This is a genomic window from Paenibacillus sp. YYML68 (assembly GCF_027923405.1).
In the GTDB taxonomy this organism is placed as follows: domain Bacteria; phylum Bacillota; class Bacilli; order Paenibacillales; family NBRC-103111; genus Paenibacillus_G.
The window spans coordinates 300,172-357,842 of sequence record NZ_BQYI01000001.1; the positions used below are offsets into that span (position 1 = coordinate 300,172).

General features: G+C 51.9%; 45 protein-coding genes, 1 tRNA gene and 6 pseudogenes (1 of these 52 running past the window's edge). 39 read left to right on the forward strand and 13 right to left on the reverse strand.

What is annotated here, in order from left to right; all coding sequences use genetic code 11:
* The 4 genes from PAE68_RS01400 to PAE68_RS01415 all read left to right on the forward strand — a co-directional run.
* Positions 1-416, forward strand: partial view of a DEAD/DEAH box helicase gene (locus tag PAE68_RS01400; protein ID WP_281883352.1) — the final stretch only. Its footprint begins 1,477 nt before the window's first position; only the last 416 of its 1,893 coding nucleotides appear in the window; its start codon lies beyond the left edge, outside the window; it ends in the stop codon at positions 414-416.
* Positions 417-423: 7 nt separating this feature from the next.
* Positions 424-756 (forward strand): hypothetical protein, encoded by a 333-nt coding sequence (locus PAE68_RS01405; RefSeq protein WP_281883354.1) that lies wholly within the window; start codon positions 424-426, stop codon positions 754-756.
* A gap of 293 nt (positions 757-1,049) precedes the next feature.
* Positions 1,050-1,376: a transposase gene (locus PAE68_RS01410; RefSeq protein ID WP_281883356.1), complete on the forward strand. Its 327-nt coding sequence runs from the start codon at positions 1,050-1,052 to the stop codon at positions 1,374-1,376.
* A 53-nt stretch (positions 1,377-1,429) separates the two neighbouring features.
* A complete protein-coding gene (locus PAE68_RS01415) occupies positions 1,430-2,308 on the forward strand; it encodes an IS3 family transposase (protein WP_281883358.1) in 879 nt (292 codons plus the stop codon).
* 459 nt (positions 2,309-2,767) lie between these two features.
* On the opposite strand, the gene PAE68_RS01420 is transcribed toward PAE68_RS01415, so the two are convergent.
* The 4 genes and pseudogenes from PAE68_RS01420 to PAE68_RS01435 all read right to left on the reverse strand — a co-directional run.
* Positions 2,768-4,387, reverse strand: coding sequence for a hypothetical protein (locus PAE68_RS01420; protein WP_281883360.1), 1,620 nt, complete (start codon positions 4,385-4,387; stop codon positions 2,768-2,770).
* Positions 4,388-5,036: 649 nt separating this feature from the next.
* Entirely contained in the window at positions 5,037-5,573 is a 537-nt protein-coding gene (locus PAE68_RS01425) for a winged helix-turn-helix transcriptional regulator (protein WP_281890847.1), read from the reverse strand.
* Between the two features lie 19 nt (positions 5,574-5,592).
* A complete protein-coding gene (locus tag PAE68_RS01430; protein ID WP_281883362.1) occupies positions 5,593-5,958 on the reverse strand; it encodes a VOC family protein in 366 nt (121 codons plus the stop codon).
* A 288-nt stretch (positions 5,959-6,246) separates the two neighbouring features.
* Positions 6,247-6,554: pseudogene (locus PAE68_RS01435) on the reverse strand (transposase); the annotation flags it as partial.
* 121 nt (positions 6,555-6,675) lie between these two features.
* On the opposite strand from PAE68_RS01435, the pseudogene PAE68_RS01440 reads away from it, so the two are divergent.
* A pseudogene (locus PAE68_RS01440) lies at positions 6,676-7,469 on the forward strand (transposase).
* 80 nt (positions 7,470-7,549) lie between these two features.
* Here PAE68_RS01440 and PAE68_RS01445 read toward each other — a convergent pair.
* Positions 7,550-8,398 carry a helix-turn-helix transcriptional regulator gene (locus PAE68_RS01445; RefSeq protein WP_281883364.1) on the reverse strand — a complete coding sequence of 283 codons (849 nt, stop codon included), beginning with the start codon at positions 8,396-8,398 and terminating at the stop codon, positions 7,550-7,552.
* 135 nt (positions 8,399-8,533) lie between these two features.
* Here PAE68_RS01445 and PAE68_RS01450 point away from each other — a divergent pair, with 135 nt between their 5' ends.
* Positions 8,534-8,701 (forward strand): NAD(P)H-dependent oxidoreductase, encoded by a 168-nt coding sequence (locus PAE68_RS01450; protein ID WP_281883366.1) that lies wholly within the window; start codon positions 8,534-8,536, stop codon positions 8,699-8,701.
* Positions 8,688-8,984 carry a type II toxin-antitoxin system PemK/MazF family toxin gene (locus PAE68_RS01455; RefSeq protein ID WP_281890848.1) on the forward strand — a complete coding sequence of 99 codons (297 nt, stop codon included), beginning with the start codon at positions 8,688-8,690 and terminating at the stop codon, positions 8,982-8,984. The genes PAE68_RS01450 and PAE68_RS01455 overlap by 14 nt, the downstream gene beginning before the upstream one ends.
* Positions 8,985-9,100: 116 nt before the next feature.
* Here the strand turns inward: PAE68_RS01455 and PAE68_RS01460 are convergent.
* Positions 9,101-9,177 (reverse strand) — tRNA-Met (locus PAE68_RS01460).
* Positions 9,178-9,501: 324 nt separating this feature from the next.
* On the opposite strand from PAE68_RS01460, the gene rlmN reads away from it, so the two are divergent.
* Complete coding sequence (gene rlmN / locus PAE68_RS01465; RefSeq protein WP_281883368.1) at positions 9,502-10,578, forward strand: dual-specificity RNA methyltransferase RlmN; 1,077 nt, start codon at positions 9,502-9,504, stop codon at positions 10,576-10,578.
* Entirely contained in the window at positions 10,575-11,843 is a 1,269-nt protein-coding gene (locus PAE68_RS01470; protein WP_281883370.1) for a DEAD/DEAH box helicase, read from the forward strand. Before rlmN ends, PAE68_RS01470 begins: the two co-directional genes overlap by 4 nt.
* A gap of 172 nt (positions 11,844-12,015) precedes the next feature.
* On the opposite strand, the gene PAE68_RS01475 is transcribed toward PAE68_RS01470, so the two are convergent.
* Positions 12,016-12,657 carry a TetR/AcrR family transcriptional regulator gene (locus PAE68_RS01475; RefSeq protein ID WP_281883372.1) on the reverse strand — a complete coding sequence of 214 codons (642 nt, stop codon included), beginning with the start codon at positions 12,655-12,657 and terminating at the stop codon, positions 12,016-12,018.
* Positions 12,658-12,835: 178 nt separating this feature from the next.
* Between PAE68_RS01475 and PAE68_RS01480 the strand changes: the two genes are divergently transcribed.
* The 7 genes and pseudogenes from PAE68_RS01480 to PAE68_RS01505 form a co-directional block, all read left to right on the forward strand.
* A complete protein-coding gene (locus tag PAE68_RS01480; RefSeq protein ID WP_281890849.1) occupies positions 12,836-13,720 on the forward strand; it encodes an SDR family oxidoreductase in 885 nt (294 codons plus the stop codon).
* 56 nt (positions 13,721-13,776) lie between these two features.
* Positions 13,777-13,944: pseudogene (locus PAE68_RS01485) on the forward strand (helix-turn-helix domain-containing protein); the annotation flags it as partial.
* Positions 13,945-13,960: 16 nt separating this feature from the next.
* Positions 13,961-14,137 carry a hypothetical protein gene (locus PAE68_RS01490; RefSeq protein ID WP_281883374.1) on the forward strand — a complete coding sequence of 59 codons (177 nt, stop codon included), beginning with the start codon at positions 13,961-13,963 and terminating at the stop codon, positions 14,135-14,137.
* Positions 14,110-14,346, forward strand: coding sequence for a LemA family protein (locus PAE68_RS22735; protein ID WP_397377976.1), 237 nt, complete (start codon positions 14,110-14,112; stop codon positions 14,344-14,346). Before PAE68_RS01490 ends, PAE68_RS22735 begins: the two co-directional genes overlap by 28 nt.
* Positions 14,347-14,350: 4 nt before the next feature.
* Positions 14,351-15,226 (forward strand): AraC family transcriptional regulator, encoded by an 876-nt coding sequence (locus tag PAE68_RS01495; protein ID WP_281883376.1) that lies wholly within the window; start codon positions 14,351-14,353, stop codon positions 15,224-15,226.
* A gap of 29 nt (positions 15,227-15,255) precedes the next feature.
* Positions 15,256-16,137, forward strand: a complete 882-nt coding sequence (locus tag PAE68_RS01500) for an alpha/beta hydrolase family protein (protein WP_281883378.1) — start codon at positions 15,256-15,258, stop codon at positions 16,135-16,137.
* 39 nt (positions 16,138-16,176) lie between these two features.
* Positions 16,177-16,299 (forward strand): annotated as a pseudogene (locus PAE68_RS01505) (MBL fold metallo-hydrolase); the annotation flags it as partial.
* Between the two features lie 20 nt (positions 16,300-16,319).
* Here PAE68_RS01505 and PAE68_RS01510 read toward each other — a convergent pair.
* The 3 genes and pseudogenes from PAE68_RS01510 to PAE68_RS01515 all read right to left on the reverse strand — a co-directional run bounded on the left by PAE68_RS01510 (position 16,320) and on the right by PAE68_RS01515 (position 18,380).
* Positions 16,320-17,209: pseudogene (locus tag PAE68_RS01510) on the reverse strand (Ger(x)C family spore germination C-terminal domain-containing protein).
* Positions 17,154-17,974, reverse strand: a pseudogene (locus PAE68_RS22740) (spore germination protein). The pseudogenes PAE68_RS01510 and PAE68_RS22740 overlap by 56 nt, the downstream one beginning before the upstream one ends.
* Positions 17,975-17,987: 13 nt before the next feature.
* Positions 17,988-18,380 (reverse strand): spore germination protein, encoded by a 393-nt coding sequence (locus tag PAE68_RS01515; RefSeq protein WP_281883382.1) that lies wholly within the window; start codon positions 18,378-18,380, stop codon positions 17,988-17,990.
* A gap of 230 nt (positions 18,381-18,610) precedes the next feature.
* Here PAE68_RS01515 and PAE68_RS01520 point away from each other — a divergent pair, with 230 nt between their 5' ends.
* Positions 18,611-19,429: an alpha/beta fold hydrolase gene (locus PAE68_RS01520; protein WP_281883385.1), complete on the forward strand. Its 819-nt coding sequence runs from the start codon at positions 18,611-18,613 to the stop codon at positions 19,427-19,429.
* A 64-nt stretch (positions 19,430-19,493) separates the two neighbouring features.
* Entirely contained in the window at positions 19,494-20,858 is a 1,365-nt protein-coding gene (locus PAE68_RS01525; protein ID WP_281883387.1) for an ATP-binding protein, read from the forward strand.
* 73 nt (positions 20,859-20,931) lie between these two features.
* Here PAE68_RS01525 and PAE68_RS01530 read toward each other — a convergent pair whose 3' ends face one another.
* Positions 20,932-22,317 carry an MFS transporter gene (locus PAE68_RS01530; protein WP_281883389.1) on the reverse strand — a complete coding sequence of 462 codons (1,386 nt, stop codon included), beginning with the start codon at positions 22,315-22,317 and terminating at the stop codon, positions 20,932-20,934.
* A gap of 110 nt (positions 22,318-22,427) precedes the next feature.
* Between PAE68_RS01530 and PAE68_RS01535 the strand changes: the two genes are divergently transcribed.
* The 7 genes from PAE68_RS01535 to PAE68_RS01565 all read left to right on the forward strand — a co-directional run bounded on the left by PAE68_RS01535 (position 22,428) and on the right by PAE68_RS01565 (position 34,733).
* Positions 22,428-23,333, forward strand: coding sequence for a LysR family transcriptional regulator (locus PAE68_RS01535; protein ID WP_281883391.1), 906 nt, complete (start codon positions 22,428-22,430; stop codon positions 23,331-23,333).
* Positions 23,327-25,297 (forward strand): hypothetical protein, encoded by a 1,971-nt coding sequence (locus tag PAE68_RS01540; protein WP_281883393.1) that lies wholly within the window; start codon positions 23,327-23,329, stop codon positions 25,295-25,297. Before PAE68_RS01535 ends, PAE68_RS01540 begins: the two co-directional genes overlap by 7 nt.
* 88 nt (positions 25,298-25,385) lie before the next feature.
* Positions 25,386-25,976 carry a TetR/AcrR family transcriptional regulator gene (locus tag PAE68_RS01545; RefSeq protein ID WP_281883395.1) on the forward strand — a complete coding sequence of 197 codons (591 nt, stop codon included), beginning with the start codon at positions 25,386-25,388 and terminating at the stop codon, positions 25,974-25,976.
* Between the two features lie 21 nt (positions 25,977-25,997).
* Positions 25,998-26,420 (forward strand): DUF3995 domain-containing protein, encoded by a 423-nt coding sequence (locus PAE68_RS01550; protein ID WP_281883397.1) that lies wholly within the window; start codon positions 25,998-26,000, stop codon positions 26,418-26,420.
* A gap of 23 nt (positions 26,421-26,443) precedes the next feature.
* Positions 26,444-27,580: an FAD-dependent oxidoreductase gene (locus tag PAE68_RS01555; RefSeq protein ID WP_281883399.1), complete on the forward strand. Its 1,137-nt coding sequence runs from the start codon at positions 26,444-26,446 to the stop codon at positions 27,578-27,580.
* Positions 27,581-27,635: 55 nt separating this feature from the next.
* Positions 27,636-28,784 carry a response regulator gene (locus PAE68_RS01560; protein WP_281883401.1) on the forward strand — a complete coding sequence of 383 codons (1,149 nt, stop codon included), beginning with the start codon at positions 27,636-27,638 and terminating at the stop codon, positions 28,782-28,784.
* Between the two features lie 126 nt (positions 28,785-28,910).
* Entirely contained in the window at positions 28,911-34,733 is a 5,823-nt protein-coding gene (locus PAE68_RS01565) for an RCC1 domain-containing protein (RefSeq protein ID WP_281883403.1), read from the forward strand.
* Positions 34,734-34,837: 104 nt separating this feature from the next.
* Here the strand turns inward: PAE68_RS01565 and PAE68_RS01570 are convergent, their stop codons facing one another.
* Complete coding sequence (locus tag PAE68_RS01570) at positions 34,838-35,578, reverse strand: adenylate/guanylate cyclase domain-containing protein (protein WP_281883405.1); 741 nt, start codon at positions 35,576-35,578, stop codon at positions 34,838-34,840.
* A 289-nt stretch (positions 35,579-35,867) separates the two neighbouring features.
* Between PAE68_RS01570 and PAE68_RS01575 the strand changes: the two genes are divergently transcribed.
* The 3 genes from PAE68_RS01575 to PAE68_RS01585 all read left to right on the forward strand — a co-directional run bounded on the left by PAE68_RS01575 (position 35,868) and on the right by PAE68_RS01585 (position 41,989).
* Entirely contained in the window at positions 35,868-39,092 is a 3,225-nt protein-coding gene (locus PAE68_RS01575) for a choice-of-anchor I family protein (protein WP_281883407.1), read from the forward strand.
* A 33-nt stretch (positions 39,093-39,125) separates the two neighbouring features.
* Complete coding sequence (locus PAE68_RS01580) at positions 39,126-40,757, forward strand: S-layer homology domain-containing protein (RefSeq protein WP_281883410.1); 1,632 nt, start codon at positions 39,126-39,128, stop codon at positions 40,755-40,757.
* Between the two features lie 206 nt (positions 40,758-40,963).
* Entirely contained in the window at positions 40,964-41,989 is a 1,026-nt protein-coding gene (locus tag PAE68_RS01585) for a TIGR00341 family protein (RefSeq protein ID WP_281883412.1), read from the forward strand.
* 159 nt (positions 41,990-42,148) lie between these two features.
* Here the strand turns inward: PAE68_RS01585 and PAE68_RS01590 are convergent, their stop codons facing one another.
* Positions 42,149-42,442, reverse strand: coding sequence for a Dabb family protein (locus tag PAE68_RS01590; RefSeq protein WP_281883414.1), 294 nt, complete (start codon positions 42,440-42,442; stop codon positions 42,149-42,151).
* Positions 42,443-42,538: 96 nt separating this feature from the next.
* On the opposite strand from PAE68_RS01590, the gene PAE68_RS01595 reads away from it, so the two are divergent.
* The 11 genes from PAE68_RS01595 to PAE68_RS01645 all read left to right on the forward strand — a co-directional run bounded on the left by PAE68_RS01595 (position 42,539) and on the right by PAE68_RS01645 (position 57,475).
* Positions 42,539-42,838 (forward strand): hypothetical protein, encoded by a 300-nt coding sequence (locus PAE68_RS01595; RefSeq protein WP_281883416.1) that lies wholly within the window; start codon positions 42,539-42,541, stop codon positions 42,836-42,838.
* Positions 42,839-43,142: 304 nt separating this feature from the next.
* The gene (locus PAE68_RS01600) at positions 43,143-44,012 is read left to right on the forward strand and encodes an AraC family transcriptional regulator (RefSeq protein ID WP_281883417.1); all 870 of its coding nucleotides are present in this window, start codon (positions 43,143-43,145) and stop codon (positions 44,010-44,012) included.
* 32 nt (positions 44,013-44,044) lie between these two features.
* Entirely contained in the window at positions 44,045-45,340 is a 1,296-nt protein-coding gene (locus PAE68_RS01605) for an ABC transporter substrate-binding protein (RefSeq protein WP_281883419.1), read from the forward strand.
* Between the two features lie 81 nt (positions 45,341-45,421).
* A complete protein-coding gene (locus PAE68_RS01610; RefSeq protein ID WP_281883421.1) occupies positions 45,422-46,327 on the forward strand; it encodes a carbohydrate ABC transporter permease in 906 nt (301 codons plus the stop codon).
* Positions 46,328-46,334: 7 nt separating this feature from the next.
* Positions 46,335-47,150: a carbohydrate ABC transporter permease gene (locus PAE68_RS01615; RefSeq protein WP_397379351.1), complete on the forward strand. Its 816-nt coding sequence runs from the start codon at positions 46,335-46,337 to the stop codon at positions 47,148-47,150.
* Positions 47,151-47,175: 25 nt separating this feature from the next.
* Positions 47,176-48,663, forward strand: coding sequence for a glycerol kinase GlpK (gene glpK, locus PAE68_RS01620; protein WP_281883425.1), 1,488 nt, complete (start codon positions 47,176-47,178; stop codon positions 48,661-48,663).
* A gap of 26 nt (positions 48,664-48,689) precedes the next feature.
* Positions 48,690-51,176, forward strand: a complete 2,487-nt coding sequence (locus PAE68_RS01625; protein ID WP_281883427.1) for a glycoside hydrolase family 31 protein — start codon at positions 48,690-48,692, stop codon at positions 51,174-51,176.
* A gap of 30 nt (positions 51,177-51,206) precedes the next feature.
* Positions 51,207-52,862: a glycerol-3-phosphate dehydrogenase/oxidase gene (locus PAE68_RS01630; protein WP_281883429.1), complete on the forward strand. Its 1,656-nt coding sequence runs from the start codon at positions 51,207-51,209 to the stop codon at positions 52,860-52,862.
* Between the two features lie 315 nt (positions 52,863-53,177).
* Entirely contained in the window at positions 53,178-55,292 is a 2,115-nt protein-coding gene (locus tag PAE68_RS01635; protein ID WP_281883431.1) for a methyl-accepting chemotaxis protein, read from the forward strand.
* A gap of 165 nt (positions 55,293-55,457) precedes the next feature.
* Positions 55,458-56,933 carry a protein adenylyltransferase SelO gene (locus PAE68_RS01640; protein WP_281883433.1) on the forward strand — a complete coding sequence of 492 codons (1,476 nt, stop codon included), beginning with the start codon at positions 55,458-55,460 and terminating at the stop codon, positions 56,931-56,933.
* Between the two features lie 20 nt (positions 56,934-56,953).
* Complete coding sequence (locus PAE68_RS01645; protein WP_281883435.1) at positions 56,954-57,475, forward strand: DinB family protein; 522 nt, start codon at positions 56,954-56,956, stop codon at positions 57,473-57,475.
* Positions 57,476-57,671: the final 196 nt, after the last annotated feature.

A 57,671-nucleotide genomic window follows, 5' to 3' on the forward strand; every position in this document is an offset into this window, starting at 1 on the left:
AATCAATGCCTGAGTTGGGTGAGGAAGAAGTAAGAAAGTTTTTACTCTCTCAACAAAAGCCTGCTCAGACAAGGCCTGAGCTTAAGAATCCCAAGAAATATAGGATGCTCATACGGGAAAGATTTCACAATCGAATCTATCAAGATCTTCCCGCTCATTTCATAGCTCACTTTGAAGTCGAAAAGGAAGGTAGAGAGTTTGCTGATGTATTGCCACCAAAGTATAGATGGATAGGGAGCAATCCTGCAAATGATAACGCTGCAATTATCTCGATTTACTTCAATACCAGAACCAAGGAACAATTCGGTGCTCGAGAAACTTGGAGGATTGATGATTATTATCGGGCTGAAGAATATTTGGATTCACTTGTAGAGCATACTTTAGATGTTATAAACTCAAATTTAGGAAAGGAGTGATGATTGAATGACCTTAATTAAAGAAATTCATGATGCAATTTACCTCAGCCCAGTGCTGCCACATGATCTTCTCCAAAATCTAAGTGATCCAGCCTATCTCGATGTACGCTTTGAAAGTCATTTAGATGGTTTAATGGCAACCCTTGTATTTATTGATGAGGGTGAACAGGTAGAGGCTATTTATTATTTCAATCAGAATCAAATTTTACAACGGGTGGAAATGATCGAAGGGGAGTGTATGAGTATTTTGTATGATCGGATGGAAGTCATTATCGATTTGCTTAAAAAGTCGGGTGATCTTTCGAAGTTAGAAGAAATAATGAGATTAATGGCCGCGTAATGGTTATGAATCAAAATGAATTTAAAAAAACAAGCCAGTCTTCTCTGTACAGAGGCGGGCTTGTTTAGTTTCTCACCACATCCTGCTTCATCCTGAGCAAGTCATTTTTTTGGCGAAAGTAGCGGCAAGAGTATTAAAGTCGGTGCCATCTAGTGGAATGCCCGCTTGTGTCCAGCTTGAAGATGACTCCGACATGCTTCTTTGTAAATGATGACTTCTATTTAGCCCCTAAATGAATTTGGACAGTACACCCCTTACTCCGATACAATAATATTGAGGCGGAGGGGAACGAAATGAAGAAGAAGCAGTATGATCTAGAATTTAAAAAGATGGTGGTTGCCAAGGGCAACGAAATTGGCAACATGACTGCTGTTGCAAGACAACATGAACTGGATCCGAAGATGGTGCTGCGGTGGGCTAGAGAGCTGAACCGAAAGGATCTGGATCAATTGGATGGAGCCAGCTTCAAGCAAGCGAAGTATGTGCCCACCGCAGAAGATTATGCGCAGCTGCAGAAAGAGAATGAGAAGCTGAAGAAGCTCTTTGCAGAGCAAGCTTTAGAGAGGGACATTCTCAAAGACCTGCTAAAAAAAACGAACCCACACTTGCGGATAAAATAGAGATCGCCCAGAAGTATATCCGAGAAGGCAACAACATTAGCTTTGTGCTACGTGTGCTGGAAGTAGAGCGGTCCACGTATTATGCACATGCGAACAGAAGTAAGCAGCAATCTCAAGAGACTGTCCACAGGGTCGGGCGCCCCGCACCTGGTTTATCATATACACAAGAAGGCAAGCCAATCAGTGATGAACAAATATGCGAATGGATCATGGAGTTCTTAGCCGGCGAAGGCGCAAACTACGGTTACCGCAAGCTGACCGTGCTTCTTCGAAGACGCCATCAGATGGAGATTAACAAGAAGAAGGTCTATCGCCTTTGCAAGCAAATGAACGTGCTTCGGCCGCAGCGCAAAATAACAGTAAAGCATCCGAAGCGACTTGCTAACAATCGCGAGATAACGGGCTCCAACCAGTTATGGGAAACGGATATCAAGTATGGGTGGGTCCAGGGCGAGCAACGATTTTTCTTTCTTATGAGCATCATAGACGTGTTTGATCGCGCCATCGTTTCATACCACATTGGATTGACCTGTGAAGCCAGGCATCTCGTCCAGATCACGCAGGAAGCGCTCATGAAACGCCAGCTCTTTGAAAAGGCTGAGAAGCCGGTCATACGCTCCGATAACGGTCCACAGTTCATTAGCAATCTCTTCGAAAATGCGTGTGATGAGTTTGGTGTGATCCACGAGCGTATCCCGCCTAAGACGCCGAATAAGAACGCTCACATCGAATCGTATCATTCGATAATAGAGGCGGAGTGCTACCAGCGCCATGAGTTCGAGTCTTATCCACAGGCCTATGAAGTTGTGAGTCAGTTTATACAAGACTACAATCGAATCCGCATCCATGGCAGCATCTACGACTTATCCCCATATGACTATATGGAAGCGGTGAAGCAAGGCATTGTGAAGCCTAAGCAGATTAAGGTTTAATAAATCGTTATGTCCGTTTGCAAGCTGAACCAGTGGAAAAGGCAAGCGAAGCGGTCCTTGATGCTGAGAAGGCGGATATGATAGGCTGGTCCGGCTAGCAGCCCCAAGCGACCGTAGGGAGCGCCCTAGGGGGATGCCGGCAGGGATGCCTCATCATATCCGTCGGAGGCTCAGCGTCAAGGATGCCTTTGGAGCGGCCGATGGAAAGTCGACTGAATTGATCCAATGTATATCTGAATTCGGCGAAAAACGAAGAAAGTTAAAGCAATTGTACGATTGATATCGAATAAGAGGTGCGGTGTCCATAATAAGGGTGTTTAACCGACTTGTTCAATGTAACTTCCGATGGATGCATGATGCACAAAACGGTCTCGACCAAGGCGGATGTTTACTTCGTGGCCACGAAAATTCTAGTCAAGAGTGGGAGTTGATATTGTTATTGTAGTTGCAAGAAGAGACCTAGGTTAGTTCCTTGAGGTAGTACTTTTCTAATAAGCTTACAAACCCAGTGGTCGCTCGCATACTTTCTAAATTTTCATCTGATTTGATAAGAGAAAGCAACTTTTTTCTATCATAGTAGCAATCCAGTTTCTTTGGTTTTAGCTTACTCTCATTGGTTTTTTCTAGCCATGAAGTTGCCTCTGTAGAAAAATTAGCAGAAGTTATATAACATGCCTTTATCTTTGATTTATCATAACCAAAAGCTGTTAAAGGCATTGTATATTTTACTTTAGCGTGGGGCAAAGTTTTTCCAAAGAACCATTTCACAGTATTTTTTGTTTGGTTATCCCCCAAGTTTACAATGGTAGTATTCTTAAAGCCTTTAAGTTCAAAGATAATAATTTCATCATGACGTTGAACTATTACATCATATTCATATGGTTTTAATATTTTTGAATGCTCTATCCTACTGTTTTGAGGAAAAAGGTTTGATATGACTACATACATTAATGATTCAAACATATCACCTTTTAAGTTCTGTAAGTTGTCGAGATGACCAGTCTCATCCATTAATTTTAATGATTTTTCAACATTTTCAATAATGGCAATTGTATTATTATCGTCGTGTTGTATGGGTTTATTAAGTGATTTCTGGAGTGTATCCAATCTTTGAATTAGTTCCGTTACTTCCCTTCCAAAAATACTTTGTAACGAAAAGTGGAGAAGGTTTAATCTGCCAATTTCTTTCTTGACCCCTTCATCAATATCAACATAAAAAATAATGGGTAGAATTTTTCGCACCCCAGATTGTGTACTGTTTCTTACAGATTGTATCCGATTATAAAAACCATCTAGGTCTACTTTTAAGTATTCGCGATGAACTAAGACATCTAAAACTACGAGTGTCTGCTTTTCTTTTTTACCGACATTGATTGCGAAGCCGGTTGTATTTGTATAGGTACATACATCCCACAAAAAATCATTGTGTTTAGCGCCAATAGAAGGGTTATCAATCCGCCGATATAAAGGGGATTCAGAATCAATAAAATTATGCTCCCTTAACCAACGCAATATATCTGGGATAAACATACTATCAAGGCGCATCTTTTCGTAATGTAATCTCATTAATCGAGTAATTTCTGGACTATCTTGTAGTTCCTTTATAGCTAGATATGTGATATCTCTTTCTTCATCTTTTATAGAATAAAGGAAATCATTAGTAATCAATTCTTTAATTTCTTCATCCAACTTCGTAAGTTTATATCGTTCAATGTTTTCAACCGGAGTTGCTGCAGCTTTCCTCGCCTCATAAAACGAAAGAATATTTCCTTCTCTTTTTAATAAAGCAAGCGGTCGGTACATTGAAGGCTTATATTCTTTTGATAGTTGAATCAATGTATCTAGGTCTAGATGTTTATTGGGTGCCATATAAACATATTGGTTATTTCTAAATTTGAAAGGATGACTATTTTTAATTAGCTTCTTATCAACTGCTCTCTTAATTAGTTGCCTAGCGTAAACTCTTGAAATGTTCAGTTTCTCGCTAAGGAAATCAACCAATTCTGTTGCGGCAAGGAAAATGTCACCTTGAGAAAAATGCTCCTTAATAGTATTTTCCCATGAAAGTTCTTGATCCAACAGAAAGCCCCCTTGATTTGTGTGGCTATTAGTAGTATAGCTTAAAGGGGGACAAGTTGTCACGCTGCCCTTATTAAAATATTATTCTTTATATTTTGAAAGCAAGGAAATTTTTAAAAGAATGCTGTAATTACAACGTTTTTGAACACAGACATATCATTTTATCTGTCACGGCCATTTATAATGCTACTTCCCAACTAGCCTAATCATCAAGTGACGGCGAGTTGTGGATTTGCACAGCCATTCGCCGCTTCAAACCTCTGTCCTAACTGTGAAGTAATTTTTACTTTTACTCCTGTTAAGAGTAAATTAAGAGCTCAAATAAATATTAACCGAAAATTAGTACGCCGTGGCGGCAAAAAAATTTCGCCTTATTGATGATATGCTGAACCGTATCATAAGTAACGGCAAGTTTTTTCGGAAAATCCCGCAGTAGGCTTGGAAAGACATTTTTCCGGGCATGAGTTTGGGATGGGCCACGCTTGGCGTCAAAGTCAGCACTAACGGGCTTCTGCGAGCTTTTTGAGGTCACGAAACGATGCGCTATCTGGAGGGGGACCTTTACTTACGAAAAGCAAAAGCCCCTCCGCCGTTTTGGCGGAAGGGGCCAGTTCAAAAAAGTTTTTGGATTCATCTTCCAGACAATCTCTCATACAAGTGAAAATAAATCGACCGCCATCCGGTCAACCGGTTTGACCGTTCGGGCAGCCAACCCATACAAAAACGAAGGCCGTGGCTGTTCGGAGATTTGCTTGCGAATCAAATCTTCGGCATTCAGTTCGTCAAGCCGTGTCGAAAGGATGCGAGGCGTTGCATGCTGCAACGCATTTCGAATGTTCTGAAATCGGTCATAGCCCATATGAAGTGCCAGTAGCACTGGGATGTTCCATGCTTTGGCGGACAAAACTCCGTGCCCGATATCCACTTCAGCGCTCCTGATCATTTGAGCTATTTCCCGATATAGCTTGCCTTTTTCGGTTAACAGATACTCCGGAAGTAATGGATGACGCCGCTCGTACGGCGACAAATGCTGAATTAAGCCGGCCTCGGCCATTTGCTTCAAATTGTCGCTTAGCCGGGCCGGTGCAATGCTCAATTGGTTCTGCAGCGGCGTGAATCTACCGCCGGAAGCTTCAAGCGCCAGTAAGATCGGAGCGGTCCACCGTCCCGAAACTTCCTGCGACATTTGAAGCACAATATGCTCCTTACTCCGTTGCACCTTGCATCTCCGAGAGCATGAGAGAATTGCCATCAGGATCGGCAAATGTCGCAAATTTCCCATAGTCGGGGATAGTTTCAATGTCTCCGATGAAAGAAACGCCCTTTTGTTTCAATGTTTCCACTGCCTTGTCCATATTCTCCACATCGAACACGGTAGAAGATGTGGAAGGAATAACGGATTCCGCTTCGGAAAATCCGATAGAGCAATCCTTTGTATTTGTATTGACCAAGGCCATTCCACCTTCTTTATCGTGAAAAACCAATTCAAAGCCTAGCTGCTCGGTATAAAACGCCAATGAACGCTCTATGCTTTTCACATTATACCAAACTGTAGTTCCAGGAATATACATTTAACTTCCTCCTTTTGGGTTTTCAATACCGATATTGTATCAGATATATTTTCGGTAGTAAAGTAAAGATTCTTTTCTGTTAACTAAAAAAGTGCCGTTATAGACAGCGCGGAGAACCTTACCATAAGTGAGGCGAAATTTTTCGCATGGGAAGGGCGTAGAGGCGTTTAACGGGGTTGGAGCGATGAAAGGGGGGAGAAGATAGATGAGGCCCGAGTAGCTTGGTTTAGAGCAAATCGGGCCTATTCGATGCCTTGTTTGAAACATTTATTTGCTAATTAGGGCTTGCTAGAGAACCCAAAGTCGCCGCTCCAGATTCATAACCAGAAACTGTAAGGCAATGACGGTGAGTCCGGTTTCGGCACCGCGTGCGCGGATGCGTCCCAGTCCTAGCTTGCGTTTTCCTTCTCCGAACTTCCCTTCGATGGCATTGCGCTCAGCGGCATCCTGTCGTTCCTGCTTACGGTTCGTCGTAGCGTTCTGATCCTTAGTCGGCCTGCCAAGTTTGGGACCGCTGAGGCGTATGCCGCGCTCTTTGCAATAATTCAGTTTTTCCGATTGCGGTAGATCTTGTCAACCAGGATGACAGCAGGGTAGCGTCTTGTACACCGGAAATCCTGCCCGGCTCATCAATCGGGAACGAAAAGCAGAGCCATTTTCAAAGACCCCGGTTAGAATGGAGTTTACCAAACAAACATCCAAACGGAGGCTATGAAAATGACTCAATATCAGATTACCGTAAACAGTGAGCTTTTGCACCATCTATTTTCAACGAACGCGAAGGACTCAGGCATGGCGAAGTTGTTAGAGTCTGTCCTCAATCAAGTTTTGGAGGCGCAGGTAACCGAACATGTCGGCGCCACACGATATGAGCGGACGGAGGAGCGCCAGGCTTATCGTAACGTGAGTCGCACTCGAGGTCTCACTCGCAAAATATCACAGATTACAGAGGAGCTGTGTGGTGCGGAATTCTCAAAATCTACCATCAGTAATCTGTGCAAACAGCTTGACCCGATCGTGCAAGCATGGAACTTGACTTGGTGACCTCAGATAGTCATGGAGGACTTGTCAACGCGATACGCAAGGAGTTCCAGGGGGCGGCCTGGCAACGCTGTCAAACTCACTTCATGCGTAACATTACGGACGCAACCCCCAAAGCCTTGCATAAGGAGCTTCGTGCCCGCGTACGCGCAATTCTGGATGCACCGGATCCCGAGGCTGCCCGAATCCTACTCACTCAGACGCTGAGCATGTACGAATCGAAAGCATCCAAGGCTATGAAAGTACTAGAGGAAGGATATGATGATGCAACGGCGGTACTCGCGTTACCGGAAGCGTATCGCAAGCGCCTGCGGACGACAAACAGCGTGGAGCGCATGAACGAGGAGATTCGCAGACGTGAGCGGGTCATTCGCATCTTCCTGAATCGCGCGTCGTTAGAGAGACTCATCGGAGCTCTCCTGATCGAGATGGACGAGAAGTGGTCAAGTGGCAAGAAAGTTTGGACTTGACCTAGGCTTTTTGGGGGCTCATCCATCCCTTATAAATTGAGAATATAAAAATCTCCCGTTCTTATTAAAGGACGAGAGTGTTATAGACGGATCGAATGAAATTCAGACACTAAATCTTCTAATCGCTCATCTGTTCCGGTGTTTTCGATTGGTGTGAATACCCTCATCACGAATTCACCGCTTTCAGAAACTGTGAAATTATTGTAACGAAATGTCAACAGGCCTGCTTGAGGATGGTGAATCACTTTTTCCCCTTCCGAATTTTCGGAAACATCATGTCTTCCCCACCACTCTCTGAACTCTTCACTCCTGTCATATAACATGTTAACTAATTCCTGGTACCACGAATCATTCATGTATAAGGCATATCGGCTTCTGAAATGAGCTAACAGCATGGTGGCAACGTTTTCCCAATTAACAATGCGAGCTTGCTTATCCTTCATCATGAACATCCGCCAAAGGATATTTCTCTCGATCTCTGTCGCTTGATTAAAGTCTCCACATACCTTATTCGTCATTTGGTTCCATGCGGAAACGTTCCAGCGCTTATCGATGACATAGGCAGGGTAGGTCCCCATCCTGTCAAGAATCCGTTGAATAGCTGGAGATATGGACGCATCCACTGTTACGTGTGGAAGTACAGCATGGTTTGCCAACACGTATAGATGACTGCGTTCGTCGCTGCTAAGTTGAAGGGTACGAACCAAGCTTTCCAATACTTGTTCCGATACTTGAATATCCCGTCCCTGCTCCAATGCAGTGTACCACGGTAAGGAAATGCCAGACAGACTTGCCACTTCCTCCCGCCTCAGGCCAGGCGTACGACGACGTGAGGTCTCAACCGGTAATCCCGCCTCATGCGGAGATAGACGTGAGCGGCGAGTCCGGAGAAAATCAGCTAGTTCTTTACGTCTTCTTTCAGAATTCATAACAAGGATTCACCTCCATATCCTGATATATTTTATATCAGTATCCTTACGCTTAGTATTCGGAGTAGTACTACAAACACAGACCTATTTGTGCGTTTAATAACTAATTATAATCGATTCAAGGGAGGAATAAAAATGAAACATTTAATTATTTTCGCGCATCCATACGCAAAGAGCTTTGGGAGAGGAATCACGGATACCATTGTAAACGAGCTAAAAAATAAGGAAGCTGAAGTAAGAGTTAGAGATTTATATGAAATTGGCTTTGATCCTGTCCTGAAGGGTACAGATCTGCCACTATAATCCACAAGCAGGTCAAGAACAAGCCGGGAGAAGGTCTGCGATCGTGCTGTCGCCACAGGCATTTAATGAAACGACGGGCTTTGTTTCGGTTTGTCCAATTATTCATACGGTCCGAGGCTGGGGGTACGAGGTGCTGCTCCCCAATGGCTTGGTATTTAACGGGGTCATCTTAACGGATCAGATCAAAAATCTGGATTGGCGGGCGGGACGCATTGATATCGTCGGAAAAGCCCCCGATGAAGTAGTCAATGAGTGTTTAGACAAAATTCACACATTTTTGTAGCGAGTCTCATTATTAGGGGTTGTTTTTTTAATTCAGGCCCAAATATTTGTCAAAAATGCCTCTAACCCACATCATGTGGTTTAGAGGCATATACATGTCGAGCTACTATGATAGGTTGGTTGCGGGGGCAGGATTTGAACCTGCGGCCTTCGGGTTATGAGCCCGACGAGCTACCGAGCTGCTCCACCCCGCGATAATACAACTTAAGCAAGTTGACCTTTTACCGTTGGTCAGGTCTTTTATATTACAGCAGTTCGAGCGCAAATGCAAGTCCTTTACAACCTCATTTTGTACCAACTGTATCGATACCGTTGATCTAGGATATATAATGTAGGAATAGAACGATTGGGTTCTTGGGTAAGGTGGTGCAGCATGGTACACTTCGCTACGGTGAATATGGAGCGTCTGATCAAACGGCTTGCCGAGAAAAGCGTCAGAGTCGTATCCAATAAGGCACCGTATCACAAGTGACATGTGGTATTATGAAGTATGAAAGAACAGAAAAGAGGCTAGAACATTGCATACATCGATATATGGCTTGACACTGGATCAATTGACAGCCTGGCTGCTGGAGCGTGGGCATAAGAAGTCTCGCGCCCTGCAGGTGTGGGACTGGCTCTATCGGAAGCGGGTCACGCAGTTCTCCGACATGACGGATGTGAACCCAGCGTGCATTCAAGTGCTGTCCGACCACTTCGTCCTTCAAACGTTAAATGAGCACCTGAAGCAGCAAGCGGCGGATGGTACGATTAAGTTTCTGTTCAAGCTGCAGGACGGCAACTTGATTGAAACGGTGCTCATGCGACATAAATTTGGCTTATCGGTTTGCGTCACGACGCAGGTAGGCTGTAACATTGGGTGTAGCTTCTGTGCGAGTGGGCTGCTGGCGAAGAGCCGCGACTTGGCTAGCGGTGAGATCGTGGAGCAGATCGTGAAGGTCCAGCAGCATCTGGACAACGAGCAGCAGGGCGAGCGAGTGAGCCATATTGTGGTGATGGGGATCGGCGAGCCCCTCGACAATTATGAGAATGTCGCGAATTTCATTAGGGTCGTGAAGGATCATAAGGGGCTAGCCATTGGTCCGAAGCATCTGACCGTATCGACGAGCGGGCTTGCGGATAAGATCATCGAGTTCGCCGACAGCGACCTGGCGGTTAACCTGGCGATATCGTTACATGCGCCGAATGATGAGCTGCGTACACGGATCATGAGGATTAATCGCGCCATCCCGATCGAGAAGCTGATGCAGGCGATCGATTACTACTTAGCCAAGACGAAGCGGAAGATTACGCTGGAATATATACTGCTGAAGGATGTTAATGACCGTGTGGAGCACGCTGTGGAGCTTGCAGAGCTGATCGGCGATCGCCGACAGCTGGCGAATGTGAACTTGATTCCATACAACCCGGTGGACGAGCACAGTCAATACCAGAGAAGCGAGCAGAGCTCGATACGGGCCTTCTATGACGCGTTGAAAAAGCAGCGTATCAGCTGCAGTGTTCGTCTTGAGCATGGGACGGATATTGATGCGGCTTGCGGACAATTAAGAAGTAAACAGATGAAAGATAGCGGCTTGAAGAAGGAGATCCTATGACATTTGAACAATTGCAATTAATTGACCCGATTATGAAAGCATTAGCGAAAGAAAATTATACGCAGCCTACGCCGATCCAGGAGCAGGCGATCCCACCGGTGCTGGCAGGACGTGACTTGTTCGGCTGCGCCCAGACAGGGACTGGCAAGACCGCGGCGTTCCTGCTGCCGATCATCCAGCTGCTGAGCACGCAGCAGAGTCGCCCGAATGGCAAGCGTGTCATTCGTTCGCTCATTCTGACGCCTACGCGTGAGCTGGCTATACAGATTGCGGACAACGCCGCAGCTTACGGCGCGTTCACCCATCTACGCTGTGGCGTCATCGTCGGCGGCGTCTCGCAGAGAGCGCAGGAGCAGCTGCTGGAGAAGGGCGTGGACATTCTGATCGCAACACCGGGCCGGCTGATCGATCTGATGAATCAAGGGTTCGTCGACCTGCGTCACGTGCAGATCTTGGTGCTCGATGAGGCTGACCGGATGCTCGATATGGGCTTCATTCATGATATGAAGCGAATCATTGCGAAGCTGCCGGTTAAGCGGCAGACGTTATTCTTCTCGGCGACGATGCCGCCGGAGATTACGTCCTTGGTGCAGTCGTTGCTGAACGATCCGGTGAAGGTGGAGATTACACCTGTATCCTCCACCGCGGAGCGAATTAAGCAGCAGCTCTACTACGTGGACAAGGCGAATAAGCTGCAGCTGTTGATTGATCTGCTGCAGGACAAGTCGATCACGAGCGCGATCGTGTTCACACGTACGAAGCACGGCGCAGATCGGCTCGTGCGCGGCTTGACGAAGGCGAATATTACGGCACAGGCGATTCACGGTGACAAGTCGCAGAATGCCCGCCAAGCGGCGCTCAATAACTTCAAGTCTGGTGTGACCCGCTTGCTGGTGGCGACGGACATTGCGGCACGTGGGATCGACGTGGAGGAGCTGTCGCACGTAATCAACTATAACTTGCCGAATATACCGGAGACGTATGTGCATCGGATCGGTCGTACGGGGCGTGCGGGGTTAAGCGGGATCGCGATCTCGTTCTGCGAGGAAGAGGAGATTCCGTATGTGAAGGATATCGAGAAGCTGACGAAGCAGAAGATTCCAGTCGTCGCCGATCATCCTTACCCGATGACGATGACGCAGCCGGAACGAGCGGCGATCGGGGCCAGCAGAGCCTCTAGTGCACCAGCCAAGGACGGCAATCGCGGTCCTCGCGGCGAAGGTGGCGGTCGCCGCCGCGGACGGCGTCCGAATCCCGGGAAGTAAGATGGGCGACGATATGCCGTACCAACAGGCTATATTCACCGTATATACGCTATAATCTAGGGCACCCGAAGAGGGTGCCCTTCCTTCTTGATGTAGCTGCAGGCCATCTCAGATAGGACGACTGCTTGAGGCTACATGGAATGCATGAGCTATACGACTGGACGAACGACTGTTAGGATATCGTTTGCAAAATTTCCCCTACCTGATGATTAAAATCGGAATCGTCTATCGTATCCAGATGCTCTGGTCTAATCATTTGATACTTCTTCATCTTATAAAATTCGATTATGGCTTGCTTCAAGGTCAGATCATACCACTGGATACTAAAGGTCGGTTCCATGATCCGCCGCAGCATAGCATCATCTTGAACCAAAGACAGCACGGCATTCATTCTATTGAAAACGTTCTGATCCATCCCGCTTTCAAAAAAAGACTGTAAATTTTTGTTTCGATTTTGTTGGGCAACGACAAGCTTTTCATAAAGCCTCGGATAAAATTCCCGGAGGTCCTGCAGAAACAGATCAGATAAATAAACAACGCACAGCAATGATTGTATATACGTTTTTTGGAAGCGCTCCACATAAGAGAGAGCCTCATCGTTCACAACGGAATCCGCCTGCTGTAAATACCGAATTTCATATTCTACAACTTTCTCGATGACATCATCTTTGGATGAAAAATGCTTATAAAGCGTCACTTTACTGATATCCATATATTTTGCTATCTCATCTATTTTCAATTGGCTGAACTTCGTTTTTCGAATGACGGGCTTAATTTTATTCATATAGTGATCTGCGCTCACTGGTTTTCTCACGACTTTAACCTCCTTGGATGCTTGTTCATCATAGTATATCAAACTCTCACACCCTACAGACAGTACGAACTAATATTATAAAGTTAACTATTTTAGTTAATTTAGTTTACTTAAATGAATTCTTAGTGTATAATTTCTCCTGTAGCTACCATTCCATGAGGGTGAAAGGATGAATAATATGAACGTATTCGTAACTGGAGCGACGGGGTTCATCGGTTCTGCTGTCGTTCGCGAGCTACTCACTGCGGGGCATCAGGTTATTGGACTCGCCCGCTCCGACAAGGCTGCCGCAGCGTTGTCTGCAGTCGGTGCCGGGGTCCATCTAGGCTCACTCGATGACCTTGATAGCCTGAGAGCAGGCGCTACGTCGGCGGAAGGCGTCATTCACTTAGCCTTCAAACACGACTTCACCAACTTTACGGCAGCCGCCGCAGCCGATAGTCTGGCAATTGGGGCTATGGGGGAGGCGCTACAGGGCACTGGTAAGCCTCTCGTGGTCACCTCAGGCACCTTGATGCTCACACCAGGAATTCTCGGAACGGAAGAGCAGCCCTCAGGACAATCTATACCGCGGCGCTCCGAGGAGGCGGCACTTGCGCTAGTTGAGCTAGGAGTGCGTTCATCGATTGTCCGTCTCGCACCGTCCGTGCATGGTAAGGGAGAGCTAGGTCTCGTGCCGGCCCTCATCAGCATCGCGCGTGAGAAAGGAGTTTCAGCTTATGTGGGGAATGGACTCAATCGGTGGCCGGCCGTGCACCAACTGGATGCAGCACGTCTCTTCAGACTGGTGCTGGAGAAGGGGGATACCGGTGCCATCTATCACGGGGTGGCAGACGAGGGCGTACCCTTCCGAGATATTGCTGGCGTCATCGGTCGCCATCTGAACGTGCCCGTGCTCAGCATAACCCCAGAAGAGGCAGACGCTCACTTCGGGTGGCTCGCCTTCGCTGCGTCCACTGATAATCCGACGTCCAGCACGCTGACGAAGGAACGCTTGGGATGGCAGCCGGTATATCCCGCTCTGATTCCAGATCTCGAACAGGGACACTACTTCAACAGCTGAATAACGTTGGAATGGTTATACTTGTCTGTAAGGACGAGATTAAGACCATCCCGCAAAGGCTTCAGGAAGCGCGGCGACTCCTCTTCACGCAAAGCATTGAAGCGGCTGAAGCCGCGTACTTAGTCGGATACGAAAGTCCCTCGCATTTCAGTCGGGAATATACCCGTAAATATGGGCTGCCCCCGATGAGGGATCTTCAGCGTCTGCGCGAGACGCTAGGCTGAAGCGGATTTATATGCAGTGAATCAACGATACCGACCGATGGTGCGACCAGAAGGCGTCCGGCCACTGCAGCTGCAGGCAAGTCAGAGCGTTCTCCATCTGCAGCACACGGTGAACGACTGGGAGGAGAAGCTGCGGCCGCGCGACGTACATACAACGCCAATGTCGTGGCTTACAACAACGCAATCGGTATAATCCCGGCTGTTCTATTTGCGGGTATGCTCGGCTTCAAGTCGGAGTCGATGTATGAGGTCTCGGAGTCCAAAAAGCAAGATGTCGATATGAAGCAATTGTTGAAGGCCAAAAGAAAGCATGCCGAACGAGACCGCACGCCCATTTTCGCAAAAAAAATCAATAAACAAGGGGCCAATTCTGGTATGGTTGGTATACATCTATGGAGGTGATCTGATGAATGAGATGCAATCGGTAGCCCGAGCCATTGCTTACATAGAGTCCCATCTGACGGATGAAATGACAGTAGAGCAGGTTGCGGCTGAGGCTGGCTACTCTCCGTTTCACTTCCACCGAATATTCACAGCGGTTACACGGAGTTCGGTTTCGGAGTACATAAGGGGGCGAAGGTTAACCTATGCCGCATACGACTTGTTTCATACAAGCCTTAGGATCATTGAGATCGCGGTCAAATATCACTTCTCATCGCAGGAAGCCTTTACGCGGTCGTTTCAACGGATGTTCTCGATCACTCCGGGACAATTCCGCAAGCAGAAGCATATGAAGGACACGCTGTTCCGGGCCATGGAGAAGAAACCACTGGATGAGCTGGGGCTGCGGCATATACGTGAAGGCATGACCTTGGAGCCCGAGATCTTATCAGTGAGCGAGCTAACTCTAGTGGGCCTGGAGATTCGGGGTCTCGCCTCAGAGCACATTCAGGAACTATGGAGCTCCTTCAGGCAGCGTGCGGCAGAGCTCGAGCATAGTCGAGTTCACCCCTCCATATTTTACGCGCTTATTGAGCTCACCGGATTGAAGGAGGAGGTCTCATACACCGCTTGCGTCGAGGTTGGCAGGGAGGGGAGGACGCCTGACGGGATGGCGACGAAGGTGTTGCCGTCAGCGACGTATGCGGTGTTCTCCCATAAGGGAACCGTAGAGAGAATACCAGATACGTTCCAGTATATTTATAGCGCGTGGCTGCCTAAATCGGGGAACATTCGCTTGAATCAACCGGAATTTGCGCGCTATGACCATAGATACCTAGGGCCGATGCATGAGGCATCGGAGCTTGATATCTATATCCCAATTGGTCTGAGTACAACTTAACTTAATGAGAAATGGAGCGATTTCTTACCATGAAGCCTAATCATCGGAAAGGGTACGCAGGATACCTCGAGGTGCAGCTATTCGACTCCTCACAAGGAATCGGCTACCCCATGACGGTCATGTATCCGACCGACCAGCCTGAGCAAGAAGAACGGCTAGGACCCTACCTGCTCGGATTAGCTAGAGATGCAGAGCTCTCGGAAGGGGAGCTTCCACTTGTTCTCATTTCGCACGGTACGGGGGGCTCTCCTCTTGTATACCGGACACTTGCGCGGCATTTAGCGCGAAACGGCTTTATCGTGGGGATGCCGGAGCATCCGCATAATAATCGCAACGACAATAGCCTGGAGGGGACGATTCAGAACCTTGCGAACAGGCCGAGGCATCTTCGTTTGGCTATCGACTGGTTTTTTGAGCAGGAGACGTTTCGAAGAAGAATTCAGACCCATGCTGTTTCAGTGATCGGGCACTCCTTGGGGGGCTACACCGCGCTGGCTGTAGCAGGAGGCTTGCCTACCTCGTTTCCTCAGGAGTCAGCGGACGGACAATCCCGAAGCATAGAGGTCGTCTCGGATGACCGCGTGAGCGCTCTGGTGCTATTGGCGCCGGCGACGGTGTGGTTTCGGGCGGACGATGCCTTGCGGGCGGTTCATGCTCCGATCCTTATGCTCGATGCGGAGAAGGACCCGTACACGCCTTCATTCCATGCACAACTTGTGATGAAGGGGGTTGCTGACCCAAGTAAGGTTCGTTACCGAACAGTCGACAATGCGGGACACTTCTCCTTCCTGAGCCCCTTCCCCCCATCGATGAAATCTCCATCATTTCTTCCATCCCAGGACCCTCCTGGCTTTGACCGGGATTCGTTTCATGAATGGCTTAACGATGAAGTGTTGAGCTTCCTACGCTGAGCGCCTGAATAGTATTCTTGGGTGGGGGATTGTGGTCATCATACGCCGGGGCATATGGCAGGTCATATCTCGCTCTATCCACCCGCAAGCCAAACGATGATCGCTGGTGACGCTGTCGTCATCGAGGGGGATGAGCTTCACATCGCGAATCCGCAATATACGAATGTGGTTATGAGCTACTTCTACTTAATTTCCCCCATATTTTTTATCTTTGTTCGGACATGAACGTTCACTTCCGCCTTGGAAAAAGCTTCGTCCCATTCATCCTGAACCTTTTTCCATTGTTCGTATTCGTACGCTCGCGCGAATAGCCCAAGCCCGATCGGATCAATATGAAGCTTTTGAAGCTTAGTGAGTAAGCTGGATATTTTCGTTCAAGCTCTACATTGATCATCTGTTCAAGCTTAGACGCTTCATGATCTACATCGAATGGGAATATTCGTTCGGTCAGAAAGATCGGCGTGCTAAGTGTAATATCAAAGCGAAACGTGCCGCCTGTGTGGGACGTCTTCACTTTTCTCTTAATATCTGTGCAGTAGAAGCTTAGGACATTCATCTCAAAGCTACTCTTCTTTTGCCGGATCTCAGGTATTTTCAAGCTAAGGGACAGGTCGCCGCGCGTTTGTTTCTGAAGCATATGGAGTAGAGAGCTTTCTTCCAATGATATCGTTGTCACATATTGTCCTTGTTTGTTCAGCAAGGCCGTTCCGGTTGCCTGTATTTCGGTAGGCTTCGCATTCAAGCGTATTTCAGGAAGATACGGTGTAATTCCTTGCTCGTGGATATGTCGGTTCAGCATAAAGAAGGGTGTCGCCATAACGATATTTCTCTTATTTGCTGTATCGATCAGCTTGGCAATAAACAGGGAAAGCCTTCCCTTATCTTTAGGCTTGAAAAACATGATCTCTTCGATGGAACCATCTACGGCGATCACTCGGACGATGCTTCGGTTTTGAGAATCGCGCTTAAAGACGTCGAGTAGCTTGTACCAATCCTCGTGCTGCAGAACCTTTCTACTAATGAGTAAGTTCTGAATTTTCCCTGTGCTGACCAGCGCCATGCCGATCTTCATCGAGTACTGCCTCCCCGTCGTCTAATGATGAGGAGAACGATCCATAGGAACAAAGGGAGCATACGCAGTCCAACAGCCTCGGGGGAGCGATCGGTGTGATGAAGGATTGCCCCAGTGAATTCATGCGCACAAGGTGAGCTAATAAGATCATGGCCCCTGCGACGATACCGACCAAGCCGAATATGGATGCAAGTACCATGAACAGAAAGCGGATCAAGCGTATGGAGGCAGTGATATCGTAATTCGGCAAAATGAACGTAGCAATAGCTGTCGTTGCAACGACCACCACCATAAGGTTACTGACGATCCCCGCAGCATTTCTAGAATCATCTCCATTAATAACGCCTCCATGAAAGGAGGAAAGGGTACAGCGGCTCGGAATTCACCAATCGATAATATAAAATCGAGTGGGATAACTTCATGATTAAATGAAAGCAGCGAGATGTACAGAGCAGGTAAAAAAACGGCTATGCAGCACGCAAACAATCGTAGTAACCGCAGAAATGTTGCTATAGGCCAACGAATGCTGTAGTCGTCAATGTTCTGAAAAAAAGATACAATGCTTACAGGTGCAACCAAGATGCTGGGGGAACGGTCCAAGACGACACAAATTCGACCTTGCAATAGCTGCGACGCGGTAGAGTCCGGGCGTTCTGTTGAAATGAACTGAGGAATTAATGAGAAAGGGTGATCTTCAATATACTCCATAAGCTCCCCCGTACTTAGAACACAATCGACGTTCAAGGCGGAGAGTCGTCGTATCATCTCCTGTAAGAGCTTAGGATGGGCAACATCCTCGATATATAAGCAGAACAGCGTGTTCAATGTCCAGCCAGTCTACAAGTGTGCGGTGAGCTCCAGCAGTCACGGGGAGGTTCTGCTCGTCACTCACGGTGTGAAACATTAATGGGCGCAGCAAGTTATTATTAATTGCATTTTTATCCGACAAGCCGGAGAAATACACCAGAGCCGCTTGCTGGCCCGCCTGCTTATAGAAGAACTCACAGACGATCAGGTCAGGCGTATGACTGAACACTTCCCTTAACGTACTCAGATTTCCGAAGAGCTCGGATGATACAGCTCCCCGTTGCGGCGTGCGGTCATTCGGGTCTGCTACGGCATTGAGAGCTAGAATCCGACTTATGTAACGAGATATTCGTAACCATGACATCTGCGATACGCTCCTCGACCAGTAGTAAAAACTTGTTAGTAGCATTCCTATATTTGTAACGTTTATGCGTATATGTCCCTATTTAGCCCCTACATGCATGTGGACAGGTGGGCTAGAGAGCTGAGCCGCAAGGATGGATGCGGATTCGGTTGACAATATCAAGATATATCCTTTTAAATTGAGGAAGGTAGTAGTAGGCTTACTGAATGGGTAAGAAGGAGGCGCTATGTATGGATCAAAGTATCGATATCCGAAAACGAAATGACGTGAACATAACCGGATGGGGCACTAAGCCCATCATCTTCGCACCGGGCTTCGGCTGTGATCAGCGAATGTGGAGGTATGTGTCTCCATCGTTCGAGCAAGATTATCGCGTAATTAACTTCGATTACGTGGGTGCGGGCAATTCCGATCTGGGGTGCTATGACTATGCTAGGTACAAGGAGCTCTCTGGTTATGCGCAGGACGTCATTGATGTTCTGGCTGCGCTTGAATTGCAGCAAGCTATATTCGTCGGACACTCCGTCAGCAGTATGATTGGACTGCTTGCTTCTATACAGGCTCCGCAGTACTTCGAGCGTCTTATTATGATCGGTCCTTCCCCGTCTTACATTAATGATCCACCTGACTACATGGGCGGCTACGAGGTGAGTGCTCTTGAAGGTCTTCTGGAGCTGATGGACAAAAATTATATGCAATGGGCAAGCGTCTTTGCCCCCATCATTATGAAGAATCCAGATCGTCCGAAGCTAGCGGAGGAGCTGGAAGAGAGCTTCTGCTCGACCGACCCGGTCATTGCCGGCAACTTCGCAAGGGCCACCTTCTTCTCGGATAATCGGCAGGATCTTCCGAAGGCGACCGTTCCGTCGCTCATTATGCAATGCGCGGATGACGCGATCGCGCCAAGACAAGTAGGAGAATATATACATCAACATATGCCTAGCAGCGAGATTCGATATATGGAAGCAACGGGGCACTGTCCACATCTGAGTCACCCTGAGGAAACGATAGCGCTAATTAAGGACTATCTCTCCACGTTACATAGCTAGATACATGATCATTGATGCGAATCAGTTGCCATGCGGATACGTGTCGTTGTCGCTCGAAGGAGTCATGCTGTCGATTAATGATCAGCTGCTGGAGTGGGTCGTTGCCGAGCGTGACAAGACCGAGGGTCGTCACGTGAACGAGATTTTGACGGAATCAAGCAAGCTCTTCTACCAAATGTACCTGTTTCCTATGCTGAAGCTGCAAGGCAAGGTTGAGGAACTATACATGACTCTGAAATCCGGGGACGGGTCTGAAGTGCCTGTCCTTCTTAATGGAACATGCAGTCAGCGACAAGAAGCGACGGTCATCGATTGCATCTTGATCCGAACACCGAATAGACACAAGCTTGAGCATGAGCTCCTAGTTGCTAAGAAGGCCGCACAGCAGGCTACCCAAGTGATCGTGGAGTCGGTGAGCGATGCCATTATTATGACCAATCATAGCATGAGCATCATCGCTTGGAATAAAGGGGCCGAAGCACTGTTCGGCTATACCGAGCAGGAAGCACTCGGACAAGCTCTAGAGACCATCGTTCCTCGACATCTTCAAGAGACACACGGTCAAGCTGTAGAGCGTCTGCGTGCCACCGGGCAATCGATGGTCATTGGACGTATGGTCGAATCGAGCTTACTGCGCAAGGACGGGACGGAGTTCCCTGCGGAGATGTCATTGAACTGCTGGCAGACCAATGGCCAGTATTACTGGAGTGCCATCATACGCGATATGACTGAACGGAAGCAGACCGAGGCGCTGCTGTTAAAGTCAGAGAAGCTCAGCATCGCAGGTCAGCTTGCCGCCGGCATTGCCCATGAAATTCGCAACCCGTTGACGGCGATCAAGGGCTTTCATCAATTGATGAAGGCAGAGGGGAACGGGAAGGCGTTTTATTTTGACATACTGACGGAAGAAATGAATCGAATCGAGCTTATCGTAAATGAATTGTTACTCCTCGCCAAGCCGCAAGCTGTACAGCTCAAGCCAGTGGATGTAAGAGCCCTGCTGGAACGGGTGTACACACTGATGGAATCCCAGGTGCATCTTCATAATATTGAAGTCGAATTGAAGTGCGAGCCCCGTGTGCGGACATCTATTCGATGCGATGAAAATCAGATGGTGCAAATCTTCATCAATTTCATTAAGAATGCGATAGAAGCGATGCCTCATGGCGGGAAAATCATTATCGCGATAACGAATCCCGATGAGGATCGCATCTGCATACGCATTATCGACCAAGGTGTGGGCATTCCTGAAGATATGCTGAAGCGGCTCGGGGAGCCCTTCTATACGACGAAAGAAAAAGGAACAGGGCTAGGGCTCATGGTCTGTCGCAAAATTATAGAGGATCACCTCGGATCGTTAAACATCACAAGTCGATTGAACGAAGGGACGACGGTCGAGGTGCTGCTGCCAGTAGGGAGCAAAGGGTAGCGACCGTCATTCCTTCCTTCCCAGTGTCTCCATGGCATGGGAACATCTATATTGAACGTGATATACGTTAAATTCACGACTCCTGCACTTGCTCAGACTCTCGGTGCTTCCAGCTCGTGAATACGAGGGATAATGCGAAGCAGACGAGGATTAGCCCGAGGGTCCGAAATCCCCCGAAACTGAATTGCTTCCCCAATACGATACCGATTAATAACGATGAGAGGATCGCTCCTAAGTTCCTGGCTGTGCTGAACAGCCCGGAGGCTACACCGATGAGGGCCTGCGGGGAGCTCCGGAACAAGGTCGCTTGCAAGCTGACATTACTCAAGCCGTTGGCGATGCCGAACGCCGCTAAGCCCAAGCATACGCTGAGCAACGGTGAGGTTGGCGTCCATGTTAGAATCCAGGCTGCTCCTAAAGTCATCAGCATGGCAGCCAAACGTAACGCCGGCCGGGGCCCAGATCGGTCGACCCATCTGCCCGCAAATGGAGTTATCAGAAGCGAGCTCAAGCCTAACGTTAACATGAGAATTCCGGTATGGAGCTCACTAAGGTGACGAACCGTTTGTAAATAGGATGGAATTCCGAAGAAGAGCGCGTAAAATAGCACGTTCACCAGCATGAAATTGACATTGACACGTGTGATCGCTGGATAACGAGCCAGTGCTGGTAACGGAATAAAGGGAGCTGCTGCTCGTCGTTCATGTTGAATGAAGGTCCCCAGCAGAACAACGCCAGCGACAATGGCTGTGACATGAAGCCAGGAGACGTGCACAGTGGATTTGGCCGAGAGGAGTCCGATGAGCAGGGACACCAGTCCTGCTGTAAACAGCAAAATACCGAGCGAATCGATCCGATCCAGCCATTGGCGGAGGGTGAGGCGCTGTGCAACGGTGGACATGCTCTCATCCTTAGGAATGATCCAGTAGCAGAGCAGTAAGCTCAGCACGACAAACGGAACATTCACCGCAAAGATCGCGTGCCAATCCCACGTATAAATCAACATCCCGCCAATAAATGGACCAATAGCTGCGGCCCCGGATTGGAATACCGTCAATACGGAGATTGCTGTCGCCTGGTTCTCTTGGGTATGCGTACGAATAATGGCCATACCCGCTGTTAGCAGCATGCTTGTTCCAATGGACTGTACAATCCGACACACCAGGAGCCAGCCAAACGTTGGCGAGTACGGAGCGAACAGAGATGCGATGAGCGCGACGATCAGGCCGAGGAGGAAGATTTTTTTGCGGCCGAATAGATCACTAGCCTTGCCCATGACAGGATTGGCGATAGCACTGGCGATGTAGAAGGAGAATATAATCCAGGACACCATAGTAAAATCAAGCCGATACACGTGCTGCAGCCTTGGGATCGCGACAGCGACCATCGAGGAATTTAAGGGGTTAAGCAGCATTCCAAGTCCAACGGAAATCATGAGCCACCAACTGCGAGCGTTCATCGTATAGTCCTCCAACGTTGTTTAAGAATATCGTACTGGAAGGTGGATATATACTCCAACGCATTTTATACTATGATTACATGGATTCGAAGGAATAAGGGGGCGGGGATGTGGAGCTGCTTCAACTGCAATATTTCATTACTGTGGCCCGACTGGAGCACATGACCGAAGCGGCGCGTAGTCTGCATGTCACGCAATCATCCTTAAGCAAGACGATTCAACGCTTGGAGGAAGACCTCGGGGTGCCGTTGTTCGATCGAACCGGGAAGAAGCTGCGACTCAACGCATTCGGCAGTCAATTCCTTCAACGCGCGGAACGGGCCTTGTTCGAGCTGGAGCAGGGTAGGCAGGAGCTACGCGATATGGCGAGTCCGGAGTATGGGACGATTGAGCTGGCAGTAACGACAGCGAGCACGCTGCCGAATATTCTTCGAGCGTTTCGGGATAAGCGGCCTCATGTCCAGTTTCATGTGCAGATGGTCCACACCGAGAGAATGACAACACTTCTTCGTCGCGGCGAGGTTGACTTCTGCTTATCTTCACCGCCAGTTCAAGAGGATGATATTGAATGTCAGATCGTTCTTGTCGATCCGATCCTACTGGCCGTTCCCCAAGGGCATCGTCTGGCTAACCGAAGCCAGGTCTTGTTAACCGAGCTGAGGGACGAATGGTTTGTTGGTGTGAAGAAGGGCTACGGCGCTCGTGATTTCATCGATCAATTATGTCAGTCGGCGGGCTTCGAACCGAAGTTTGTGTATGAGGGGGATGAACCAGCCAGATTAAGCGCTTTAATCGAAGCTGGGGTGGGGATCGCCTTTATCCCAAGCTCAGCAAGAAATCCACGAGATCCTATCTGTTATTTGCAAATAGAGGAGGAACAGCTGGTACGGCAAATCGCGTTATGCTGGCACAAAAGTCGGTATCTCTCACGAGCTGCACAGGAGTTTCGTGAGGTCGTTATCGAATACTTTCGATCCACCAGCGACGAGATGAAAGGAACAACAGCCCGATGGTAGACAAGCTTAGAAGAAATAAATTGGCAATGCTGCTCGTATCGGCAGTGGCTCTTGCAACGGGTGCATCGGTGATGGTGGATACGGTGCAGAATGGGCAATATGCCGCAATACCCGCTCTACCCTCGGTCGCCGCTCCGGATCGTACCGGTGCTGTGCTATGGGCCTTGGAAAATGGACAGCCATTCGATCCGGCACAATTGGACAGCAGTATACAATTTATTAACGCACGGTATGACACCTCGGATTTCCGTATACAGAATGTGTTGCGACTATTATATAAGCATCCTGACAAGCTGGACCTTGCCACGCGTGAGCAGTTAAAGGATACGGTACTCCGCTTCAAATATTGGATGGATGAGCCGGGACAAGACAGCATGTGCTATTGGTCGGAAAATCATCAAATTTTGTTCGCGGCCGCACAGTACTTGGCAGGCCAGCTGTACCGTGACGAAGTATTCATGAATTCCGGCTTAACCGGGCAACAACTGATGGTAGAGGCAAGAGAGCGCATCATGTACTGGCTTGCCCAACGGTGGGAGTATGGTTTCTCGGAGTGGTATTCGAATGTGTACTACAAAGAAGATGTGGCGGCGATGGGCAACATCATCGAATTTGCAGAGGACGCGGAGCTCGTGACCAAGACGTCGATGATGATGGACCTGCTGCTCTACGACATAGCTACCCAGTCCTACAAGGGTACGATGGTAAGCACCTCCGGCAGAGTGTACGAGAAGCACAAGAAGGCAGGCAAAAACGCCAGCACGAGTGCGATAGCTGATTATGCGCTGGGCACGAACAGCTGGGGCAAGGACCCTAAGCTTACTACAGCAATTGATCATAGTCTGATCTATAATAACAACTACGAAGTGCCCCCTGTTATTAAAGAAATCGGCAATGACCCGGGTACCGCGGAGATCAAGGCATCGAACGGATTGGATGTCATGGAGCTTGCAGGCGAAGGTCTGATCGGGCAGAGGGATGACCAGATCATGATGCAATGGGCGATGGAGGCGTTCACGAATCCTCCTGTCATCACGAATTCGCTCGAGTATATCCGTAAGAACAACCTGCTGCATAATGCGTTCCTGCATGACTTCAAGGATATTAATTATACGCTGCTTGTTAAGCTGAACCTACTGCCGGTTATGAGTAAGTGGTTCAATCCGCAGACGAACGGTATTGCGATACAGCGAGCGAACACGTATACGTACCGCACGTCCGATTATCTCATGGCCACCGCGCAGCGTTACCATCCCGGCGAGTATGCCGATCAGCAGCACATTCATGTGACGACGCTCGGCAAAGACGTGAGCATCTTCCATACGCATCCCGCTGTGTCTAAGGGCAGTAAGAGCGGGGGATCGCCTGGCTACTGGGTAGGCTACGGACGGTTGCCGGATTCCGCACAGCATAAGAACATTAATCTGTCGATCTATGTATTGCCTGATCAGAAGGGGATGCTGGAGAAGAGCCTGCAGCCTTATACGCATCATTATTTGCCTGAGGATCAATTCGAGCAGGTCATCATTGACGATCGATATGCATTCGCGAAGCATGGTAATACCTATGTAGCGCTCATTGGATTGAATCCGCTCGGTTACGGTACTCCTAACGCCCAAGGTATCCATGACGACTTGCTGCAGGAGGGTCGAGAGACGTTCTGGGTCACCGAGGTAGGCACAGCTTCAGCCGACGGGACTCTCGATGAGTTCATGGCCCGGATTAAGGCCAATACCGTCACCTATTCGAATCAGCAGCTGACCTATCATTCGTCGGGGAACACGTTCCGTCTTGCCTACCAGTCCAGCTTTACGATCAACGGCCGCGATGTGGACACCAGCTATGCGAGAATGGACTCGCCGTATGCGAAGGTGCCTCGCAAGCCAACCCGTATTGACATTAGCTACAATGGCAAGAGCCTGCATCTCGATTTTGCCAACAATGTCCGAAGCTATTCAAACTGACAGGTCCAATTGACAATTAACAATAACTGGCGTAATATGACCTTAGTCAAATAATGACTACGGTCATTTTTTTTATGGAGGTGAGCGCATGCTCAGACAATTACGCAAGGAAGAGCTGAAGGAGCGCATATTCGAACAGGCGGTGCAGCTTTTTCATGACAAGGGGTATGAGCAAGTGACGGTACAGGAGATCGCCAGCCAGTGCGGGATCGCGAAGGGAACGTTCTTCAACTATTATGCGAAGAAGGAAGACATCTTATTGGATCTGGGAGAATCGCAGCTGGAATTGCTGGAGGAGAGCGTGGTTAGGCATCAGCATGTGGAGCACCCGAAGGAGCGGGTCCTGCTCGTGCTGAATGATCTGCTGCTTCGGTTCGCGGACAATAGTGAGCTTATGAAGCTGGCTGCTGTTGAGATGATCAAGTCGGCCTATCTGACCGAGAAGGAATCGAGAAGCGTGAGACAATTGCACGCCCAGCTCTCGAGCTTAATCGATCGATCGAAGGAGGAGGGGAGGCTGCGAAGTCGTTGGGAGACCGACGATATTGCGACCACCCTTGTCAGTGTGTACTTTCATACGATGATGTCATGGACGTTGCTGTCTGCTTCAGGTGCGTCCATTAGCGAATCGCTCGAGAAGCAACTGAACGTCGTCTGGGATGGAATTGATAGCATATAGCGATTATGGGGGGCGAATTACATGGTTACGACAATTGTCATCTTTGCTGCTGGTTGTTTGTTCGCGATAAGCTTGCTGCACATCTACTGGGCGTTCGGGGGGACGTGGGGGACGAAGGCTGTTATTCCCGAGGAGGCAGGTCAGCGAACCTTCACGCCAGGTCCGGCGGTTACGCTGCTAGTGGCGGCATTCGTTGCCGCAGCGGGCATCCTCCTGCTCATGGAGGCGGATCTAATTGCAAGGCTTCGTGGACTGGACTTCATCGTTCGGGCAGGCGCTTGGACGTGTGCCGCTGTATTCGCGCTGCGAGTCATAGGGGAATTTAATCAATTCGGCCTGTTTAAGAAAAAACGCCATACGACCTTCGCCCGCATGGATACGTTGCTCTATGTTCCACTATGTGCGGTATTGTCGCTGGCGTACATTCTAGCCATACAATTCTAGCGGACGGAATAGGAGGGGATGTAATGTCACGTACGGTACTTATTATCGGCGGGGGGATTGCGGGTCTCACCTGTGCGATCGCCCTGCAGCAGCTAGGGATGAATGTGCTGGTATACGAACGGGAGATGGAGCCGACAGTGGCTGGTGCAGGTATTATTATAGCGCCGAATGCGCTGAAGGCGCTCGAGCCTTATGGAATCGATCGTGAGATTCGGCGTGAAGGCATGCCCAGCGACGGCTTCCAGCTGTTAACGGATGCGGGGAAGACGATCAGCCAGCTATCCGTACCCTCCGGCTATGGTCGCTTATATGCGCTGCATCGCAAGGATCTGCATCAGATGCTTCTGTCGAGATTGAAGCCAGGGACGGTGGAGTGGGGGAAAATATATTCGCACCATGAACAGGCTGAAGGCGGAGTGCGCGTTATATTCCGCGATGGCAGTCAGGCGCAAGGAGAGCTCCTCATTGCCGCCGACGGCATTCACTCGGCTCTCCGCAAGCAGCTCTCCCCCCATACTGCCTATCGCTATGCGGGCTATACGTGCTGGCGCGGCATCGTCTCAACGGATGACCTGCCGGAAATATCCCATCATTTCATCGAGACGTGGGGAGCAGGAGGGAGATTCGGTATCGTGCCGCTGCCGCATCATCAGGTGTACTGGTACGCGCTAGTGAATGCGAAGGCGAACGATTCGCAGCTAGCGAGCTATACGGCTCAACACTTGCATTCGTTGTTCAAGGATTACCATGACCCCATCCCAAGTCTGCTGCAGAAGACGGCAAGCCGTGACATGATCCATCGTGATATAATCGATATTGTACCGATGCAGCGGTTCTATACGGACCGCGTTGTGTTCATAGGGGATGCCGCGCATGCCATTACACCGAATATGGGGCAGGGGGCGTGTCAGGCGATCGAGGATGCGAGCGTGCTGGCCGACTGTCTGCGTCGCCATGGGGATTATAGAGAAGCTTATGCCGCGTACGATAAGAGGCGTCGTAAGCGTATGGAGTGGATTTCGAAGCAATCGTGGTCGTTCGGGAAAATTGCACAAGCAGAAGGCGCTCTATTCATTGCTGCTCGTAATCAGCTGATGAGAGCTGCGCCCAAGGCGATGTACCGAAGCCAGGCGAAGAAGCTGTATGACGTTCACGTGTAATTGGGATACAAATAACTAGACAACGATGCCATTGACGCGACTGGAGATGAACATCATGAAGTCTATTGTCATCGATGATGAGAAGGCGATGCACCTGGTTCTGAAGCGGATGCTGGCTAAGATCGGACAGGTGGAGGTACTGGCCTGCTTTCAGGATACGGCAGCAGCCTCCGAATATATGAGTCGGCATTATATTGATCTCGTGTTTGTAGATATTACGATGCCGAAGGAGAGCGGGCTGGAGTTTGTCCAGCGTCTGCGGTTGGAGGGGAACGACACGAAGGTCGTATTCATTACGTCGCACAAAGCTTTTGCGCTGGATGCGTTTGACGTGACCGCCTTCGACTATTTGGTGAAGCCCGTTGTGTTCGAAAGATTGCAGCGTACAGTCGAGAGAGCGCGTGCGCTCTCATCGCTGCAGTCGCAGCCTCAGTCTCAGCAGGCAGCACGGACGCAAGCGGTGACAGCGGCTGCCGAGATCAGGTGCTTAGGCGGCGTAGATATGAAGAACGAAGCGGGAGCCAGGGTCAAGTGGAAATCCAGCAAGAGCGTGGAGCTGCTCGCTTATTTGCTGCTGCATCAAGATCGCCTCGTCTCGCGGGCCCGCCTGCTCGACGATATATTCGGAGATGTGCCGTATAAGAACGCGGCGACTTACTTGAACACCACGGTCTATCAGCTGCGTAAGGCGTTGGAGCTGGTCGGACTGCGAGGCTGCTTGCATTCCGATAATTATCATTTCTCCCTCCATGTAAGGGGCTCGTTCTGGGTTGACTTCATCGCGTTCGAGGAAGGCTGTACGAGGCTCGGGGCTGTCGATGACACGCAGCTCGAGGAGGCGGCTCAGCTAGAGCGGCTGTATGCTGGACCTTTGTTCGGAGAGCAGGGCTACGCATGGGCGTGGAGTGAGTTGCAGAGACTGGAGCTGATGTACGTGTCGCTGACCCAGCAGCTCACCGAGGCGTTGCTGCGTAGGGGCGACCTGAGCGAGGCGGTACGGCTGCTGACGAAGCTGGCGGCGCTTGACGAGCTGAATGAGAAGTCCATGATGCTTCTGATGACGGCGCTGGCTCTGCAAAAAAATAAAGAAGCACTGAGCCGGCATTATCAGGAATATACGGAGCATATGCGTAAGGAGTTGGGAATGGAGCCTTCGCATGAAGTTGTGGAATTATATGCTAGCCTGCAGGCGAAGTGCCTTTGATAACGGAATCTATATCGTTCAGGAGTCCTAAGTTGGGGCTCTTTTTGTCGTTTCTGTCATTTTGCCGTCATTGGCGTTCGTTATAATGAAGCGGTGATAAGATCGACATCCGTTGGGGGGCATATTGTGCATAATCATTACATTCGTAAGTTCGTTATATTGTTCATGATGATCAGTTTATTAGGTTCATCGTTCAGCTCGGCCGTGCTGGCAAGCACCGCGGACCGTTCGGACATTCAAGGACATTGGGCGCAGGAGCAGATTGCAGCCTGGATCGCTAAAGGTCTTGTGAAAGGGTACGACGATGGCCGCTTCAAGCTGGATCATCCGATTACAAGGGCAGAGTTCATAGTGCTTGTGAACCGAACGTTCGGATTTAGCGGACAGTCGGACATTTCGTTCACAGATGTGTCAGCCACTCACTGGGCCTATGCCGACATGGCGAAGGCGGTGCATGCCGGCTACATGACCGGCTATGCCGATGGCACGATCGGTGCGAGCGTGCCGATCAGCAGACAGGAAGTGGCTGTCATCGTCAGCAGACTGCTGAAGCTCGACACGACGCAGGCGAAGGTGGACATCGTGATCGAGGATGCGGCAGACATTGCAGCCTGGAGCAAGGGCGCGATCTATGCGGTGGTCGGCGCACAGCTGATGAAGGGCTACAGTGCTGACCATACGTTCAAGCCAGAGGCGCTCATTACTCGCGCAGAGGCCATTGTGACGCTGGACCGGGCAGCTGCATCGCAGACTGTCGCCTATGACAAGGCTGGTACATACGGGCCGGCAGAGGGCGTCGAGCACGTACACCGTAACGTCGAGGTTCATGCGCCGGGAGTTACGTTGAGGAACATGGTCATTAACGGGGATCTGCTGCTCGCTGAGGGGATCGGTACGGGCGATGCGTTCCTCGACAACGTTAAGGTGACAGGGAAAGTAACGGTACGAGGCGGCGGGGAGAACAGCATTCACTTCAACAACTCGGTGCTTGTGGATGTAGTCATTGATAAGCGAGCCGGGACAGGCATCGTCAGAATTGTATCTGAAGGCGCAACGACGGTGGCGCTAGTCGTCGTGAACTCTCCTGCAACGATCAATAGCTTCAGTACGACAGGGTCAGGCATTGGCAATGTTAATATTAGCTCATCCTTGCCTGCAGGCTCGAAGGTGAAGCTGCAAGGAACATTCGAGACGGTCAATGTCAGCTCCACACAGATTCAAGTCGACCTGCCGGAGGGAAGCATACAGCAGATTAATGTCGGTTCTGCGGCTACCGGATCATCGATCAACCTCGGTCAAGGGACGAAGGTGAACTCGCTCGTTCTGGATACGGTTGTAAGTATGCTCGGTCAAGGTACGGTTGTGGCTGCGAAGATCAATATGCCGGGTACGACGTTCGAGAAGCCGCCGACGTCGTCTAACGTGCCAGCACCGACTCCAGCACCGCCAGTAGCACCAAGTGTGCCGTCGAATTCAGGTTCGTCCGGTTCGTCGCCTGATTCCCCCCCACAGCACGCTCCGACAGCCTCCAGCGTATCGGTGAGCGGCGTGGTTACAGTAGGGGAGACGTTAACGGGAAGCTATGTATATGCGGATCAGGACGGCAACCAGGAGGCGGGCTCTACGTACCAGTGGTACCGTTCGGACGACTTGAATGCTACAAATCGTACGCCAATTCAAGGAGCAACGAGCACGGCGTACACGCTGCAGCAAGCCGACGTGGGCAAGTACATTACCTTCGAGGTGACGCCGAAGACGGCAACGGTGCCGACAACAGGCGCAGCGGTGGAGAGCACGGTAACTGCTGCTGTCGTGAAGGCACCAGCCGCTCCGACGGCAAAAAATGTAGCGATTAGCGGAGCCGCCGTAGAGGGCGAGACGTTGACTGGTAGCTATACGTATGGCGATGTGAACGGTGACGCAGAGGCGGGAACGACGTACCAGTGGTACCGTTCGGACGACTTGAATGCTACGAATCGTACGCCAATTCAAGGAGCCGTGAGCACGGCGTACACGCTGCAGCAAGCCGACGTGGGCAAGTACATTACCTTCGAGGTGACGCCGAAGACGGCAACGGTGCCGACAACAGGCGCAGCGGTGGAGAGCACGGTAACTGCTGTTGTCGTGAAGGCACCGACAGCACCAATAGCAATAAATGTAGCAATTAGCGGAGTCGCCGTAGAAGGCCAGACGTTGACTGGCAGCTATACGTATGGCGATGTGAACGGGGATGTAGAGGCAGGCTCCACGTACCAGTGGTACCGTTCGGACGACTTGAATGCGACGAATCGTACGCCAATTCAAGGAGCCGTGAGCACGGCGTACACGCTGCAGCAAGCCGACGTGGGCAAGTACATTACCTTCGAGGTGACGCCGAAGAATGCAATAGCCCCGACAACGGGGACTGCGGTGGAGAGCACGGTAACTGCTGCTGTCGTGAAGGCACCAGCCGCTCCGACGGCAACAAATGTAGCGATTAGCGGAGCCGCCGTAGAGGGCGAGACGTTGACTGGTAGCTATACGTATGGCGATGTGAACGGTGACGCAGAAGCGGGAACGACGTACCAGTGGTACCGTTCGGACGACTTGAATGCTACGAATCGTACGCCAATTCAAGGAGCAACGAGCACGGCGTACACGCTGCAGCAAGCCGACGTGGGCAAGTACATTACCTTCGAGGTGACGCCGAAGACGGCAACGGTGCCGACAACAGGCGCAGCGGTGGAGAGCACCGTAACTGCTGCTGTCGTGAAGGCACCAGCCGCTCCGACGGCAACAAATGTAGCGATTAGCGGAGCCGCCGTAGAGGGCGAGACGTTGACTGGTAGCTATACGTATGGCGATGTGAACGGTGACGCAGAAGCGGGAACGACGTACCAGTGGTACCGTTCGGACGACTTGAATGCTACGAATCGTACGCCAATTCAAGGAGCCGTGAGCACGGCGTACACGCTGCAGCAAGCCGACGTGGGCAAGTACATTACCTTCGAGGTGACGCCGAAGACGGCAACGGTGCCGACAACAGGCGCAGCGGTGGAGAGCACGGTAACTGCTGTTGTCGTGAAGGCACCGACAGCACCAATAGCAATAAATGTAGCAATTAGCGGAGTCGCCGTAGAAGGCCAGACGTTGACTGGCAGCTATACGTATGGCGATGTGAACGGGGATGTAGAGGCAGGCTCCACGTACCAGTGGTACCGTTCGGACGACTTGAATGCGACGAATCGTACGCCAATCCAAGGAGCCGTGAGCACGGCGTACACGCTGCAGCAAGCCGATGTAGGCAAGTATATGTTCTTCGAGGTGACGCCGAAGAATGTAGTAGCTCCGACAACGGGCACCGCGGCTGAGCAAGCTATGTTAAGCGCTGTGCGGGCGATGCCTGTCGTGGAGCTGGACCCGTCGCTGTCTAACTATATGCCGCTGCTTCGTGTAAGTCATGTCAATGCCGGCACACAAGTGAAGGTCTACAATAGTGGCAGCACAACGCTGGTCGGATCCGGAGAAGCAGCGGGTGCAACGGCTGCGATCGCGCTGGATGCATTGAGTCCAGGCGTACATGACCTCCAAGTGACGGTTACGGATGGGATGACAGGCGTAACCCTACTCTCTCAGACGCTCAATCACAAGGTCAGAGACATCCATATCACACCTGACCATCAGCTGTCAGCAGGAGCGGGTCATTTAGCTGTTCTGGCGACCGACGGGCAAGTGTACACGTGGGGAGCGAACTGGACTGGAGGCATTGGCGACGGTACGACTACCGCGCATCCTGAACGGTTCGCAGTGCCGGGCCTGCCTAGCGACATTATTGCGGTACAGGCCGGCTTCGACCACACGATGATTTTGACTGCACAGGGACATGTATGGAAGTGGGGCCGAGGTGCGGGAGCGACACCTGCGCCGGTCCAGGGTCTTGATCATGTTGTGTCGATCTCGTCAGAGGGCGGAACGATGGCACTGGCCTTGAAGAGCGACGGAACGGTATGGGCATGGAATTCCTATGGGGCACCGACGAAGGTCGAGGGCTTGGACCATGTGATTGCGATTCAAGGCAGATATGCATCGGCGTATGCGTTGAAAGCAGATGGAACCGTATGGGCATGGGGCTCTAATGATCAAGGGCAATTAGGCAATGGTACGACGGAGAGCGGCAATACGCCTGTTCAAGTAACTGGCTTAACGAATGTCGTGTCGATGCATATGGGCAATATGCACGGAGTGGTGCTGACAGACGCAGGAACCGTGTATACTTGGGGCTTCAACCTGATGGGGCAAGTGGGCAACGGCACGACTGAGAATCAGCTCGTTCCTGTGCAAGTACCGGGCCTGTCGAACATTGATCTAATCAGTGCAGGTAATTACTACACCTTCGCAAGAGATACGAACGGTCAGATCTATGCATGGGGCTACAATGGTAACGGGCAGCTCGGGTTCGGCCATTACAGTAACGTGGATACCCCTACCGTCATTAGCGGATTGACAGATGTCGTCGCGATTACGGGAGGCGGAGGCAATACGGCGATTGCGCTGAAGTCCGATGGTACGGTATGGACATGGGGAGATGGCGGCTACGGCACGCTTGGCGACGGTAGCACGGGTAGTCGTCTTGTGCCGGGTATGGTGTCTGACTTCAACTTATTCCCTGGTGTACCGGTCATTACATTAAATGCTGCATTATCCAACCATATGCCTGTAGTCGTAATCGGCAACCTCGTAGCTGGTCAGCAGGTAACGGTGTCAGACAGCGTCTATGATGCTGTATACGGCACAACCACTACAGTCGTAGCGACAGGTACAGCGGAGGGCTACAAGCTGACGCTGGCGCTCGATCCGTTGCGAGCAGGTGAGCATCTCATCACGGTGCAGGTGGTCGACCCGACAGGTAAGCATCAGACGTCTGTGCGGGAGTTGACGCATCAAGTCAACCCAGTAACGATCACTCCTCGCAACCAGCTGTCAGAGGGGGCAGGTCATATCGCCGTTCTCGCCACAGATGGGCAAGTGTATACGTGGGGGGCGAACTGGACGGGGGGCATTGGAGACGGTACAACGAGTGCGCGGACGGAGCGATTTGCGGTGCCGGGCTTGCCTAGCGATATTATCGCCGTTCAGGCCGGCTTCGACCACACCATGATCTTGACCACTCAAGGTAAAGTATGGAAGTGGGGCCGGGGAGCGGGAACGACACCTGCGGTCGTTCCAGGTCTGGATCATATCGTCGCGATCGGGTCTGAGGGCGGTACGCTGGCGGTAGCGCTGAAGAGCGATGGTACGGTGTGGGCTTGGGACTCTTATAGTGCGCCGACGAAGGTCGACGGCTTGAAGGATGTCATTGCTGTTCGGGGCTCCTATTCAGCAGCATATGCCTTGAAGGCAGACGGCACAGTGTGGGCTTGGGGCATGAACGACCGCGGACAATTGGGTAACGGTACGACGGATCACAGCAACACACCTGTACAAGTGATCGGCTTGTCTAACGTAGTTTCCCTGTACACGGGCAATATGCACGGAGTTGCGTTAACGAACGATGGAACCGTATATGCTTGGGGCTTCAATGAGATGGGGCAGGTGGGTAACGGCACGACGGCGAATCAGCTGACTGCTGTACAGGTGCCGGGCCTATCTCATATAACGATGGTCAGCGCTGGCGATTACAACACGTTCGCAAGAGATGCCAGCGGGCAGATCTACTCTTGGGGCTATAACGGTGACGGACAGCTAGGCTTCGGTCATTACAACAATACGAATACGCCAGCAGTAATTAGCGGCATGACAGATGTCGTGGCGATGACGGGCGGCGGCGGCAATACGACGATCGCATTGAAGTCCGATGGTACGGTCTGGACATGGGGAGACGGATATAACGGCCTCCTTGGCAATGGCGATCATAACGGACGCACCACGCCTGGTTCTGTAGATGGGTTCAATTTAATGCCAACGCCATAATTCATTTTCAATCCTATAGAGCTTTTGTGTATGCAGCTCCTCTTTTAGTAAACAGGTGTTCGTCCTGTTGAAAAAAAGGGGAGCTTTTTTATTGGACATCCTGCCTACACCGGAACCGAATAAGCGATGACAGGCTGTTCCATCCCTTTCAAGTGATACGTTCGGGGCTCCAGATGGGGATACATGTGCTCGATATGGGAATAGGCCTCCTCCGTAATCAAGATCTCACCATTCGCGGCTGCGCCTTGAAGCCGTGCTGCTTTATTGACAACTGAACCAATGATCGTGAAGTCCTTATAGGCGGTACCGAATTCACCGATCGCAGCTGTCCCCGTATGGATGCCGATTCCGATCTGAACCGGAACATCGAGGCCCGCCGCTGCTCGAAGCTCAGACTGTACAGCCGCACACTTCCTCTGGATCTCGATGCCCGCCATCATCGCTTGGTGAACATGATCGTGCTGCTCGATAGGGAAGTTGAATATGGATAGCACCGCGTCGCCGATCATTTTGTTAATGATGCCGTCTCTTCTCCAGATTGCTGGAGCGCACTCGTCATAGAAGGCATTTAACAGTCGTGCGATCCCATCTGGGCCGACTTGCTCCGATAAGGCGGTATAGCCTCTTAGATCCGCGAACATGACCGTCGCTTGAATGTCGATTTGCTTATTCTTTTTGACCCTCGTGAACATCGATTCGCATAGGGTGCATAGGTTAGGATGCATGCGGCTCGGTCTAATGCCCATTAGGCGGAAAGGAACCGATAGCGGTGTACGAATAAAGATGGGCACCTTCATCTGCTGCCAGCAGCCCCGACAGTACACCTTCTTGAAATCATCCATCATTCCGATCTCACCCTCCACGATACGCAAGCTATATCCTTACTGAGTATACATGATTGACTAGAAGTTGACGATGGACAAGTCTCTCGCGCTATCATTCGATGTCGTACCTGCAGCGCATCTCCCCACACATTTACAATATTATAATAAAACCTTAATGTAACGTTTAAATTGCGTATACCCTTTTTCTTTATAATGAATAAGTGCGTCGGTTGGACAAGCGGTTGAGGCCGAGGAGTCGAACCGTAAAGGGACTTCAATCATTACATAATGGGAGAGGGGTATGAACAGCATGTTGTTCGGAAAGTGGAAACAAAGGCTTAGTGTTGCACTAGCAGCCGTTATGCTGCTCCAGCTAATTGTTGGCTACGGTGCAGCGCCTACAGCGGAGGCGACTACGGGAGCTCCGGGTGCTCTGAAGATTCATCAAGTATACGGCGGCGGGGGCAAGAGTGATACGCCGATCAGTCACAGCTTCATCGAGCTCTATAATACGACGGGAGCACCGGTCAGTCTGCAGGGCTGGAAGGTCGAATATTCCTCAGCACGCGTTGGCACACAGCACCTCGGTACGACGAGTGGCAGCTGGGTCACTCTGGACCTGTCGGGTACGATTCCGGCACATAGCTCCTACCTCATTCGCGGAGCGGCGGAGACGACGAGCTCGAGTCTGTTAAAATATGATGTAACGAAGTACGACTTGGAATGGACAGGTCGTTACATCGACAACGACCAGTACAATGTGCGTCTTGTTCATGACAGTACGGTTGTCGATCAAGTGACGGTGAAGGAAGCGCTGAAGGATGGCGGGGAAGGCTCGGCCATTGCGTCCATCTCGAAGCAGAAGACGGTTAGACGTGTAAGCTTCCAGGACACGAATAACAATGCGGCAGACTTCGAGGTGCTGGAGTACAAGGAGCAGACCCCGGATTTCGTAGCCACGTATCGACCGCGCAGCACGGTGGACGGACGCTGGGGCCTTGCGAGTCTGATGATTCACCAAGTATACGGCGGCGGTGGCAAGGGCAGCACACCGTTCAGTCACAGCTTCATCGAGCTCTACAACCCGACAGCTTCATCGATCAGCCTGGATGGCTGGAAGGTAGGCTACTCCTCCGTGCGCACAGGCAGCCACGCGGGCACGACGGTAGGCGAATGGGTGTATAAGGACTTGACGGGTACGATCCCAGGATACAGCTCCTACCTCGTTCGTGGAGCAGCAGAAACAACGACTGATAGCTTATTGAAGTATGGTGTGACTGCGTTCGACCTCGAGTGGACCGAGCGTTATATTGACAACAGTCAGTACAATGTAAGCCTGATCAACAGCGGCAAGGTGATCGATCACGTGACGGTGAATGAGGCGTTGAAGGATGGCGGCGAAGGTCCAGCCATTGCGTCCATTTCCAAGCAAAAGTCGGTTCGACGCGTGAGCTTCCAGGATACGAATAGCAACGCGGCGGACTTCACTGTATTAACATATGAAGGCGCTGCACAGGACTTCGTCACAGAGAACCGTCCGCGCAGCTTGGCTGACGGACCGTGGGGACTTGTGCCGACGTCGCCGGGTACGGACCCGAACCCGAATCCGGATCCAGGCAACAACCCAGACCCAGGTCCAGACCCGACTCCAATTCCGGGTGGAGGCTCCAGTGGTGGAGGTACGAACCAGCCTCCGGTGGATCCGATCCCGACGGTCCCTCAGGTTCCGACGCAGGGTGGTCTACCGGCTGTACAGGGAGGCTTCACGTACTTGGGCAGCTTCTCCACCGGCTTCCAGAGCGATGATGGCGGTGTAGCAGAGATCGTCAAGTACAATACGGACAACAAGAAGATGTACCTCGTGAACGGCAACGAGAAGAAGATCGACATTGTCAGTCTTGCGAATCTGCAGAACGGCAGCAACACGTTCACGCTCGATAAGCGGGTGGATGTGAGCGGGATGATTCATGGCTTCGGCTTCGGTGACATTACGAGCATCGATATCCATACCGGACGCAAGCTCATTGCAGCGGCGGTTCAAGCTTCTGACTACTCGAAGAAGGGTGCTGTGCTGCTGCTCGACTACAACGGTAATTATGTACACCATATCGAGGTCGGCGTGCAGCCGGATATGATTACGTTCACGCCGGACGGACAATATGTACTGACGGCTGATGAGGGTGAGCCGCGCAATGGCTATGGTAGCAGCGCAGTTGATCCGAAGGGCTCCGTAACCATTGTCAGCTTGAACAATGACAATAAAGCTGCTCAAGCTACAGTGGTCACCTTCGACGAATGGGATGCGAAGCGGTCGGAGCTGGTTGCGAATCAAGTGATTCTGAAGAAGAACACGATGCCTTCCGTTGATCTGGAGCCGGAATACATCGTCGTGAAGAGCGACAGCAAGACCGCTTACGTTACGCTGCAGGAAGCGAACGCGATCGCCACGCTCGATATTGAGAATGCACGTTTTACAACTGTAAAGGGACTGGGCTTCAAGGATCATAGTCTCCCAGGTAACGAAATCGATATTCATCGTAACAGCAAGGCCGATATTGTGAATCAGAACGTATATGGCGTCTATATGCCAGATGGCGCTGCTATCGCTGAGATCGGTGGCCTAACATACCTGCTCACGCCGAATGAGGGAGACGCGCGCGAATGGGCGGAATACAAAAATATTACGAGTAAGTCCGTAAACGGCGGGTCGATCGATGCGCTCATTAATGATGAGCACGACGGACTGGATACGAACAAGACCTACATCTTGGGCGGACGCTCCTTCTCGATCTGGAATGCCGATACGATGGAGCTTGTATACGACAGCGGCAGTGAGTTCGAGAAGAAGACGCTGGAGCGCTTCCCGAATTACTTCAACGTGTCGAACGATAACATAACGATGGATCACCGCAGCTCGAAGAAAGGACCAGAGCCTGAAGATGTGAAGGTGATGCAGGTCGGCGGCAAGTGGTATGCGATGATCGGTCTGGAGCGCGTTGGCGGCGTCATGATGTATGACATTACGAAGCCGTCTGAGTCGACGTACTTCGATTATATGAGCACAAGAGACTACTCCGCAGCAATGAAGGGCGATGTGAGCCCTGAAGGTCTTGCTGTTGTGAACGCGGCGAACAGCCCAACCGGTTACCCGCTCCTGCTCGTCGCTCATGAAGTGAGCGGCACTGTAGCGGTGTATCAGGTTAATCAAGGCTATGTGAAGCCGTTGGATGTCGCACCGTTCCAGCTGACTGTACAGAAGTCGGCGAACGCGGGCATGTCGACGTATCAATACGAGCTATCACGGACAGAGGGCGCTCCAAGCTACCAAGCAGACTTCTACATCGTTGTTCAAGTGTATGAAGGGACCACCTTCGACACACCGGGCCTGACGCTGATTAAGAAAGTGCAGGCCGGAACGACCTCGGTGGAGGAGCAGATTCAGGTCGGTCAGAACAAGAAGGTCAAGATCATGGTCGTCTCTGCGACGGAAGGCGATCAGATTCGAGTGCTTGCCGAAGCTTATGGGGTACAGTAAGGCATGCGGGCCGCCATACGAGGAGGAACACGAATGAACAAACTAATAGCTGTCGTACTGGCTATCATGCTGGCGCTCGCCATCGTGCCGATTGCTTCCCAAGCTTCCGCAGTGGCTGTCACCCTTCAGGTGCCGGGTGAAGTGAAGCTAGAACAAGAGCTGCTTATGACAGGAGCCTCCGCCGACTCGGATGTCGTCTTGTCCATCCGTAGCGCCTCAGGTGAGCTCGTCTACTTCGACACGCAGAAATCGGTGTCAGGGCAATATCACGGCGCGATCAAGGTTCCGTCTACGTGGGCGGTAGGCACCTATGAGGTGGCGGTCGTCTCTGGAGGTACACGGGTAGCGAAAAGTGTAACGGTGCAGACCTCCGACAACGGTGTTGGTAACGACAACGACAACGGCAATGGTGATGGTGGCAGCACACCAGCCTCGGGGTCCGGCATTCCTGGAGCACCCGCTCAGGAAGCTGCATTGAACGCGGCTGGCAACAGCGTGTCCGTACAGCTCTCCGCTGCTGACGTGAACGGTGTCTCGACTGCAGTTGTTCAGGCCGACCAGCTGAAGAAGTACGTGGACGTCTTCAAGTCGGCTGCCGCGAGCAGCAAGAGCACACCAGCTCTGCAGCTAAAGATTGAGGGTAATGCGCAGTCGAAGCAGGTCGTCCTGCAGCTGCCGAAGGAAGCTGCTGCATTGCTCGTGGACAGCGGCGTCCAGGCGCTCGTCATCGATACGCCGCTGGGCTCGATGGCCTTCGATCAGAAGAGTCTTCAGGCGCTTAACAAGAAGGACGCGGGAGAGCTTCGCATCGGAGCGTCCAAGGTTGATCCATCGACCTTGCCGTCCAGTGCCCAGTCTGCGATTGACGATCGTCCTGTGCTGGACCTGACCGTTAGCATCGGTGGAGCTGCTGTACCTGACTTCGGCGGTGGAACGGTCAAGGTAGGCATTCCGTATGCGCCAGCCGCAAGCGAGGATCACCATGCGCTCGTCATCTACTACATCGCAGACAATGGCCAGATGACGACGGTTGCGAACGGACAATATGACCAAGCGTCCGGTACGATGACGTTTGGTGCGAAGCACTTTTCCCACTATGGGGTAGGCTTCAAGAAAGTGAGCTTCGAGGACGTATCCGGCTGGTCCAAGGACTACATCACGTATATGGCTGCTCGCGGTATTGTACAAGGCTCAGGGGCGGGACAATTCGCTCCAGCCAAGGCTATCACGCGCGCGGAGGTGCTGGCGATACTCGCGAGAATGTCCGGCGATACACAGAAGCCTTATGAGGCTGGCTTGTTCACCGATGTGGACGCTACGGACTGGTACGCTGGTGCTGTTCAGTGGGGATCGAGCGCGAGCATCGTCCAAGGGACAGGCGAAGGTGTCTTCAACCCGAACGGCCTCATTACGCGGGAGGAGCTGGCAGTCATGATCAGCCGCTTCGCCGCGCATGCAGGCTATACGCTGCCGAAGACGAACGCCTTGCATAGCTTCGCAGACAGCGGCACGTTCAGCGCTTGGGCGAAGCTCGAGATTGCTGCGCTGCAGCAAGCAGGCATCGTGAACGGAATGGAAGGGAACGTGTTCCGTCCGCAAGGAACAGCTAGCCGCGAGGAAGCGGCGAAGATGCTGGCCGTATTGCTGCAAGGCATGAGTAAGTAAACGAAAAGCTTCCATATTAATGATATAGGGCCGCACAAGCAGCGGGAACGAAGCAATGTCGTTCCTGGCTGTCTCGTACGGCCCTATTGGCATTTTTCCGAACGATATGGCCTTGTCAGCGACTGCGATATGGAAATTCGTATTGATTATTCGGCGTTACCTCATATAATGAGAACAGATTCATATTCTGGCGTAAGGGGTGCCGAATGGCTCTTCAATTGATCGAGGCGTATATTCCGGAGAAGCATTACGCAAGCGTGCACGACAAGATTGCACAGTTCAACATCGTCTCCTTCTGGTCGAAGGAGCAGTCGGATACGCAGACACTGGTGCGCATTCTGGTGAAGACGGAGGACTCGGAGGACGTTCTGAACTACTTCGAGAGCATTGCCAACCTGATTGACGGCTTCGAGGTGATGCTGTTCCCCGTGCAGACGTTCCTGAAGCGCAAGGCTGACAACGCCGAGGAAGAGCTGGAGAAGGAGAAGGGCGAACAGCTCAAGCTGCTTCGAGCGAGCCGTCATGAGCTGTTTCTACAGATTGAAGCGTCGAGTAAATCGGACTTAACGTATCTATTATTCATTGTGCTGTCTGCCATCGTGGTCACGATTGGCCTGTTGAAGAACAGCTCCGCGATCATCATCGGCGGTATGGTCATCGCCCCGTTATTAGGTCCGGTCATCGCGCTGGCCTTCTCCTCGATTCTCGGCGATTATCAGCTGGTGAAGCAGTCGATCCTGACTGTGCTCAAAGGAATTATGCTAACGATCGGCATCTCGGTCGCCCTCAGCCTGTTCCTGCATGCGCCTCTGACGAATAGCGAGTTCGTGGCCCGAACACAAGTGGACCTAACGGATATTGTACTCGCTCTCGCATCGGGCGCAGCGGCCGCCTTATCGGTGCTGAAGCGGGTGCCAAGCTCCCTGGTAGGTGTCATGGTAGCGGTGGCGCTGCTGCCCCCGACGGTCGTGTTGGGCTTGTCGATTGGCGAGATGAGATGGGATAGTGCGATGGGAGCGTTATTATTGCTGCTGGTCAACATCAGCTCGATCTTGCTCGCGGGTATTATTACGTTCACGCTGTCAGGCATTAACCCGGTTCAATACGAGGAGGTTCGAAGAGCGAACAATTCGAAGAAGTACAGCCTGCTCTTCATTCTGCTTATCGTCCTCCTGCTCGTGGTGGCTGTGCTGTACAGTGAGTCGCTGATTGGCTCGGGGTCGTTGCTCTGAATGAGTCTTCACCTCAGACCGATGTGACGATTCGGGAACAGCGATATAGGTGACAAGATCGAAGGAGTGCGCATATAGCTCGCATCATAAAAAAGCCTCGGCTGTCGTTCAGCCGAGGCTTGCTACCGTCCTGAGATAGGGTGTCGCTCGAAGTAAGTGTTACAGTACGATATCGACACCAACGCTGTCGATGCGTCCCGATTCGCGAATGAAGGCAGCCACGGCTTGATGGTCCTCGTTCGTCGTGTACGCGTCCAGAGCCGCTTGATTCTCAAAGCGTACCATGAGCACGACCTGGTACTCCTTGCTGCGCTCTGCGATGTTGAGTCCGGCATGAATTTCGACGATGCCCGACAGTACATTCTTCAATGCTACAAAGCGGTCAATAATCTCTTGAAGCTGTGCTTGCGTAGTAGTCTCGGCAAACTTAATTAGTACTGTACGTTGAATCAAGGGAACTCCTCCTATCGTGATTGCGATTGTATCTTGTTCATCTTACATGGGACATGCAGGAAGATCAAATGCTGCTGGTAGGCATTACGCAGCTGTATGTGGCGCCTCGCTTGCACAGGGTTGATATCTGGTCAAGAGTTCGTTCGGCTCGCCCAGGCGTTCGCGGGAGCGTCGAAGCCGGTACTGCAGCTCCAGATCGACTTAACAATTGTTGGGGTTATTAATCCCGATCATGAAGGAAGTCGAAGTGAGACTCTGACTGACGACAGAGCAGCTCCGCTTGAGCAGTTAGAAGTATGTGCGACGCGTCGTCCAGATTACAGCTACGAGCTTCGAGAAGGGGATCCAAGCTACAATCCGGCAGCTTCAGGCTTCCGAGAAGCAGTTCTGAAGTAGGGCTGTAAGCCGCCGTTCATCGTCAACAACCAGCCGAAGGGCTGCTCCATGCGAAGATGGCTCTAGGAAGGGAGCACCGCGTGCAGCAGCATGATAATGCAGCTTCGCCAGCAGACGGCGCCGCTGCATTTTTCTTGTTTAGAGCGAAAGCAGGCAAGGTGTGCATGAGTTGGTAACGCTTTAATTTTCAACAATACATATCAAATACGTAGCAAGATACGTTAAATGAGTTTAAGACTAGTATGATATATTTTGAAATGTGCACATTAACATCATGATGGTTAAGCAGGTAAGGAGGATCCTTGTGGTTATTCATACGCCCACTAATCTAGCGCTCCGGAGGCTCGGGATTTACGTTAGGGCGGACGCAGACGATTGGCAATTCAATTGGCCTGTTCATACTCATGAAGGGCTTGAGGTGTATTACTTCCAGAGGGGCAATGCGAACTACGTCATTGGGGAAAATATACATGATCTATCCCCGGGAGATATGCTGTTGTTCTGCGGGGGGACGATTCATCGAGTCAATCCGACGAAGGAGACCGTTTACATTCGGAGCTATGTCAACTTCACCGAAGCGTTCCTGCAGCAGCAACTGGATGAAGAGATGTTCGGAAAGCTGATGTCGTTGTTCGAAGCTCCGAATGGGCTGCTGATTCGCTGGTCTCCGGAGGAGCGAGAGGAAGTGGAGATGTATTTCCGTGCGATCCAGAGAGAGAATGAGCGCGAGTCATTCGGTTATGAGGTCATTCTGAGGACGCTTCTCATTCAGCTGCTAATCGCTATCTACCGCAAGGTGAAGCGGTTGCACCAGATTGTGCCGAATGCGCATCAGTCCCACAGTCAAGAGAACGTGCGCCGTATTCTCCAGTATATTAACCAGCATTATACTAACAGTTTCTCACTGCAACAGCTATCGGGCGATCTCCATTTGAATAAGTACTATATGTGCCATTGCTTTAAAGAGGTGACCGGCTACACGATCAACAACTATGTCATCAGCAAGCGGATTGAGGAAGCGAAGAAGCTGCTGCGTACGACGGATGAACCTATAGCGTTCTTATGTGAAAAGCTCGGCTTTAATACGGCTGTTCATTTCAGCCGTTCCTTTAAAAAGTTAGTCGGGGTGTCGCCACAGCAATATCGCAAGCAAGCTGCAGGCTCTAGAGCTTGAATAAATATGATGATGAGAAGAGGGGTAGCTTCATGAAAAAGTTTATGAAAACGGTATCGATTACATTGTCAATTGCTATGCTGAGTATGGCATCTGTCGCTTGCGGGAACAAGGAGACTGACACAGCAACTGGCAGCAGCGAGGCGAAGCCCGCCAAGCTTGATTTCGTCTGGTTCTCGGATGGCAGCGAGGGCAAGATCATGGAAGGCATTATTAAGGAATACACTGCGAAAAAGCCTCACGTGACGGTCAATATGATCGAGGTTCCGTACAAGGATCTGTCTACGAAGCTGAAAACGATGGTTGCCGGTGGACAGCCGCCTGCGCTTGCCCGCATCAGTACATCTGAGCTCGGCGGCTTCGCCAATCAAGCGATCGACTTGAGCACCAGTAATGGCGGCCTTGATGCTTACACCGGACAATTCATAGACTCGTTGAAGCCCTTCTATGTGGTGAATAATAAAGCGGTGGCTGCTCCGATGGACGTCACAGCTAACGGTCTGATCTACAACAAAACACTGTTTGACAAAGCTGGTGTCAAGGTTCCGACCTCTCCAGATCAAATTTGGACGTGGGAGGACTTTACCGGAGCGCTGAAGCAGGTCATGGACAAGGGCGGCGCGAAGTATGGTCTCGTGTGGGACTACACCCCGCAGCGCTGGTCCACACTGTTGTACCAATTCGGGGGCAGCATGATGAGTGCGGACGGCACGAAAGCGACTATCAACAATGAAGCAGGCGTACAAACGGCAGAGTTCTTCAAGAAGCTGCACACGGATGGTCTTGCTCCGACGTCGGTATGGTTCGGCGGAGAGAATCCGAACAACCTGTTCCGTACAGGCACGGTGGCTGCTCATTTGGCTGGCAACTGGATGATCAGCAACTATAAGGACATCACGAATTTTGAGTGGGGTGTAACCTACATGCCGAAGGCGAAAAATCGTTCCTCGGTACCGGGCGGCAAGTTCGCGATGGCCTTTAAGGACTCGGGCGTTGAGAAGGAAGCGACCGATTTCATCAACTACCTGACGACGAAAGAGGTTAATGCCAAATATACGCAAGAGGCATTATTCCTAAGCCCGCGCAAGGACAATGCGAAGCTGGAATACGCTTTCGGCAAAGATATGATGGAGCTGTTCTCGAACGAATTGAACAATACGGTGCCTGCCGCGGCTGAGGATTGGTCGAAGCAGACGATTGTGCCGAAGTTCAGTAACGATCTGAAGAAGACGATATCCGAGATTGTCGCCGACAAGGTGACGGCGAAGGAAGGTCTGGATCAGGTCGCAGGTTTAATTGATAAGGCCATTCAAGATCAGAAGAAGTAACAGTGTGGAGAGACTGCTGCCGCGGGGTGACTGCGGCAGCGCTCCATTTTTATATAGGAAAGTTAGAAAGGAGTATGGAATATGTCTGCACCAGCATCGGCAGTCAAGAAGACAAGCAAGCGGCGGCCCGGTCAATCGTTCGGTTCAATCCCCTATCTGTTTGTGCTTCCTAACTTCCTGATCTTCACCACCTTTATTGTCATCCCTACGATTATCGGGTTCGTGTATTCCTTCCATGAATATGATGGGCTAAACCCGATGGAGTTCGTCGGCCTTGCTAATTATAAAGAAATATTTACGAACGGTGAATACTGGACGGCACTTGGGAAGACGTCGCTGTACGCGCTTATAGTCGTACCGGTAATTTACGGTCTCTCCCTTGCTGTGGCGATGATGCTGATTCAGCCCATTCAGATGAAGGGCTTTTTTCGATCTATTTTTTATTGGCCTACCATGATTTCCTACATTATTGTCGGCTTAACCTGGAAGTGGATTTTTGGTGATTTCGGAGTGCTCAATTACTTTATGTCATTGTTTGGCGTCGAACCCGTTCATTTCTTGTCTGATTCGTTTTTTGCTGGGGTATCCGTTATTATTGCGACGATCTGGTCAAGACTTGGCTTCTATATGGTCATCTTCATGGCAGGCTTGCAGGCAATCCCGAACGATTACTATGAGGCGGCCCGATTGGATGGGGCATCGAAGCCTCGGGTGTTCTGGAGTATTACCCTGCCGCTCTTGAAGCCGACGACGGTGCTCGTCATCATGCTCTCGCTGATTGAATCGTTCAAGGCGTACCCGCTATTATTCGCGCTTACCGGAGGAGGTCCGGGACGGGAGACGACATATATCGTGCAGTATATCTATGAGACCGGCTTTGCGAAGCAGGAGTTGGGTATGGCGAGCGCGATGTCGGTGCTGCTGTTCGTTCTGATCTCGGTGTTCACCGCCTTGCAATTCAGACTGTCCAAGGGAGGCAATGATTAACGTGGAACTGAAGCCAACAGCTAAAGCTGTGCTGTACGTAACCTTGTTAATACTGGCTGCGCTGTGGATATTTCCTGTGCTCTGGATCGTCATCTCGTCCTTCAAGACGAATCAAGATCTGTACAGCTTCCCGCCGCGGTTTTGGCCGGAGCCCTTCACGATGGAGCACTTTACCGCTGCCTTCGACAAAGGCAACTTCGGCACTTATTTCATGAATAGTTTGATTGTAACCGTAAGCTCGACGATTCTGCTGCTTTTGATTAACTCGATGGCAGGGTTTGCGCTCGCTAAATATCGCTTCAAGGGCGACATGATACTGCTTGTCGGCTTCATCTCGACGCTGATGATTCCGCTGGAGGTCATTATGATCCCGATCTTCAAGGTGCTCAGCTTCTTAGGGATGTTCAACAGCCTGCTCGCAATTATTATTCCTCCTGCGGCTACACCGACAGGTGTGTTTCTCATCCGACAATATTTACTGACCGTGCCGGATGAGTTGCTGGAGGCGGCCCGGATGGACGGCGCCTCGGAGTGGAGAATTTATTCGCGCATCATCTTGCCGATCTGTAAGCCGATTCTGGCTGTGCTGGCGATCTTCTCCTTCATGTGGCGGTGGGATGATTTCTTGTGGCCGCTAATTGGGATTAGTGATCCGTCTTTGTACACGATCCAGTTAGCGTTATCTAACTTCATCGGGGAATACAACGTAGATTGGGGCAGTCTGCTTGCGATGTCGGTCATTACGATGATTCCGGTGCTGGTCGTGTTCGTCATTTTCCAGCGGCAATTCGTTAACGGGATGGTTACGTCCGGTATGAAATAATATACTGTGCATGGGAGTCAGGAACATGGAACGCTACATTTTGTCGTTAGATCAAGGAACAACGAGCTCGAGAGCAATCGTATTCAACCGGGACAGCGAAATTATAGGCACTGCTCAGCAGGAATTCTTACAGCTGTATCCGCAGCCGGGCTGGGTGGAGCACGACGCTGAGGACATATGGGAGTCCGTGCTCGCGGTGATCTCAGCCTGCTTGTCCGATGCAGGGCTCAAGCCCGGTCAGATTGCGGCTATTGGCATTGCGAACCAGAGGGAGACGACGATTGTGTGGGACCGATTAACCGGCAAGCCGATCTATCATGCGATCGTCTGGCAGTCGAGGCAATCGGCTGCGATCTGTGAGAGGCTCGCCTCCAGGGGTCTTGGTCCGTACATTCAGGACAAAACAGGGCTACTGCTCGACCCGTACTTCTCCGCTACCAAGGTCGCGTGGATCTTGGAGGAGGTGGAGGGCGTCAGAGCACGAGCCGAACGGGGAGAACTGCTGTTCGGAACGGTCGACAGTTGGCTCATCTGGAGGCTGACAGGCGGGCGGGCGCATGTGACCGATTATTCGAATGCGTCGCGCACGATGATGTACAACATTCGTGAGCTGGACTGGGATCAGCAGATTCTTGAATGGCTGGACATCCCTCTGTCGATGCTGCCCGAGGTATTGCCCTCGTCGTACCAGTACGGCGTAACGGATGAGAGCTTATTTGGCGTCGAAATTCCGATTGCAGGGGCTGCGGGCGATCAGCAGGCTGCCTTGTTCGGTCAAGCCTGCTATGAGGAGGGTGCCGTTAAGACGACATATGGTACGGGCTGCTTCATGCTCATGAACACCGGAGGCGAGGCTGTCAGCTCAAGGCACGGTCTGCTGACGACGATTGCCTGGGGAATCGAGGGACGGGTGGACTATGCCCTCGAGGGCAGCGTATTCGTCGCAGGGTCGGCGATCCAGTGGCTGCGGGATGGGCTGCAGCTGCTCGAGAGCGCCGAAGAGAGCGAGCAGCTTGCTGCGAGCGTTGCTTCGACGGAAGGCGTGTACATCGTACCGGCGTTCGTCGGGCTTGGCACGCCGTATTGGGACAGTGAGGTCCGGGGGGCTGTGTTCGGACTGACGCGCGGCACGACGAAGGCGCATCTCGTCCGAGCTACACTCGAGTCGCTCGCTTACCAGACGAAGGATGTGCTCGAGGTTATGAGGGAGGATTCGGGCATCTCCCTGCAGTCTCTGCGAGTAGACGGCGGAGCGGTAAGGAATCCGTTCTTAATGCAGTTTCAGAGCGACATCGTGAATGTTCCTGTCGAGCGCCCGGTCATTCATGAGACAACAGCGCTCGGGGCTGCTTACTTGGCCGGTCTTGCGATAGGCTATTGGGCAGACCTGTCGGATATCTCCAATTTATGGAAGCGCGAGCATACCTTTACACCGCGTATGGAAGAGAACAGACGCTGTGCCTTGTACGAAGGATGGAAGAAGGCTGTCCGTACAGCACGAGCTTTTAAATAACGGATAGGAAGTGTGGAGGGTCAATCATGAACATAAGCAAAAAGCTGGTGAAGCTGGAGGGGCATGAGGACTATCTGGAGCTGGCGACCGATGCTGCGAAGTATCGCATCTATCTGATGAACGACTCGGTCATTCGTATTCGTTGCACCTTCGACGAGCAGTTCGCTCCAGAAGCATCGTACGCGCTGACCATGACGGCATGGGAAGATCACATGGACGAACTGGTCGAGGAGAGACGAAGAATAACGCCGCTGCGTGCCGAGTATGAGGATCAGGGAACACATGTGCTGATGCGAACCGGACAATTACAAATGACGATTCAGAGGGAGCCCTTCGCCATTACGATTGCGGATGCGCAAGGCCGGGTGCTTCACGAGGATCTGAAGGAGCGCTCCTACCTGAAGGACCCGCAGGGGCGCGTCTACCATTATTCATGCATGAGCGATGAGGACTATTACTATGGCTTCGGTGAGAAGAGTGGATACTTGAACAAGAAGAAGCGAAGAATGCGGATGCATAACGTCGACACGATCGGCTACGATTCCGAGCATACGGACCCTCTGTATAAGCATATTCCATTCTATATCAAGTTTAACGGTCAGGCGCAGATGGCTACGGGCTTGTTCTATCACAACACGCACGATTCGACCTTCGATGTCGGAGGCGAGCGCAGCGGATATTGGAATAAGTACAGCTACTTCTGTGCCGATGGCGGAGAGCTTGACTTCTTCTTCATGCATGGTCCAACCATTCAGGACGTCGTTCGCCATTATACGGATCTTACGGGCAAAACGATTTTGCCGACCCGATATTCGCTGGGCTATATGGGATCAACGATGTATTACACAGAGCTGGAGCGCGATTCGGATCAGGCGATCTTAAAGTTTCTGGATAAATGTGAGACTGAGGGCATTCCGTGTGACGGCTTCTTCATGTCGTCTGGCTACACGACGGGTCACGATGGCAAGCGGTATGTATTTAATTGGAATTACGATCGCTTCCCGGACCCGCAGCGTTTTATTGAAGAGATGCAGAGTAAGGGGGCTGCGCTTGCCCCGAATGTGAAGCCGGGCATGCTGCTCACCCATCCGTTATATAGGCAGTTCGACGAGGCAGGGGCCTATATACAGGATGAGAAGGGAGCACGGAGTGAGACAGACCGCTACTGGGGGGGGCAGGCGTCCTTCGTCGATTTCACGAATCCTAACGGCAGGGCGTTGTGGAAGAAGCATCTGATCGATTCGTTCATCAGCAAGGGTGTTACATCGATCTGGAACGATAACAATGAATATGAGATTCAGAACCCGCATGCGCTGTGCGACTTCGAGGGCCAGAAGAAGGAAGTGAGCGCGCTTAGACCGATACTGCCGAACTTGATGGCTCAGATGGCGAAGGAAGCGATTGTGGAGGCGGCACCTGGTACAAGGCCGTACATTGTGAACCGAGCGGGCTTCGCTGGCATTCAGCGCTATGCGCAGACATGGGCCGGAGATAACAGCACAAGCTGGCATAGCTTGAAGTTCAACATTCCCGTTATACTCGGACTGGGACTCTCAGGTGTGGCCAATCAGGGCTGCGATATCGGCGGCTTCTTCGGTCCGGCGCCAGAGCCGGAGTTGTTCGTCCGCTGGGTGCAGAACGGAATATTCCAGCCGAGATTCTCGATCCATTCCTGCAATACCGATAATACGGTGACAGAGCCGTGGATGTACCCTTCATATACACCGTATATTCGGGACGCTATTCAGCTTCGCTATATGCTCGTGCCGTATCTGTATGCCTTGCTCCACGAGGCGTCTGTGATCGGGTCGCCAGTGATGAGGCCGATGGTGTACGAGTTCGAGCACGATGCGGCTACCTGGGAGGAGAGCTTCGACTTCATGCTCGGCCGTTCGCTTCTGGTGGCGAACGTTCTGGAGAAGGGCGCGAGCACAAGAGCGGTTTATTTGCCCAAGGGTAGCGAATGGGTTCATTGGGAGACGAGAGAGCGCTATGCCGGAGGGCAGACGATTGAGCTATCGGTATCGATCGGAACGATTCCGATGCTCATCCGAAGCGGAGCGATCATTCCGCTTGCCCCGCAGCTTCGTAACATTCATAAGGATCGCATCGAAGAGCTGCACCTGCTGGTCGAGCCGTCGGAGAGCTCCAGCTTCGACCTATATGAGGATGATGGCGTATCGAACCGCTACAAGAGCGGGGAATATGTGCGAACGACGATATCCGTCGAGGCCGCTCGGGATACACGGATCTCCTTCTGCAGAGAAGGGTCCTATGAGAGCCCAGTGAAGATGATGCTCCTCGAGCTCATTGTGAAGGAGATAGCCCCTGTTCGGGTTGCGCTGCAAGGTCTTCCGCTGCCGATGTTCCTAGATGCAACGGAGTGGAGCGTGAGCGAGGAGGGCTGGTACTACGATATGGAGCGTAGAGCGGTCCGTATCAAGTACACCAACGTAAGCGCGGATTACGATGTAACGGTCAGCTTTGACGTGAAGGATTTGATTTCTATATAAATAACTTCGCTTTATTCGGAGGATTACGAGATGGGGAGCTTCTCAACGAAAGCAAGAGCTAGTGTCTTACAAAGTCTGCACCAACAAAGCTTCGATGTGCTGATCATTGGCGGCGGAATTACAGGTGCCGGGATTGCATTAGATGCGGTCACCCGGGGAATGAGCACCGTGCTGGTGGAGATGCAGGACTTCGCAGCAGGTACGTCCAGCCGATCGACGAAGCTCGTTCACGGCGGGCTGCGCTACTTGAAGCAGCTTGAGGTGAAGATGGTTGCGGAGGTCGGCAAGGAGCGTACAGTCGTGTATGAGAACGGTCCGCATGTAACGACGCCGGAGTGGATGCTATTGCCGTTGTACGAGAACGGAACATTCGGCCGTCTTAGTACCTCGCTGGGCTTACGGATGTATGACTTCCTAGCGGGTGTGAAGCGGAGCGAGCGCCGTTCGATGCTCAGCGTACAAGAGACGCTGCAGCGCGAGCCTCTGCTGAAGCGCGACGGTCTGAAGGGCAGCGGAGTGTACGTCGAGTATCGGACCGATGATGCGCGGCTTACGATTGAAGTCATGAAGGAAGCGGTCAAGCGAGGTGCGAAGGCGGTCAATTATGCCAAGGTCGAGCAGCTGTTGTATAAGGACGGCAACGTTATCGGTGTGAAGGTGAAGGATGTCATTCACGGAGGCTACTACGAGCTATTCGCACGTCGTATTGTCAATGCAGCTGGGCCGTGGGTCGATACGCTGCGTGAGCTTGACGGCTCGAAGGAGAAGAAGCACCTTCAACTGACGAAGGGGGTGCATCTTGTCATCGACCAGTCGCGCTTCCCGCTGAAGCAGGCGGTCTACTTTGATACGAAGGACGGTCGGATGATATTCGCGATTCCGCGGGACGGGAAGACGTATGTCGGCACGACCGATACAGTGTATGAGGGTGACATCGCCCATCCGAGAATGACGGCCGAGGACCGTGCATATATCATCGATGCGATCCTAGATATGTTCCCATCCTTGAATATTGGCCCGGATGATATTGAATCGAGCTGGGCCGGACTGAGGCCGCTCATCTTCGAGGAAGGCAAGAGCGCGTCCGAGATTTCTAGGAGGGATGAGATCTGGGAATCAAAATCCGGGCTCATCACGATTGCGGGGGGTAAGCTCACCGGCTACCGGAGGATGGCTGAGATGGTCGTGGACCGATTGACGGAGCTGTTCCAGCAGGCAGGCATGCAACCATTCAAGCCGTGCGTAACGAGGACGATGCCGATCTCGGGAGGGAACGTAGGCGGCCCGGATCGATTCTCGTCGTTCATCCATTCGAAGACAACGGAAGGCGTCAAGCTCGGCATGTCGCGCGAGCAGGCAGAGACGCTTGTTCGCCGCTACGGCTCGAATGTTGACCGACTATTCACGCTTGCTGCCGCTTACGGGAAGGATGCGGAGAGTTACGGTCTTCCAGTTGATGTGATGGCTATGCTGGTGTACGCAATGGAGGAGGAGCTGACAGTGAAGCCGATCGACTTCTTCAATCGCCGCACAGGCGCCATGCTCTTCGATATCGGCTGGGTACAAAGGTATCGTCCGTCCGTCCTCGTCTTCATGGCGCAATATTTAGATTGGAGCACGGAAGAAACGCAGCGATACGGCGAAGAGCTGGATCAGCAGCTGCATGAAGTGGTCGTGCCGGGCTGATACGGTTTACCGAGGGCAATTCAAGTGAACCCTGTCTTCGCTCTACTTTCAACAGGTACAGCCTGCATCTCGTCAGATGCAGGCTGTTTGCCATGCCCCTCTGTCCGCCTACTACATCGGGTGCCGCCTGTCCATAGTTACGATCTGACGGGTCATCCCCTCCTGCTGAATCAAGTCGCAGATCACGGCTGCAAGTAACTTATAGCGCTCATTGCAATAAAAAAGCGTTTACACATCTTCCAACCTCTAGCTATAATACATCAGTAGTTGAATAAGCCGTTTGCACCAATAAATGAAAAGGGGGCGGATCCAGATATGAAGTTACAGCATGTGTTTACTCCAGCGGTCAAGACGCTAGATGCGTTAAAGTATTGGCAGAAGTTTATTTTAATTGGCTTGATCTTGCTCTCTCCAATGCTCGGTATGATGATGAAGATCATCGGCACCTTGAATGAGCAAGTGGTCAGCGATATGAAACGGCTAGACGGAGCCGCCTACAACAGCTTGGTCAAAAATTTCATTCAGGACCTCCAGCAACATCGGGGATTGTCGGTAAGCTATCTGGGCGGTGATCCGAGTATGAAGGAGCAGTACGCAGCCAAGCAGCAAGAGCTGGCGGAGGACATCCGAGCCATTGATGAGCTCGACCAGCGCGTTGGCGCATCCTTGCAAGCCTCCGAGCAGTGGACGAAGCTGAAGGAGCAATGGCTGTCGCTTGAAGAGAGTATGGAGAAGCGAACCGTTGAGGAAGCGAAGTTTGTCCAAAACATCTATATAGAGAAGCTGCTTAGCTTCATGAACGATATCGCCGATAACTCTTCGTTAACTGCTGAGGAGTCTCTATTCACGATGTATCTGGTTCAGAGCACGACTCGAACGTTGCCTGAGCTGACCGAGCGACTCGGGCAAACAAGGGCGGACGGCGTTAGTGTGCTGGCTGATCAACATATTTCCTTGCAGGAGCGGATGCAGTTCAATGCGTTGGAGACGTATGTGAACAACCGTCTTCAGATTTTGCAGCGAGAGACTAGCCATATGTTCAAGGGAAAGCCTGAGCTGGAGGGTCAGCTGGGGGCTCTATATACGGATGCGGTGCAGGAGACGACGAAGCTCGTAGATATCGTAAAAAATAACTTCATCTATGTCGATGTACCGTCATTGAGCTCGGAGCAATATTTCGAGGCGGCTACCCAAACGATCAACGCCAGCTTCAAGCTGTACGACGCTGAAGCAGCGGTGCTTCAGACGATATTACAGGAGCGAATCGATGCTGCACGGACGAGCATGTACGTACGTAGTACTCTGCTTATCATCAGCGGGCTGCTGGGCATCTATGCCTTCATCGGCTTGTACATGTCGACGCAGCGAGTGGTCAACGTATTGAAGGAGCTGACGTCGAAGGTTGCAGACGGCGACCTGACGACGCGTGTCTCGCTCGGAACGAAGGATGAGATGCGCTCTGTGGCTGATGCCTTCAACGACATGGTGAGTAAGCTACGCGGGCTGATCGAGCAGGTCGGGCTGTCCTCGGAGCAGGTGTCTGCCTCCTCGCAGCAGCTTCATGCCAGTGCGGAGCAGTCGAGTCAAGCGACCGAGCAGGTGGCGGCGGTTGTGCAGGACGTCGCAACGGGAGCAGACCATCAGCTTACCCGCGTCAGTGAGAGCGTGAGGACGCTGGAGGAGCTGTCAACAGGCATAGGGCGTATGGCGGAGAGCGCTTCCTCCATGTCGGACAGCTCCAGATATACGATGGAGAAGGCTGAGGAAGGGGGCCGCTCCGTGCAGGTTACGCTGCAGCAGATGAGCTCCATTGAGCAATCGGTGGAGGCGACCGATGCGGTCATTCGGCTGTTCGATCAGAAGTCGCAGCAAATCCAGCAAATTCTCTCGGTTATTACGGATATTGCCAGACAGACAAATTTGCTCGCTCTGAATGCTGCCATCGAGGCGGCACGGGCAGGTGAGCAAGGACGCGGCTTCGCCGTTGTGGCGGGAGAAGTAAGGAAGCTCGCTGAGCAATCGTCAGCCTCCTCCTCGCAGATCGCCGCGTTAGTTCATGATATTCAGAGCGACATGAAGCGGTCGGTTGCGGCGATGGTCCATGTGAAGGGTGAGGTGCAGGAGGGCTTGAAGGTGACGCAGGCGACGAGCAGCATCTTCAAGGAGATCGTAGCCGCGACGACGTCGATGGCGGGCCGGATCGAGGATCTTGCCGCTACGGCGGAGGAGATGGCAGCGGGCTCGGAGCAGGTGAACAGCTCGGCTGCTATTATAGCTGAGATAGCGGGACAAGCGACCGTCAGCTCACAGGAGGCTGCGTCGCTGACGGAGGAGCAGCTGGCCTCGATGGAGGAGATTGCGGCATCGGCTGCGCACTTGTCCAGCATGGCCGAGGAGCTGCAGACAGCTGTGTCGCGATTTAAGCTGTAGCTTGGCGATCATCGGACAGCGGTACGGCATGCGCATGAGAATTTTTACCGTGGTAGGTGTATAATAGGGCTGTTGGGCAGCACGAGCAGATGGACGCTTATGCTTCCAGTTGCAGCTGCCTATGAAGCTGCGGTTAACCATTCTTATACGAATCGAGGAGCTGCGATGACACAACATTCATCTACCCACGAAGCGGGCTGGCGCTTCGACAATAGCTACATCCGACTGTCGGACCTGTTCTACGCGAGACAGGAGCCGACACCTGTACGCTCGCCGAAGCTCGTCCTGCTGAATGAGCCGCTCGCCGCTTCGCTCGGACTGAACCCCGAGGTACTGCGCAGTCCGGTGAGCACGGAGGTGCTTGCCGGCAATCGGCTGCCGCAAGGGGCAGAGCCGCTGGCGCAATCGTATGCAGGGCACCAGTTCGGGTACTTCACGATGCTGGGGGATGGCCGTGCGATCTTGCTCGGCGAGCAGCTGACGCCGACGGGGGAGAGGGTCGACATACAGCTGAAGGGACCGGGACGAACGCCGTACTCGCGTACGGGCGATGGCCGGGCTGCGCTCGGTCCGATGCTGCGGGAGTATATCATCAGCGAGGCGATGCATGCGCTCGGCATTCCGACGACGCGAAGTCTAGCTGTCACGACGACCGGGCAGCCTGTGCATCGCGAGACGGAGCTGCCGGGGGCGGTGCTGACGCGTGTTGCGGCCAGTCATATTCGGGTCGGTACCTTCCAATTCGCGGCCAAATGGGGCTCGGTCGAGGAGCTGAGGGCTCTGGCGGACTATACGGTGGAACGACATGATCCGGAGGCTGCAACGGCGGACAATCGTTACTTGGCGCTGCTGCACGGAGTCGTCGAGAGACAAGCGTCGCTGCTCGCGAAGTGGCAGCTTGTCGGCTTCGTGCATGGGGTTATGAATACGGACAATATGACGCTGAGCGGCGAGACGATCGACTACGGTCCGTGTGCCTTCATGGATACGTACGATCCGATGACGGTGTTCAGCTCGATTGACAGACAGGGTCGCTATGCGTACGGCAATCAGCCGGCCATTGCCGCATGGAATCTCGCGAGACTAGCCGAGTCACTGCTGCCGCTGCTGCACGAGGATCAAGAGCAGGCAGTGCAGGCGGCCGAGAGGGCGATTGCCCAGTTCGCAGGGCTATATCAGCGCAACTGGCTGTCCGGGATGCGGGCGAAGCTCGGTCTGTTCAACGAGGAGGCGGACGATCAGGCGCTCGTCGACGAGCTGCTCGCTCTCATGCAGAAGACGCGCGCCGACTACACGAACACGTTCCGTGCGCTGACGCTCGGTACGCTTGAGGAGACTTCGCTGTCCGGTACAGCGGAGCTCACACCTTGGCTGGAGCGCTGGCGGGCACGGCTCGGCAGACAGGTGGAGAATGCGGCTGCGTCGCAGAAGCTGATGCAGGCGAGCAATCCTGCAGTCATTCCGCGCAATCATCGGGTCGAGGCGGCGCTCGAGGCGGCAGAGCAGCATGGCGATTACAGCGTGCTGGAGCGGCTGCTCGCTGCCTTGAGACAGCCGTATGCCTATGTCCCCGAGCAGGCCGAGTATGCGGAGCAGCCGGAACGATCGGAGCGTCCGTACCGTACGTATTGCGGGACTTGATGGAAGAGGGAGCCGGTCCTATGACAGTTCAGCTCAATGAAGCAGTACAGCTGCTCGCCCGTACGCCGCAGGCGCTGGAGCAGCTGCTGGTCGGCTTGTCGGACGAGTGGCTGACATGTAATGAAGGCGAAGGTACGTGGAATGCGACTGAGGTTGTGGAGCATCTGCTGGTGGCCGAGAGGACGAATTGGATTCCGCGGCTCGAGTGGCTGATGAAGGAAGGGGAGGGGCGGGCCTTCCCTCCGTTCGATCGATTCGCCCATCTGCAGCAGAGACGGGACGATTCGATGGAGTGCAAGCTTCGTGAATTCCGGCAGCTGCGCGAGGCGAGCCTTGCAAGGCTGCATACGATCATCAATTTCGAGAGCGACCTGGATCGGACCGGACGGCACCCTCAGCTTGGCATCGTGAAGGCGAGCGAGCTGCTGGCCACCTGGGTAGTTCATGATCTGACGCATACGTCACAGATTACCAGAGTGCTGGCTAACCGATACCGGTCAGAGGTAGGACCATGGGTGCAATACTTAAGTATCCTTCGATAACAGCAGGAGATGACCTTAGACTTAGTCCGAGGTCATCTTTTTTGGATCCAACATTGTACAAATCCAATAACTTTTTGTTTACATCAATTCATAAAACAGATTAAAATACCGATATATAATGTCGAATAGAAGGGCGAACTGTCGACAATCTTTGTTGATCACAGTAAGGGGGTAAAATAAAACACAGCTGCCGTCG

Bases quoted from the DNA above. Each gene is read 5' to 3' on its own strand.
- PAE68_RS01555 (WP_281883399.1), top strand. From the start codon at position 26,444: ATGTCACGTACGGTACTTATTATCGGCGGGGGGATTGCGGGTCTCACC.
- PAE68_RS01560 (WP_281883401.1), top strand. From the start codon at position 27,636: ATGAAGTCTATTGTCATCGATGATGAGAAGGCGATGCACCTGGTTCTG.
- PAE68_RS01580 (WP_281883410.1), top strand. From the start codon at position 39,126: ATGAACAAACTAATAGCTGTCGTACTGGCTATCATGCTGGCGCTCGCC.
- PAE68_RS01545 (WP_281883395.1), top strand. From the start codon at position 25,386: ATGCTCAGACAATTACGCAAGGAAGAGCTGAAGGAGCGCATATTCGAA.
- PAE68_RS01495 (WP_281883376.1), top strand. From the start codon at position 14,351: ATGAATGAGATGCAATCGGTAGCCCGAGCCATTGCTTACATAGAGTCC.
- PAE68_RS01635 (WP_281883431.1), top strand. From the start codon at position 53,178: ATGAAGTTACAGCATGTGTTTACTCCAGCGGTCAAGACGCTAGATGCG.
- PAE68_RS01645 (WP_281883435.1), top strand. From the start codon at position 56,954: ATGACAGTTCAGCTCAATGAAGCAGTACAGCTGCTCGCCCGTACGCCG.
- PAE68_RS01425 (WP_281890847.1), bottom strand. From the start codon at position 5,573: ATGTCGCAGGAAGTTTCGGGACGGTGGACCGCTCCGATCTTACTGGCG.
- PAE68_RS01575 (WP_281883407.1), top strand. From the start codon at position 35,868: ATGTTGTTCGGAAAGTGGAAACAAAGGCTTAGTGTTGCACTAGCAGCC.
- PAE68_RS01550 (WP_281883397.1), top strand. From the start codon at position 25,998: ATGGTTACGACAATTGTCATCTTTGCTGCTGGTTGTTTGTTCGCGATA.
- PAE68_RS01525 (WP_281883387.1), top strand. From the start codon at position 19,494: ATGCTGTCGATTAATGATCAGCTGCTGGAGTGGGTCGTTGCCGAGCGT.
- PAE68_RS01470 (WP_281883370.1), top strand. From the start codon at position 10,575: ATGACATTTGAACAATTGCAATTAATTGACCCGATTATGAAAGCATTA.
- PAE68_RS01595 (WP_281883416.1), top strand. From the start codon at position 42,539: ATGTGGCGCCTCGCTTGCACAGGGTTGATATCTGGTCAAGAGTTCGTT.
- glpK (WP_281883425.1), top strand. From the start codon at position 47,176: ATGGAACGCTACATTTTGTCGTTAGATCAAGGAACAACGAGCTCGAGA.
- PAE68_RS01530 (WP_281883389.1), bottom strand. From the start codon at position 22,317: ATGAACGCTCGCAGTTGGTGGCTCATGATTTCCGTTGGACTTGGAATG.
- PAE68_RS01430 (WP_281883362.1), bottom strand. From the start codon at position 5,958: ATGTATATTCCTGGAACTACAGTTTGGTATAATGTGAAAAGCATAGAG.
- PAE68_RS01500 (WP_281883378.1), top strand. From the start codon at position 15,256: ATGAAGCCTAATCATCGGAAAGGGTACGCAGGATACCTCGAGGTGCAG.
- PAE68_RS01570 (WP_281883405.1), bottom strand. From the start codon at position 35,578: ATGATGGATGATTTCAAGAAGGTGTACTGTCGGGGCTGCTGGCAGCAG.
- PAE68_RS01480 (WP_281890849.1), top strand. From the start codon at position 12,836: ATGAACGTATTCGTAACTGGAGCGACGGGGTTCATCGGTTCTGCTGTC.
- PAE68_RS01625 (WP_281883427.1), top strand. From the start codon at position 48,690: ATGAACATAAGCAAAAAGCTGGTGAAGCTGGAGGGGCATGAGGACTAT.
- PAE68_RS01520 (WP_281883385.1), top strand. From the start codon at position 18,611: ATGGATCAAAGTATCGATATCCGAAAACGAAATGACGTGAACATAACC.
- PAE68_RS01585 (WP_281883412.1), top strand. From the start codon at position 40,964: ATGGCTCTTCAATTGATCGAGGCGTATATTCCGGAGAAGCATTACGCA.
- PAE68_RS01605 (WP_281883419.1), top strand. From the start codon at position 44,045: ATGAAAAAGTTTATGAAAACGGTATCGATTACATTGTCAATTGCTATG.
- PAE68_RS01450 (WP_281883366.1), top strand. From the start codon at position 8,534: ATGAAACATTTAATTATTTTCGCGCATCCATACGCAAAGAGCTTTGGG.
- PAE68_RS01405 (WP_281883354.1), top strand. From the start codon at position 424: ATGACCTTAATTAAAGAAATTCATGATGCAATTTACCTCAGCCCAGTG.
- PAE68_RS01610 (WP_281883421.1), top strand. From the start codon at position 45,422: ATGTCTGCACCAGCATCGGCAGTCAAGAAGACAAGCAAGCGGCGGCCC.
- PAE68_RS01445 (WP_281883364.1), bottom strand. From the start codon at position 8,398: ATGAATTCTGAAAGAAGACGTAAAGAACTAGCTGATTTTCTCCGGACT.
- PAE68_RS01640 (WP_281883433.1), top strand. From the start codon at position 55,458: ATGACACAACATTCATCTACCCACGAAGCGGGCTGGCGCTTCGACAAT.
- PAE68_RS01630 (WP_281883429.1), top strand. From the start codon at position 51,207: ATGGGGAGCTTCTCAACGAAAGCAAGAGCTAGTGTCTTACAAAGTCTG.
- PAE68_RS01515 (WP_281883382.1), bottom strand. From the start codon at position 18,380: ATGTCATGGTTACGAATATCTCGTTACATAAGTCGGATTCTAGCTCTC.
- PAE68_RS01410 (WP_281883356.1), top strand. From the start codon at position 1,050: ATGAAGAAGAAGCAGTATGATCTAGAATTTAAAAAGATGGTGGTTGCC.
- PAE68_RS01540 (WP_281883393.1), top strand. From the start codon at position 23,327: ATGGTAGACAAGCTTAGAAGAAATAAATTGGCAATGCTGCTCGTATCG.